We start from the raw sequence: 57671 nt of genomic DNA on the forward strand, positions 1-57671 counted from the left end.
TTGCATTATTAAAGCAAATATCCTGTATCACTTTTCCGGTCCATTCAATATCGTTTGGTTCAATAATGCCCGTGCCCCAAACAGGGTGTGCCAAGGGAACAAAAGCAACCTTACCAGGCAACGATAATTGTGAATTCCTATTTACTTATTCTTCGCCGCTACCTGTTTCATCAATTCTTCGGTAGCAACCTTTAATTGCACATCATCTCCTGTGGTGTTATAAGTAAGCGGATTTTCAACAATTATATCTGGAATTGCGGGACCAAGTTCTTCATTTTTGTCGGTAGCTTTTACAAACCATCCACGCATTGGTGTCCGAACTGTTGAGCCATCAAGCAGCACCTTTGCCCCAGTCGAAATTACCGATCCATTAGTAGACTGACCCACCAATTTCCCAATTCCAAGTTGCTTATAAGCATGTGAGAATATTTCTGCATTAGAATAACTTCCTTCATTGCAAACCGCAATTGAAGGCTTTAGCCACGCTGCATAAACCAGTCTCTCTCCCACTGGATAGTAGTCACGAAATTTCGTCTTGTCACGCTCCAGATTGTCCGTTGCACCTCTTGGAATAGCGTAAGCATGTTGTTTGTAATTCAACACACTCATCAGGTAATCGGTTGTAGAACCGCCACCGTTATAACGCACATCTATTACAAGCCCATCCTTTCCAAAACCTGCCGAAGCAAATTCCCTTTCGACAGACTCAAAGCTCGGCAAACTCATCGCTTGTATGTGTATATAACCCAGCTTGCCGTTAGAATATTTATCAACCAACTTCCGGCGATTAACTACCCACTCGTGATACAGTGGATCAGCAAGGGTGGCAGTCGGGCGAATGACAACTTCACGGTTTTGGCCCTTTGCATTTCGTACACTTAGCAAAACTTTTTCATTAACCATTCCGTTTAAATGGCTGTAAAAATTGTCTGCCGCTTTTACTTCATCCCCATTTATTGCATAGATAATATCCCCTTCAAATAACCTGCTTGAAGTACGATTAGCTGGCGCATCAGGAATAACGCGAATAACTTTCATACCCTGAGCTACGGGCAATAGCTCTGCGCCTAAAAGTCCGGTTGTTTCCTTTTGCGTCTCACCTCTTTCAGAAGTTACAAACCCCATATGGCTCGAGTTTAGCTCGCCCAACATGTAATTAAACATATCGCGAAAATCATTGGCAGATGAAGCATACACGGCACGGTTGCGGTACTTATCGTGCAATGCATTCCAATCGTACCCATGCATTTTCGGATCATAAAAATCATCTCGTATAGTACGCCATGCTTCTTCATAAATCTGTTCCCGCTCCGCCGTGTAATCGATCTTTAACTTCGACGCATATGGCAAGGCTTCCTGTAAGTTGGTCTTTACATCAACCCGAGCAATGGCGCCCCCTTGTTTTGAGAAATAGATGAACTTGCCTTCTTTATCAAGGCCAAGCGCAAAGGGATTTGAACCTGCTTTTGTAAGTTCTTTCAGCTCTTTACCATCCCACCTTATGCTATAAAGATCTCGCCCCTTGGCAGTGCTGGTAGTTGCTGTATAATAAAAAGTCTGTCCATCTTTAGAGATAACGAAGTCGCCCTCATCTCCCGGAAAATTAGTTACCTGAACTGTTCGCTCACTTATTCCGTCAAAGTCGATTTTTAATGGTTTTGGACCGTCTTTCAAGGCGGCTTTGGCAGTGGTTTCTGTGGTAGACAACACATCCTGATCCTGCCAATCTTCATTAACCTTTTCCCAGTCTTCTTTTCTCAACCATACAAACCATACATCAGCGCTCAGGTTGTTACGTGCAGAAATAAAGCCAAGCTTTGAACCATCAGCGCTCCAGAAAGGTCTTCGATCGGTACGAGGATGCATGGTAACATTTATAGGCCTGGCAGAATTATCGGCCGCTTGTATATACACTTCAAAGTTCGCATAGAGGTCGGACATAGAGTAAGCCAACCATTTATTGTCAGGACTCCATGCCATACCTGAAGGATTAGCCCAGCCTTGTGTAAGTACCTTTTCATTCTTCATTTTTCCATCCGTAGCTATGTCCGTAACAACCAGGGTCCCTCTTCCACGTACATAAGCTATCCTTTTGCCGTCATTTGAAACAACGGGAGATGTCTCATCTTCTTTTGTTTCGGTTAACTGAATTATTCTCGGCTTTAAAGTTTTAAAAAGGTTTACTTCGGTAGTATCAACTGAACGAACCATGTAAATGTCAAAGTTTCCATTTTTGCGATCTGAGGTAAAAAGCAACGTTGAATCATTTAACCATTCGGGACTCATATCTCGAAAGGGATGATTGGAAATATTAATGCTACGGTTTTTTTCTTTGTCCGCCTCTTTCAAAAAAACTTCCCCTCTTACGGTATAAGCCATTAATTTTCCATTGGGAGAAAGCGTAAAATCGCTTGCACCTGCAGCAAGGGATTTTTGCTCAACAGGATCATAACGGTCATCAGCGCTTAATTGTATGTTTATTTTTTCTGCATTGCCTCTTGCTGTCTTCATCAGGTAGAGGTTCATGTCTTTTTCATACACAAGCGCCGCTCCATCCGCTGAAATATTAAAGTGTCTGATTGCTTCATCTTTACTGTCAGTCAGTTGTTGTGGTTTTGAAGCAGCTTTCCCGTTATCGTCTAGAGCAATTTTATATAAGTTGTACGTTCCACTATTAGAGCTCAAAAAGTAAAGAGTGTTATTGCCGGACCATCGAGGCATGATGTCGTTCGTGTCGAACAACGGAAGCTTGTTATACGTCTTATTTTTAGTGTCATAAATCCAAATCTCGCGGTTAGCTGTTCCCCGATAATCTTCTCTAAATACGGGATTACTTTGACCACGAACAAAAGCGACAAATTGTCCATTTGCAGAAGTGACAGGCTCAAAGCCTAGGACATCCATAACTCGTTGTTCCGTTCCGCCTGTTGGTTGTACTGCATATACTTCGGGCACGCCTTCTATTTGCCTGAAATCGCGAACTGTAGTAAACATGATTCTATCTGGTTTCTGCCAGCTGGCTATATTATCTGCAGCGGAGTGAAAGGTAAGTCTACGGGGGGTACCACCATCGACAGGAATGGTGAAAATATCAGCATTGCCATAACGGGCACCAGAAAAAGCTATCGATTTTCCATCGGGGCTAAAGACAGGATTACTTTCATAGGCTTCGTGAACGGTTATACGGGAAGGTCGACCACCAGTTGCAGGAACCGTCCAAATATCACCCTGGTAAGAAAAGGCAATCACGGAACCATCTTTATTAATGGCGGGATGACGTAATAATAAATGTTGTTGACTAAAAGAAGAAGAAGCTACTGCCAGAAGGCAAACGACAGATATGATAGATTTGTGCATAAATGGACGGTTATAGGCAAGATAATAAGGTTATAGGATCTTTACGATTGCTATTAAGCTTTTTCCTAACTCAAAGACAACGAGGGTCAGGATTATTTGTTTATTTTTTTACCAGTCGTCAGGATCGATATGTGGCACCCGTTGTGTTGCACTCGTGTGCTCGATTCTTTTCTCAGCTTTTCAATAAAAGCGAAGAAATTTTCACTGTTCGTAGTATCCTTTTTGTGAGACTTTGTATTCTTTGTGCTCCATTTTGAGGACACGAAGTACACGAAGAACCACAAAGAACACAACGAAAGGAATTAAAAGTGATAATGGAACAAGTAGCGAAAACAATATCGAAGCTGCCGCAAAACCGAAAGTAAAAAAAATACATAACACAAAAGGATTGCTCCATTTACTCCATGTATTTTTTTAAAGAGAAACCTCTTAAAAGATCTCCGACAATTTATTTAATCACCTCATTCCAGTTAAAGTAGCTTTTTGCATTATTAAAGCAAATATCCTGTATCACTTTTCCGGTCCATTCAATATCGTTTGGTAATTCGCCGGCTTCGATTTCTTCACCAAATAAATTACATAAGATGCGTCGAAAGTATTCGTGACGGGGGAATGAAAGGAAACTACGGCTATCGGTCAGCATACCTATAAAACGGCTTAATAAGCCCATATTTGATAAGGCATTCATTTGCTTTATCATACCATCCTTCTGGTCTAGGAACCACCAGCCTGAGCCAAATTGAATTTTACCTACCACAGAGCCATCGTTGAAATTGCCGGCCATTGTAGCGAACAGCTCGTTATCGGCTGGATTAAGATTATAGAGAATTGTCTTTGCTAACTTGTTCTGGTCATCAAGCGTTCTTAAAAATTTTGATAGCGCCCGTCCCTGCTGAAAGTCTCCTATTGAATCCCAGCCCGTATCAGGACCAAGGTCGCGTAATCTTCTTGTATTGTTGTTACGCAAAGCACCCAAATGATATTGCTGCACCCAGCCTTTCTCCCAGTCCCATTCCGCAAATTGTATTAGCATTGCCGATTTGAACTGCGCCTTTTCAAACTCATTCAAATCTTTACCAGAACGAACTTTATTGAAGATATTTTCAATTTCAGCATTGGTATAATCTTCGGCAACGATGGCTTCAAGTCCATGGTCAGATACGGTGCAACCATTTGCAGCAAAGTAATCATGACGGGATTTCATAGCAGCTAAAAATTCACTTAAAGAGCCAATTGAAACATTAGCTGCAGCCTCTAAACGGCCCACATAATTATTGAAAGTTGTTGTGTTGTCAACATTCATGGCGTTGTCCGGCCTAAACGCAGGAAGGATCGGAATTTCAAAACCGTCTTTAACTAACTGTTGATGATATTGGAGCGCATCAACAGGATCGTCAGTTGTACAGACCATTTTTACATTCATTTTCCGAAGCAAGCTCTTTACAGAAAATTCAGGCGTTTGCAGTTTTGCAGTACATTCTTCATAAATCGCATAAGCAGCGTTTTCATTTAGAATGGTGTTGATGCCGAAGTAACGCTGCAGCTCAAGGTGCGTCCAATGATATAAAGGATTGCGTAATGTGTATGGAACTGTTTCAGCCCACTTTTGAAACTTCTCCTGGTCGGGCTTATTGCCTGTGCAATAACTTTCATCAACACCGTTTGCGCGCATTGCACGCCACTTATAATGGTCGCCGTATAGCCATGCTTCAGTTAAGCTTTTAAATTGATAATCTTGTGCAATTTGGTTTGGGGGTAGATGACAGTGGTAATCGATCACCGGCATGTCTTTAGCAAATTGATGATAGAGCCGCTCAGCAGTACTATTTTTCAGCAGGAAGTTTTCGTCTAAGAATCTTTTCATATTACAAACATTAGTTCATCTATAAATCATTATTTAAAACAACTAGTACAAGCAAGGAGATTTTGTTGGTTACCAGCATTTGAACTATTATCAACATCGTTGTGTCACTCACTTGTACGGCAAATCCTGGTCACCCGGCTAACTTCTGGTCTGCGTAGGCATAACAAACTCCAGCCAGGCAGCAGCTCCCAATTGATTTTCCGATGAAGTGATTGCGACGCAACGATGATGCTATTATAACCGAAGCTGGTATCCTAATTCACTCTATCAGTATTTCAACGAAAGGCAAAAGTAAAAGCGCCAGACCCAAGACTTTACACCCAAAACTTTAAACTCGAAACCTTAAACTCGAAACCCTACAAACTCACGCCTCTCTTCCAGGGAATAAAATCTTCCTGGCCGTTCTTCACCGACTTTGCAACTACTTCGCCGCTGGCGACTTTTATTACATAATCCAATATTCTTTCACCAGCCTGTTCTATGGTTTCTTCACCTTCGATGATTGTACCGGTATTGATGTCAATGATATCCTTCATCTTTTCGTACAACTTCGTATTGCTCGACAACTTGATTACGGGAGCCACCGGGTTGCCCGTCGGAGTGCCAAGACCGGTTGTAAACAAAACTATATTCGCACCAGCAGCTACTTCGGCGGTAGTCGACTCGACATCGTTACCGGGTGTGCAAAGCAAATTCAAACCGGGCTTTGTAACCTTTTCAGGATAATCCAACACATCAGTTACAGGGGAAGTACCACCCTTTTTGGCAGCACCTGCAGACTTAATTGCATCGGTAATGAGACCGTCTTTTATGTTGCCGGGAGAGGGGTTCATATCGAACCCTGAACCTGACTCTTTTGCCCTTTGTCCGTAACGACGCATAATGTCTATAAAACGATTCGCCTTAGTCTCGTCCACACAACGATCGCTCATCTCCTGCTCTACACCACACAACTCAGGAAACTCGGAAAGGATGACGGAACCGCCACATGCTACTAAAAGGTCACTTGTATAACCAATGGCGGGATTGGCGGAAATGCCAGAAAAACCATCGGAACCACCGCACTCAAGACCAATACAAAGTTTACTGATTGGAGCCGCTCTTCTTTCGTTCTGGTTTGCGATCATTAAACCTGCAAAGGTTTTCTTTAAAGCCTGCGATATAAGTTCGGTTTCAGAACCTACTTTTTGTTGCTCCAGTATATATAAAGGCTTATCAAAGTCGGGCATCCGCTTCGCAATTTCTTCTTCAAGCATTGCTACCTGGGCATTTTGACAACCGAGGCTTAACACAGTTACACCGCAAACATTAGAGTGGGTAGCATACCCTGCAAGTAATCCACACAAAGCCTGTGCGTCTTGCCGTGTACCACCACAACCCCCTTCATGTGTGATAAATTTTACCCCATCTATATTGCTGAATAAACGCTCAATTTTTGCCAATTGCTCATCTTCCCGGAATTGTACATCTAAAATCTCCTGCACAGACTTTCCCGAAGAATACAACTGTTTTAATTGTCTTGCAAACTGGTTGTACTTTTTAGGACGGGCAAAACCAAGTTCATCTAACAAACTTTCTTTAAGCACATCAATGTTCCTGTTCTCACAAAAAACCAGGGGGATAACGAGCCAATGATTTGCGGTGCCAACACTTCCATCACTACGATGGTAGCCCATAAATGTCCTTCCTTCAAATTTCGATACGTCCGGAACATTCCAGCCAGTTCTTCGTTCACCTAACTCGAAACCGGTAGATGCATGCTTTACGTTTGCAGTGGAAATTCTGGCACCTGCAGGAATATGAGTCTGGGCTTTGCCAACCAATACCCCATACATGAAGATGGAGTCACCTGCTTCCAAAAATGTTTCAGGAAACTTGTGTTTAGCCTGTATATCTTCAGCTATTGTATATGTTTTGCCATCCAGTTCTACCACTTCGCCCCTTGTAAGATCGCGCAAGGCAACAATTACATTGTCGTGTGGATGTACTTTTAAAATACTCTTTTTCATAATTATCATCTGGTTGCTACAACGTTTTCAGATAAGCAATTTTTAATAGCCTGCTTAACTTCACCGCTGCTCAATTGTTTATAGTTATCTGCAACTGCTTCAGCAAAACCAGGCAGCCTCTTCAGATCATGTTCCAAAAATTGTGTATCACTTAAAACGGCATGCACTAGTTCATCGCCGCTTATATCATTTCGTTCAGCAAACCAGCCTGCGTGATCATCTTGTATTGCGTATTCAATTCCTCTTGCAGAACCGACGAATTTCTCACCCATTTTGCTGCAGTTCATAAAGAGGATATAAGCAGCAAAACCAAGCGCCATCAGTTGTGGCACAGTTTCATTCCTGTTATAATGCTGTAACAAAATGGGCACGTTGCGCATTTTCATTTTAGAAGAATATTGAACTGAAATACTTAACCACTTGTGTTCAATAAATGGATTTCTAAAACGATCACGTACCCTTTCTGCAAACGTTTTGGCTTCGTTCAAAGATAAGTTAGAACTAACAATTGCAGGTGCAATTTCATTAATCATCAAAGACGCAACATATGCTGAAACAGCTTCGTCATCCATAGCTTCTTTTACCGTAATACATCCTGCAAGATGAGCAAGTGCACAAGTCAGGGTGTGGGTTCCATTCAGTAACCGCAATTTCAATTCTCGAAATTTATTAATGTCAGGAGCTATAACAACACCGGGATCGGTTTTATAAAAAGAAAGCTTTTCTTTTACTTTTTCATCCTTCGCTTCAATTGCCCATAAACTATAGCTTTCGCTCATGATCATCAGATCATCGTTATATTGAAACTCCTGTTGAAACTTTTCCTGCTCAGCAGCAGGTAATTTGCCGGGAACAATGCGATCGACAAGAGAGTTGCAGAAATGATTAGCACTTTCAAGCCATTTTATGAATGCAGGTTCTACCGCGTTTAACCGGGCTAATTCGAGTACGATCGCTTTCAACTTTTTGCCATTGTCCACAATCAGTTCAGTTGGAACGATTATCATTCCTTTTGCAGAATCGCCATTAAATGCTTTAAACCTTCGGTATAAAAATGCCAGTAATTTACCTGGAAAGGAAACTGGCGGATGGCTGTCTATCTTATCCTCTTTAACCAGGGTAATACCAACTTCGGTTGTGTTTGAAATAACAATTTCCATGTCAGGATTAGCAGCACATTGCAGTATTTCGTTCCATTGTTCTCTTGCTGACAGAACCCTGCTAATACTTGCATTTATTATATTTTCTTCAATTTTTGTCTCACCTTCTAAACCCCTGATGCACTGCGTAAACAAATTGTCCTGCTGTGCAAATGCATCTGTTCCCCCTTGAGAAGTTGATTTTATAACCACTACCCTACCATTAAAAACACCTTGCTTATTTGCCTTGTCGATAAAATAATCAGGAAGGCCGCGAAGCAATACTCCGGTTCCGAATTGCAGCACCTTTTCAGGTAGTTGAAAAAGATTTTCGGGGGGAGTTTGAAGGTTATTAGCTGAAATGCCTGAAAGGCTTTTACGGGATAAAATCATAAGAATAATTAAGGTGCAATTTGTATTAGAAGCCTTTTCGGTTTCGAAATAAGCTGAGTATGTTTTTTTAATATTTAATAGGCAATGTTCAATCGATGTCCTCTACTTAAGTAGCTATACGTTTTCACGCAAAGGCGCAAAGTAATACTCGCAAAGGCGCAAAGAAGAAGAAAACAAACTTTACGTCTTTGCACCTTTATTTTCTTTGCGTGAAACTTTCATAAAGTCAAACGACATTTAATATTTGAACAACTATTCTCTCTAAACCCGCTACGCTACTTCCTCCACGGAATAATGTCGTACTTATTTGTCTTAATCGTTAATACCCACTTTACAAAATCCTGTGCTGCCTGAAAGTTCTCAAACGCTGCAGGTAGTTTTCGTCCATCTATGTATTCATTGTAAAACCATGGATCTCCAACGGCGAACACAAAACCATGACCCACCTTTGTCACCGCAATTAAATCATCTCCATCTTTCTTTAAAACTGATTTCGCAGGTGCTCTTACTTTTAAAGTACTTAGTTCTTTTATGTAAGCTTTTTTTGTATTCCTGAAAATAGAATGGTTTGCAGGAATATGAACGGCACCTTCTTCAAAATTGGTTCCCTTCACCCGGTTCTTATTGTCCTGGTTAAAGTGAATGCCAAACCTTTCTGCCAATGCATTGAAGTGCTCAAATTCTGCATTCACACTGTCATTCATTAATAGGGCAAGCACACCGCCTTCTTTCACCCAATTATAAATTGCTTTCACGTGTTGGGGCTGCATGTAATTTGGCTTTGGACTTTCCTTTTCGGTATCGGGATCAGCAATGATATAGACACTTGCAGCGCTCAAATTTTCATAGACCGGTGCTTCATTCAAAGTGCTGATTTTTGAACCATTTTGTTTAAAAATCTCTCCAAGCAAAGAGAAGCCGTTGTTATCCATTTCATCCCATACATAATGAAAAGGAATGGTCTTGCCGGTAATATCTTTTTTAGTTTCGGCATTAAAATAGTGGTCGAGCAAAACCAGCTTATTCTTACCAACTGCCTTTCCGGGTATGATCTCTATTTCATTACTTGCAAGTAAAAAAGCGCCCACCCCTTTAGGATCATTTACGACTACTTTTTCACTCATGTAGTAATCGTAACTGCCATCGCGGTATGGGTTACCACCCAGCCCCGAAACACTTACAGTACCATGAAGGTTAACCTGCCCGTTTTCGGTTTTAATAAAATTTGCAATAACACCTGCATATCCCTTTTTAGCAGCAGGCAGAAATTTTGAAGAAGGCAACGCGCCTAAGCGAACACCTTTGGCAAGTGCATAAACAAGCATACATGATGCTGATGCTTCTACATAGTTTTTATCCTTTCCCGCCATATTAACTATGTCATACCAAAGGCCTGTTTTCCTATCCTGGTATTTTACAACAGCGGTTGCGAAACGATTTAGTATGCGCTCAAGCGTATCGCGGTAAGAATTATTTTCAGGAAAACTTTCCAGCACATCAACCAACGCCATTCCATACCAACCCATTGCACGGCCCCAAACATGAGGGGAACGACCTGTTGTTTTATCGGCCCATTGTTGTTCACGTGTCTCATCGTAGCCGTGGTACAACAATCCTGTTTTTGCATCACGCGAGCGACGCTCCATTAAAATAAATTGCTTAGCTATATCATTGAAAGCTGTATCGTCGTGAAAGGTTTTAGACCACTCTGCATAAAATGGTTGCCCCATATACAAACCGTCGAGCCACATTTGCCATGGGTAAATTTGCTTATGCCAAAAACCACCTTCTTTTGTTCTCGGGTGCGTTCTCAACTGGTTGCGTAAAGTTGCTGCCGCTTTATAGTATTTTTCTTTGCCTAAAACCTTGTAAAGCATCAACAGGTTTCTGCCGCAAAGCACATTATCAATGTTATAATTAGAAAGCTTGTAGGTACGAATAGATCCATCCTCTTTTACAAAAAAATCCATGCTTTTTTGTATGTAATCAAAGTATTTCTTATCACCGGTTCTGTACCACAAACCTTCGATACCTTTTAGAACCACGCCCTGGTCGTAAGCCCATTTCACCGGCTTATCTTTATCCATTTGCATTGAGTCTTTCCAGATGGTCATGACGGTCTCGGCCATCTTTTCTGAAAAACGCTGAGCATGCAAATGTTGCACAGTTACCAGCAGTAAAACAACGGTTATTAATCTCTTCATACTTTTTAAAAAGCGAATTCTTTTTTGGTTACCGGCATTGTAATTCTAATCATCATTGTTGCGTCGCACACTTGCACATTTTTCATTAACCCCGGCCAAAAATTTAAAACAGCTTTTAAATCTTCGCGGCTGAAACATACGCTAAGAAAAACGTTCAACAAAGCCCGAAAGGTACAAGTGAGTGACACAACAAAGTTTAATAATGATCTTTTGTTGGTTAAAAAAAACTTCCTAAAAAACTTATTTGTAAAGGTGGCTTGTTACGCCACCCGCTTAATACGTCTTTCCTATTTCATTTCCACTGCAGCTTCGCTGGCCCCGTAAGTTGCAGTTAACTTTTTCGATGCCTTTCCTGTATTTGTTTTAGTAACCACAATGCCTTTACTTTTTTCGCCGCTTACGTTTATCAAAACATTTGAACCTGCACTGTAATCAATACCTTCCAATGTAATGTTTTTACTGTTATGTACGTTGAGAACAGGATCGGTATTGGTTGTATAAAATTTTACATTTTTAAAAACGATACCATCCCCTTCGGTCATATCCAATCCCTCTTTGGCTCTCAAAACCATGTCTTTTAAAACAATGTTTTTCACGTTCATTTCCGGCAGCCCCCTAACAAAAACGGCTTTCTCTGCACTGTTGCAAACCACGTTTGTGATATAAATATCTTTAAACTGCGGCGTTTCTTCTGTAACCGGCATGGTCTCTACTTTTGGCGGTTCGCGTTTTTCGCCCGCTAACACAACCGGGTCTACTGCCGCATAATACATATCGAACAAAATGGCTTCGGCAACAATGTCTTTCATGACTATGTTATTGACAAAGATGTTTTCTACAATGCCACCACGCCCGCGGGTAGTTTTAAAACGAAGCCCTATATCTGTTCCAATGAAGGTGCAATTATCTACGTAAATATTTTTTGCACCGCCGCTCATTTCACTACCAATTACAAAACCACCATGGGCATGGTACACGGTACAATTACGAACCACAACATTTTCTGTCGGCATACCTCTTTTCCTGCCTTCTGCATCTCTGCCCGACTTTATACAAATGCCATCGTCGCCAACGTCAAACGTACTATTTTCAATGACCACATTTTTACAAGATTCCAGATCTATCCCATCGCCATTCTGCGCATACCAGGGATTTTTAACGTACACATTTCTAACGGTCAGGTCTTCACACTGTAAGGGGTGCAAACACCAGGCTGGGGAATTTTGAAAGGTAACGCCTTCGAGCAGTACTTTTTTACAGCCATTAAAAACCAACAGGTTTGGGCGTAAAAAATCTTTCACGGCCTTCACGTCTTCGATTGTTTTTTCAGGAGTTATGTAACCCGGATTTTTCATTTTAGAGCCATTCAACGATTTCTCGCTGGGATACCAGGTCTTTTTATCGCTGCTTAATACACCACCGGATGCTACCAGTTTTTTCCATTGTGTTTCGGTCAGTTTTTCCTTTTTAACCATTCGCCATGCTTCCCCGGAACCATCAACGATTCCAAAACCGGTGACAGCAATGTTTGTTTGGTTATTAGCAAACAGGGGCGACTGATTTCGCCATTGCGGAACGCCTTCCCAATTGCTTTGAACCAGTTCATATTGATCAAAATCAGGAGTAAATTGCAATAACGCCTCTTTCTTCAAATGCAGGTTGACGTTACTTTTTAGTTCGACCGGCCCGGTCAGCCACAACCCGGCAGGAACGACTACAACGCCACCACCTTTTTTGTTACAAGCTGTTATAGCAGCATTTATGCTTTTTGTGTTAAGTGTAATACCATCGGCCTTAGCGCCGTAAGTGATGATATTAAAGGTGTCTTTTTTAAAAGCCGGCGTAATTACACGGGGAAGTGTTGGAGCTTCTTTAAAAGCTAATATTGAAAGGATGGGTAAAATTGAGAACAATCGTTTAAGCATGTACAATAATTTAATCATTCTAATCATTTTGTTATGGCTAAAATGGTTGATAAACTTAGGCAAGTGTTTCGGGTTTACGTTTGGTGCCTTACTTTTTTAACCTCACTTTTTACGCAATCGATGCCAATTGTTTTCAGGTATGTTTTCATTAAACCATTCTGCTTCAATGTCCTTAAAGTTTCATTTTTCCGGAACACGGCATTCTATGTCTTTTTCTTTGGTTCCTTAAAAACTTTATTTAAAAAATCCACTGTATACTTCAAGGTAGGTTCGAACCATGGGTGAAACAACCAGAACGGATGCGGTGTGTCGGGGATTAAATGCACTTCTGAATAAATGCCATACTTATTCAACTTATTAATCATTTCCTTATGTCCGGCAGTAAAGCGGGGGTATTGGCTTTGAATAAAAAGAATAGGCGCCGTATTTTTACCTGCATGAGTGAATGCAGAGGCTTCTTCCCAGACTTCGGATTTTTGCTCATATGTTCCCCCCAGCCATTCAGCCGCCACTTGCCCTTCAGCAGACTGGGGATGCTTAAAAGCAAGAATGCCGTCAATATCAACGATGGCATTAACCCAGCTTGATTGTTTACTGTTACCGCCGTTGCCTTCAAACTTTTTTATACCATTGGTTGCTCCAACTAACGCAGCAAGTTGCCCGCCTGCTGAAACACCATGCACTGCAATTTTCGTTTTGTCAATATTGTATTTAGCGGCATTTGTGCGCATCCACCTGATAGCTGCCTTTATATCATGAACAGCAGCCGGATATTTTGCTTCGGGAGAAAGACGGTATTCAACTGCTACTGCCACATATCCTTCCGCAGCCAATCTTTGAGCCATTGGAATTGACATTGATTTATCGCCTGACTTCCATCCTCCCCCAAAAATTAATAATACTGCCGGATAGCCTAATTTAGTTTTTTTGGCGGGATAAAAAACATCCGCATGTAAGTGCCTTTGTTCAATTGAACTATACACTACATCCTGCTTGCTTAGTACTCCTTTAGGTAATTGAGGCCGTACGATTTCTATAAACGGATACTTCTTTTGCTCTTTTACAAAAGCGCTGTAAACAGTAAATGAGGTGTCTCTTGGAATAACTTCCTGTGCGTTTGCAACACGCACAATCAACACAAAAGCAAGGATAAATAGCTTGATGGTCGTTGTGAGAAGAAAGGACTTTTTAAGATGCATTTCCCAAATTTGCTTAAATGTTATAAAAAGGCTTAAACCAATATTTAAATATTTTTGGCGTCGACGTTATCAGCGCAACTGCTACTGCACAGGATTCCATCTTCCTTTAAATACCCACTTTGCATCTATTTGCTTTGCATCAGGAGAACCTGGGGCGGTTCTTAAATTGTCGCGGTGCCACGCATAATCTCCCCCTCTCTTATGACAATTGAAATAATAAATTCTATCGCCCCATTGTATAGTATTCGACGTTTCTACACGATAAATATTTTTGTCAGACATGTTTGCAGCAAACCTGCAATTGATTAAATAGAACTGAGCATCGCGATGATAGCGACCTAAATTAAAGCCATTGAAACCTTCGAAAGAACAATCAACCAAAACAGTTTTAGAGTCTTCATATTTTGACCCGTCGTGCCAAATAGCTGCGGAACCAGAATGTGAAATAAAACGGCAGTTTTCAGCATAGGCCCAACCACGGGGACAATAAAAATCAACACCACCTTCCATTATGCAATCTTTAAAATAGAACAATCCGTTCTCAACATTCCAGGGACTTACAGTATCTCCGCCAAAAGCGCTGAAGTGACAATTGATTGCTTTCAGTCGGGTAGCGTTCATTGTTCGCATGGCCATTTGATGTCCGCTCTTAGCGATCTTTTTTTGTTTTGCTAGTGTATCGATAGGACAATTAATCATGACATCTTTCGAGAGTTTAAATCCATAAGAATTGGTAATGGTAAGATTTTGAAGGGTGATGTCATTACCGTCGATGTTAAGAGTAGCCACGCCCCAGTCATCGTTGTGCAGACAGCGCCATTCATCTCTTGCAATGGCTTGGGTTATTATTGTATGCTCACGATCTTCTCCTACTAAAGCGATGTTGTGTTTTTGTATGTAAATTTTCTCATTGTAAATACCTTTTTTAATTAAGATTATACGTGCTATGTTCGAAAAATCAGGCAAGCTATTGATGGCTCCCTGCACCGACTTAAAATCTCCCTTTCCATTAATATCAACTATAATTCTTCTACCTACGTTACTCTTTTGGGCGTTTGCATTAGCGGTGACTATGAGCAAAAGAATTGACAGAAGAGCTGTAAAACGTGCTGATACAAATGATGATTGTTGCCTCATAATAATTTATTCTTTTCTGGATTCCGGTGCTTAAAACTTTCAAAGCCCTACTGTTGTACTTACTCATCATTCAGTGGCTTGAACTATTCTACTATTTTTTAGGTGCAAGAGGCGGACGAATATGATCTGTGAGTGAAAGGTTCAATCCACGTAGTTCCTTCAATACAAGTTGAGCCATCTTGCGGGCGCCAAATTCATTAAAATGAGTATTGTCGTTTCGGCCTTCAGGATAGTTAGGATGCTCTCCAGGCTCTAACTGCATAAATAGCCATTTTGAATTTTCTGGTCCGAACTGTTGTAAGAGTTCACGGCTTTTTGTATCCATATCGATGAATGGAACTTTGAAGGCTTCGGCAACTTCCTTCACCAGTTCCGAATAGACCGGATGGGTTTCCTGCATACGGCCGGCAGAGTCAAACCTTCTTCTCGTAACAGGAGTTAGCAATATGGGAAGCGCTTTTTTGCCCCTTGTTTCCGTTACAAATTTTACCAGATTGGTTTTGTATTGTTCAGGGGTAGTATAACTCCCAATTTTTTCTTTTACCTCATCGTTGTGTCCAAATTGAATAAAGACATAGTCTCCTTCATTTAAATTTTCAACAATTGGCTTCCAAAGGTTTTCTGTAATAAATGTTTTTGTACTTCGACCATTTTTAGCCCTATTATCAATTTCTACGGTAGAATCGAAAAAGTAGGCGAAGGGCATTCCCCATCCTGTTTCAGGAAATGCCTTTACCTCTTTGTTGGCCATTGTAGAGTCTCCGATGAGGTAGACTTTTGTTTGTTTCTTTTGATTTATGGCAAACGACATTAGGACAATACTTACAATTGCCACCATGCTTTTAGCATAATAAGCATTCAAGTTTTTATTTGGTGTCATACTTTTTGCCCTTTATTAAAAACGGTTCAATAATTAATCAAAGCTCCAGCCGCCGGGCTTCGTTTCTTGGTGTCTCTTTATCTCGTTTACGCTTTCAGGACGAGGCTATTTAAATATACTTCTATGTTTGTGTAGTGTTTATGTAGCGTGTTCAATGTAGCATCAGATGGATCATTAGGATTTAGAGTGTTTTTCTTTTCCCATTCATCAGGCATACCGTCCTGATCAGTATCAGTTGGCGCAGGTAAAGATTTTAAAGCAGGCCATGCATTTACAGTGAGTTCGTATGGCGTGCCATGAGGATAGCCACCTTGTACGTCAATTAGCCGTCCTTGCCTATTTTTTACATCATTGATTATTCTTTCATCAAGCGTATCGCGGCGCAGGCTTGCTCCCGCATATTGTAATACGAGTAAATATGCGTCCGTTGCACTTTGTGTTTGTACTTGTTCGGCTGAAAAAGCTGTCGCTGCTTTAGCCTGCTCTGCATCGGCTGCGGTACCGTCATTCATTACCACTCCCTTCCAGTTATTTTTAGTCACATCCTCAGCGCCCTCTACATAATTTCCATCAACATAAAATTTTCCGTAGGGTATAGTTGGCGGCTTTTTATAGGGGTTGAGGATTCTAGATAAAACGTTGGCGTTGGTTGATGGTCCTGGCTTGTAGTAATTGTTTACCATATTGTACCGTCCACCTTCTCCCGCGTAAGCGTTGTTACTGGCCCAGTCGTAAATCACATTATTTCTAAAATCAACAAACTCTTCAGGAATATTCCTGATACCATCAAAACGTGGAGTACGGTTAGCACAATGTGCAAAAAGATTGTGGTGACCCGAAGTATGCTTACCCCCCCAAATACCGCCAAATCCATGATGCTCAAAATCTTTATCGCCTGTCTCGAAATGATAAGAATAATTAAGAGGCTCAGAAATAAGATTCCACTGCAGCGTTGTACTGTCACCTTCGTACACGCTAAAAACCTCATCAGTACTCCAGCTAATGGAGCAATGGTCTATGATGATATTGGTACGACGTGTTCCTCCAAAAGCGTCATCACCTCCGTTGCCGGCAACCATTCCCCCTTTTTGATTTTTATCACCCATTCTAAACCGCATGTACCGGACAATGATATTGTTACCAGAAAGTGTAACGGGATAATCTGCCAGGCAAATTCCATCTCCCGGGGCAGATTGTCCTGCAATGGTAAGATCGGATGTAAGAGCCAATTTACTTTCCAGGTGAATGGTTCCGGAAACAGCAAAGACAACTATTCGCGACCCTTTTACACGGATAGCTTCTCTTAAACTTCCGACACCATTGTCGTTTAGGTTGCTGACGACAAGTATTTTCCCATATCGTCCGCCCTTAGTTTTTTTTCCAAAACCCTCTGCTCCGGGGAAGGCAATATTGCTATCACTTTCAGCAACACTGCCAGCAATGCTTTTAGCCGAAGAAACAGCAGGTGCACAACTTAGCAATGTTGTGATGTATACAATTGATGAAGCTAGTAATAGCAGTTTTCCCGTCATTAATTAAAGTTTTCTTACAGGCAAATACTAATAGCCTGGATTTTGAGTAAGATTGGGATTGGCATCCCTGGCAGCTTGTGGTATAGGCAACAATTCTGATTTGTTTGCTCTAAACCCTGATGCAAACCTTGCAGCAGAGGTCGTGTTTACTGCAGCACCAAGCCATGCAACCCGTGTAGTACCAGACGGAGTAGCTGTAGATGCAGGTTTGTAATATGAGTTAAACCATATAGAAGCATTATCCGCAGTAGATGTTGTTCGATAATACATCGATACAGGCAGGTTAGCGATAGTAGCAGCGTAGTCCGGAGGACCAGCCATGTAGCTATAAGATATCATACCTGTAGCAGTTGCGAGTTTAACCAGGTTTGCCCTGGTCTCAGTTAAAGCTGTTGAAATTAAATTCCACCTTATCAGGTCATACTTTCTTACTCCTTCACCACCTAGTTCTAATGACCGCTCTCTCACCAGTGCCGCAAAGAATTGAGATTTACTTAAACCAGCGGAAAGATCGACAGTAGCATTAGCCGTAGTTATAGGCCTACCAAAGCCACGACGTCGCACCACATTAACAGCATTGTATGCAGCGGCAGTTGGACCGTTCAATTCATTTTCAGCTTCGGCAAACATCAATAACACATCCGAATATCTTAGTATCTGCCATTTTAAACTGAAATACTGCACCTGGTTGGCGGGCCCAATTGCTGGATTTGAAATCCAATCGCGGCGATATTTTCCATCATTCAATGCTGTGATTGCCAGTCCAATTTTTGTTTGTCCATTTGCAGCTACGTTATAGGGAGCAATAGTTACATCCCGTCGTGTATCTGTAGAATCAAACAAATATAAATAGGTCGGCAAGGGGTTAACACTGCTATTACCAAGGTTATTGACTCTTGGCCCGTTATAATACCCGAGCTTAGTATCTTCAGCACCTCCTTGTCCGATACCACTCGCCTGGAACATTAACTCACCATCAGCATCTGCAGGCACACGCGCTCCTACCTGGTCTTTCCACAAAGCCCTGAAACTTGGGTTTAAAGAGTGTTGACCAGAAGTCATAATATCAAGGCTCTCATCTCTTGCAATCTGGTAGTACTTAAGGTAGTCCTCGTTTCGTTGCATGCTGCCCGATTGACGCAAAGAGAAACCGGCGCGATATAACGCAATCCTTGCCCTTAACCCCTTTACTGCACCTTTCGTAATTCTTTCGTTCTCAACATCTCCAATTAATGTCAGCTCGTTGCGCCATGGAACTAAATCCCCTGCAACCCTTAGATCTTCAATAATCCGGTTATATAACGTGTCTCTGTTTACCCTTACAGGTAATGGATCTTTAGAAGCCAGCTCGTAAGCAGGTAGAAAATGCATTGGCAAATCGCCCCAGTTGCGGATCGCTTCAAAATAATATTGGCCTCTAAGTGTTAATGCCTCGCCAAGCATCCTTTGAAGCTGTTTTTTCTGTTGATCGGTTCCACTTGTATACATACCCATTTTTGGAATTCGGTCAATGCAGATGTTGGCATATGCTATCCCTTGAAATAATTGGTTGAAAGGGCCTGACAACTGGGCATTACTTGCCGACGGCTCGTAACGCGCAATGTCCCTTCTGTCGTTATCACTTGTGCCGGTTGGCCCCTGCATTTCATCATTATCCAGGGGATAGTATAAACTAAGACGAATACCATATGCGGCATCGCCCACCAACCTACTGTATACCCCTATAAGCGCCTGGTATGCAGAATTCACTTCACTGAAAACAGTTTCTGGTCCAACGTCTGTTATCGGTTGTTGATCCAGGTATTTTTTACAACTACCTAAGGCAAGTATTAAACAAGCGGCAGCTATAATTTTATTGAATTTAGATTTCATATAGAAAGAAGAATTTTAATTAAAAAGATGCATTTATACCAAAAATGAAACTCCTGCTTTTTGGATAAGCCGAATAATCAAGGTTAGGTGTTAAAGGATTGTTGCGAACACTGACTTCAGGATCGAAACCAGTATATTTTGTAATTACTGCAAGGTTGTTTGCGGTTAAATAAAACCGGAGCCTGCTCATGTGCATTTTTGCAACTTTTGTTGCAGGAAGGGAGTAACCAACTGTCAGGTTATTTATCCGCAGAAACGAACCATCTTCAATTGCCCAGGAATGAGGATAAAAAGCGCCTGTATTTCGTAGCGGCTGCCAGACCGTAGCATTAGCGTTTAAAGCCGCTAATTGATCAGGAGCGATACCAAAGACTGTTGTTCCAGTAACCCACTGGGCTGTCTGTCCGGTTGTCGTGACCGTCTTCCAGCGGTTTTGCATAATATCAAGCAAATTTGAGTTATTGGTATAACCATTCGTAAACTCAATCTTATTAGCATTATAAACATGATTGCCGTATGAGAAGTTTACAAACAAACTCATGTCCCACGACTTATAACTAAACTGTTGATTTAAACCTCCGGTGAATTTAGGAGTTGGATTTCCTATTATCATTCTGTCACGATCAAGGTCTATGACACCGTCTCCATTAAGGTCTTTAAATTTAATAGAACCGGGTTGAGATGGCCCCCCAATTACTCCGGAATTATTTACTACACCGGGCTTTAACGTGTATGCGCTGGTAGTAGTATTATAATTGAAATCATTAACCGTATAGAAACCATCTGTTACTAAACCATACATTGAACCTACAGGCTCTCCAATTTTTACAATGTAATCGGTTGGCTGTCCTGAAACGCCCCAGCTTGGACCGGGATAGAAAAACTGTTGGCCGGGGCCTAAAGCAACTACAGTATTTTTATTATGGGCGATATTGAAATTAGCAGACCAGTTAAGGCCATTGGTTTTGCGAAGTATGGTTCCGTTCAGTTGCACCTCAACACCTTTATTTGACGTCTTTCCAATGTTTTGTTGTTGTGTGCTAAAACCGTAAGTAGGATCAATCTGAACAGCTAAAAGCAAATCTTTTGAGCTATTGTTGTAATAATCAACACTTAGGTCCAACCTGTTTTTAAATAAGGTAAGGTCAATACCATAGTTTCGGTTAACAGTAGACTCCCATCTCAGGTTCTGATTTGGCAGAGAAGCGGGATAGTAGGCATTCACTACCTGGTTATTGATGCCGTAAAACCTTAATCCGTTGTTAGAAAAAGTGGTTAAATATAAATAATCCTGGATCCTGTTATTTCCAATTGTACCAAACCCGAAGCGGAGCTTCATTTCATTAATGAAATCTACATTTTCCAAAAATTTCTCTTTTTTGACTCTCCACGCAATTGATCCTGACGGAAAAGAACCCCAACGTTGATCAGCAGCAAATTTTGAAGCACCATCCCTACGAAGATTACCAGAAAAAAGGTATTTGTCTTTATAGGAATAGCTCACTCTACCAAAGAAAGACAAACTGGTATATCGTGTTTGGCCTAATTGAGGATACCCGGCAAATGGAACGCCCAGGCTTGTCTCTTTAAATGCTACATCATACGCTGTAAACAAAGGGAAATTGCGGAACAAGCTTGACCGGGATTCGTTTCTCAGGTCATACGTTTCTTCACCTACAAGGAAGTCGAAGTTGTGGTTCTGTTTAAATCCTTTTATTGAATAAGTTAATACGTTCGAGTTAGTGTATATTTTTCTACCGGTTGTGTCCAATCCGGCTATTGGTTTTTTGCCTCCCTGTATAGTTGAATAAGAACTGACGGTATCGAAATATTGACGATCCATCACCTTATTTCGATCAAAGCCAAAAGTCGACCGGAAAGTTAAATTCTTAGCAATGTTATAGCTGGCATTTAAGGTTACATTGTAAGCATTTGTAGTTCTTCTCCTGTATTCAGAATTGGCCAACAAAATAGGATTAATTAAAACCAGGTTGTTTCCTGCAGTTGGGTCAGCAAGTGGATCCTGGTCTTCCATATCCTGGTTCGCAGATAAGAACGGTCGATACCGGACAGCATTACGCAACCTACTATAAGCAGAACCGGCTTCAGATGATACGCCTGCACCGTACACATTCTGCGCCGTATACCTGGTGCTAATGCCTGCCCTTAAATTCTTCGTGATTTTATAATCTCCCTTGAAATTAATCAGGTGTCTTTTGAAACTTGAATTGAGTACAACGGCTTTATCATCATTGTAAGTATAACCGAAACTATAAGTAAGATTTTTACTACCACCAGCTGCCGACACATTGTGTGTTTGAGTTATACCCGTTCTTCCAAAAACAGCACCCTGCCAGTCAACCGGCTCAACGCTTTTATAATTTGCCAGTGTATCCCAGGTAGTACCAAAGTTTCTTGCAAAACTTGTACTGTCAGTACTACTGCCTCTCGACCTTTCAGCCTGGTAAACGACGAAATCATAAGGACTCAGCACCTTTAATTTCTGTGCTACGTTCCGAACACCTACCAATCCATTATAACTAACTATCGTTCTGCCAACTCTTCCGGATTTTGTTGTAATTACGATTACACCGTTAGCGCCTCGGGCACCATAAATAGCGGTAGCAGCAGCATCTTTTAGCACGTCAATAGATTGAATATCCTGCGGAGAAATAGTTGACAGCCCATTTTCGACCTGAACCCCATCTATTATATATAAAGGGTCATTAGCACCGGGTTGACTACTGATAGACATGCCGCCCCGCACTCTTATTCTTACAGCGGCATCGGGAGAACCTTCTGACGTGGTAGCGGTAACTCCGGCCAGGCGTCCATTAAGTGCCTCGGCAGCATTGTTAATGGGAATATCTCTAAGGTCTTTCGCTCCAACGGAAGAGACAGATGCAAGCAAATCCTTTCTTCTAACACTTTGATAGCCGATAACTACAACGTCATTCATTGTAGTTGGTTCTTCGGTCAGTGCAACCACCAGGGTTGAACGTTCACCAATTACAAGCTCCCTTTTTGTAAATCCTACACTTGTAAAAACCAACGTGGGGTTTGTATTGGGAACTGTGATGGTAAATTGTCCTGCAGTATCAGTTACAGCAGAAGCTTTGCCCCCTTTAACCGAGACCGTCACCCCGGCTACTCCTTCTGCACTATTTGCCTTGTTAACGCGGCCACTAATTCTCCGTTGAGCAAAGAGAAAACCAGTAAGCAAAATAAAGATGAGAAAGAGACTACATTTAAGTTTCATATTCTAAGCAATGTTTTAGAGAAACGGCAAAAATGGTAAGATTGCTTTTGATAAGACTTGCAGGTATAATAGCCAGGTTGACCGTTGCAGAAGACATTAGCAAACAAAACACACCGTTACTGCAACAAGTCTATTACTATTTTACTTAACGAAGTGTTATTCAACACTTTTATTTTACGCAATCGTTCCCGAGAACGAGGCTGAATGATGACTCTTCTGTTAATTATAACCCAACCTTTCGTTCAATATAAAAGATTTAGTTTTGGAGTGATCACCTCTTCTTGTTAGACTTATGAAGTTTGAAGCCGTAACTATAAAAGATATTGCCAGGGAGTTAGGCCTCTCCACGTCAACGGTGTCGAGGGCGCTTAGAGATAGTTACGAGATAAGCGCTGAAACAAAAAAAACTGTTCTTGAATGCGCTAAAAAATTAAACTACAGGCCCAATCCTATTGCATTAAGTTTAAAAGAAAAAAGAAGCCGTTCGATAGCGGTATTGGTTTGTGAAATTGCAAATAGTTTTTTCTCCCAGGTTATAAATGGAATTGAATCTATAGCATACAATAAAGGTTACAATGTGATTATTTCACAAAGTCATGAGTCGTTTCAACGCGAAGTAAATGATCTGCAGTTTCTTGCTTCGCGTTCTATTGATGGTTTGATTATCTCAGTTTCCTCTGAAACGGAAAACATGGAACACTTGAAAAAATTATTTTACAAAGGTTTACCTATTGTTTTTTTCGATCGTGTAAGTGAAGAGATGGATACACATTTAGTAATGGTGGATAATTTCAATAGTGCGTATAAAGCTACCAGCCACCTGATTGAAAATGGTTATAAAACTATTGCCTGCCTCACAAATTCCGCCCATCTGTCTATTACTAAAGAACGGATCGCAGGATATAAAAAAGCAATTGAAGACAGTGGTGTACAGGTGAACGAAGACTTAATTAAATACTGCAACCATGGTGGAGTACATGCAGACGAAACAGAAAAGGCGATGAATGAACTCATCAACTTAGAAAAACGGCCAGACGCAATCATAGGTTTAAGTGACAAGCTAACAACGGGAGCCTTACGTTTTCTGCAAAAACAGGGTATAACAATTCCAAAGGAAATGGGCCTTATAGGATTTTCAAACGGAGAATTTACAGAGTTCTTAAATCCTTCATTAAGCATTATAAGGCAGCCGGCTTTTGAGATGGGCCAGAGTGCTATCGAACTTTTGTTAGAGGTAATAGAAAGCAAAAGACCGATAAAAGAGTTTACCCGTAAAGTTTTAGAAACAGAATTGATTGTACGAAACTCCACTTTAAGAAATCACTAAGCAGTCTTAGCTATAACCTGCTTTATTGAAGGTCTGCATTCAATAAATACCTGTTGCCTTTTTCTGTTTTCATTGTTACAATTTTATCTCCATATCGCACAGTTGCCGGGTTTCCAAGTTTAGATAAAATTTCCACTTGTTTCAGTTTTCCGTTTTCCCAGTCCAGGTTTATCTCAAAACCACCTCTTGCAACTATTCCGTGGATATAACCTTTTTTCCATGCTTTTGGCAAAGCAGGAAGTAATTGTATTTCACCTGCCTGGCTTTGCAACAGCATTTCAGTTATGCCTGCGGTTGCCCCAAAGTTTCCATCGATCTGGAAGGGCGGATGGTTGTCAAAAAGATTGTTCAAAGTAGACTTTCTTAATAAAGCCAGCAGGTTTTCGTAGGCAGCTTCACCATCTTGTAAGCGGGCAAAGTAGTTAATAATCCATGCACGACTCCAGCCTGTATGCCCTCCTCCATTAGCCAACCGGTAGTCAATTGTTTTTCGTGCAGCTTGCAATAACTCCGGCGTTTGTTGTTTATTAATTTGCCTTCCGGGGTACAATCCAAATAAATGGGAAATGTGCCGGTGCCCCGGTTCTGGTTCCCTGAATTCTTCCACCCACTCCATAATTCGTCCGTCACTTCCAATTTTTGTAGGTGCCAACCGTTGTAGGATGCCCTGCAGCTTTTTTGCAAAAGCTACATCTTTCTTCAAAGCTTGTGCAGCTTCAATTGTATTTGAAAGTAGATCGCGAATGATCATATGATCCATAGTAGGACCCATGACCATGGTTGCGGTATCACCATTTTTAGTAATAAATCTATTTTCAGGCGAAATTGAAGGTCCCGATACCAGTTGTTTTGTTGCGGGGTTTTCGACCAGCCACGCTGCACAAAATTCTGCAGCTTCCTTCATAATCGGATAAGCAAACTCTTCCAGGTATTGTTTGTCGTGTGTAAACAAATAGTGCTCCCAGAAGTGTTGGCAGCCCCAGGCAAAAGCTGTGGGCCACATGGCCCATTGAGGTTCGCCGTACGGTTCGGTAAAGTGCCACGGATCAGTGGCAAAATGAGCAACGCTTCCTTTAATTCCATACATATCCCTGGCTGTCTTGCGGGCATCGGGCAGCAGGTCTTTCAAAAATTGCAGAAAGGGCATATGCAGTTCACTTAGGTTAGTGATCTCTGACGGCCAGTAATTCATCTGGATATTAATGTTGATGTGGTAGTCCGCTCCCCAGGGTGGATATAATCCTTCTGCCCATATACCTTGTAAATTCGCAGGCAAACCTCCTTGTCGCGAGCTGCTGATGAGCAAGTACCGGCCAAACTGGTAATACAACTTAATGAGTTTTGGGTCTTCATAACCATTCTGCATGGCTAGTATTCTTGCATCTGTGGGAAAATAAGAACCATCACTTGCCCCAAGATTAAGATCTACTCTCCTAAAGTATTGCTGGTAGTCGGCTATATGGTTTTTTTTAACCTCCGCATAATTCTTACTGGCAAGCTCAGCAAGCTGATCACCCGCCAGTTTTAATGGATCACCTCCCCTGTAATCTGTTGCTGCCGTTAATAATAGCAAAACGTTATCTGCTTTCTCTATTCTCAAACTGTCTCCGGCAAACGCAATTGTACCGCCTTCATTTATCACTTTCAGCATTGCAACCATCTTCACTCCTACCCCATCACCAACATGTTCGCTCATTATAATTTCGTTGTTAGCTGCGCTGAAAGTTGCTTTGTTTCCTGGCCGTCTCAATTTTACATTGAAGGTTATAGACGATGGCTTATTTGCAGAAAGTCGCACAAGAATCGCCTGGTCAGGAGCGCTGGAAAAGATTTCACGGGTATAACTTGTATTACCCGCAATGTAGGTAACCCGTGCAACAGCAGAATCAATATCAAGTTCCCGACGATAATTTGAAACGTCCCCTCTTGAATGCTGAAAATCCAACAACAAATCCCCCAGGGTCTGGTACGTACTCCCTACCTTTTTATCGCCCATCATTTTTTCCTTTGCAAGCCGTTGTGCCTCCGCATACTTTCCTGCAAAAAGCAATTTTCTCACTTCTGGCAAAGCTGCTTTTGCCCCAGGATTTACAAAATCAACATCTTTACCCGTCCACACAGTTTCTTCATTTAACTGAAGCCGTTCTGCGTTTACTCCCCCAAAAATCATGGCTCCCAGCCGGCCGTTTCCTACCGGTAAGGCTTCGTTCCAGTTAGCTGCGGCACGAGCATACCAAAGCTTCAAATCGTCAGCGTTTTTCTGCGACTGCGCTATTGAAGAAGATGACTTTATAAGAAAAAATAAAATCAACGAAATAAGCAAAAAGGGACGAAAGCTATAAGTAGTATTCATTGTACTTTTTTAGCACCGAAGTAGATTTATTAATCGCGGCGTGAATAAGATCAGGTTGACAACATGCAATAAAAGTGATAATAAAGTTGCATACAGAAGAAGGCAGGTGTAAATCAAAGTTTTAATTTATACCTGCCTTCTTTTTTTGAGAAAATGAACCTAATAAAACCGCTTGATCGGTCTTATAAAAAATCGATCAACTACTTACCGTACTGAATACGATAAATAGTTCCTTTAGCGTCATCAGATACATATAGTGAACCATCTGCACCCATGGCTAAACCACAAGGTTTATGTATGTCTTTATCTATCGCAAAACCTTCTGCAAAAATTTGCCATTTACCGGAAGGCTTACCGTTTTTAAACGGAACAAAGGCTACAAAATAACCTTTTTGTAATTCAGCAGATTTTGCATGGAAAGCAACGAAGGCTCCATCCTGATATTTCTGGGGAAACTTTTTGCCGCTGTAAAATAACAGACCGTTGGGAGCCAGGTGAGCAGGAAAAGCGACAACAGGATGTAGTGCCTTTTCAGCCCTTGTTTTCTTTCCATCTCCACCATATTCAGGAGAAAGCACCTTTTTGCCTTGAAACTGGTCGTAATAAACATAAGGCCAACCGCCATTAGAACCTTTGCGCACTTCATACATCGTTTCTGCAGGTAGCAGGGATGCTTGTTCTGCGGTATAGTATTGTGGAAACAGGTCGTGTAATTGATCCCTTCCGTGCTCAAGAATAAATAACGAATTGGTTTTAGTGTTCCAATCAATCCCAACCGAATGTTTGAAGCCGGTTGCATAATGAACTGCATCTTTATATTGTTGGTTCAGCTTATCGGCTTTAAACTGCCAAATTCCTCCTACAGAATCAAGAAGCGGGCAAGGATTTGGGGCAACTGTAGACGTAGGATCAATAAGACATGCCCCGAGATAAGAGCCGACATTTACATAAATGTTACCGCTATTGTCTACCGTGATAGACTTCGCATTGTCGCGGTTCCTGTTCACCAGGCCTACAATTATTTTATCCGGCTCGCCTGGGTTAATGACCTCACCTTTACTATCTAGTTTGTAACGGTAGACATCATCATTTGAAGAGGCGTACAAATAATCGTTCTTAATAAAAATGCCTGTACCAGGATAGTCACCAAAAGCTGTTTGCTGATCAAACTTTCCGTCTCCGTTTGTATCTTTTAAATAGACAATCCCTTTACCGTCCCTTAATTTAGACAGTTTAACGTATAAACCCCCTTGCCTGTTTGCGGCCAGGTGACGGGCACCACTAAGACTGTCAAAAATTACAGTTGCAGTAAACCCGGCAGGGAGTTGCATTTTTGAAGCTACAGAACTATCAGAAAATTGTATAGCAGATTTGCGGGGAGGAGCAGCAGACACATTAAGTGTTAGTGCAGTTAATCCAATAATAAAACCAGATGTGAAAATTAGTTTTTTCATATAGCGTTTAAAAGGTAAAAGCAGATTACAAGAAGTTTTTTAATTAATCCAAATGCCTCAATTATTTGTTTAAGCATTCGTTTTCAAAAATAAGGTTTCAATCAACGCAAAAAATGATTTGTCCCGGATCATAATGTTATAACGCGCCAACCTTATAAACAAACGGCATTAAACAAAAAATGTATGGAAGAACTTCCCATACATTTTTGTTGTAAATGTTATTTTATCACACACCTTATTATTTCTCTAATATCACTTTATACTTTGTTGTTGTGTGGTATTTTTCTCCTGGTTTTAAAATTGTTGAAGGAAAATTAGGCCGGTTAGGAGAATCCGGAAAGTGCTGAGTCTCTAAACACATTGCCGCATGTTTTTGAATGGGCGTACCAGAACTGGTCTTAATAGTGCCGTCTAAAAAGTTTCCCGAATAAAACTGAATACCGGGCTCCGTGGTGTATACTTCCAGCTTTCTGCCGCTTGATGGATCAGATAAAGTAGCAACAAGATCCATTGAACCCATTTGGTGGTTTAAAACCCAGTTGTGGTCGTAGCCACCGGGTACAGAACTAATACGTTCACCTACGGTGTGAGGTGCTGTAAAATCAAACGGGGTTCCCTTAACCGGCTTTAGCTCTCCGGTAGGAATTAGAGTGGTATCAACAGGAGTATACCTGTCAGCATCAATTTTTAATGAATGATCCAGTATGGTATTCTTTGCATCACCCGTTAAATTCCAATAACTGTGATTGGTAAGGTTTACCGGAGTTGCCTTGTCTGTGTCGGCTTCGTAATCAATAGTTAGTTCATCGTCTTCAGACAACGAGAATCTTACCATAACTTTTAGGTTGCCGGGGTAACCTTCCTCACCGTCTTTACTTAAATAATTCAGCGTCAGCGCCGGGGTTGCACTATCTATCGGTGCAGCGTCCCATACTACTTTATCAAAACCTTTTAAGCCTCCATGTAATGCATTTTTGCCGTTGTTAGTTGCAAGGGTGTACACTTTACCATCAAGTGTAAACTTGCCGTTTGCAATACGATTTCCATAACGGCCAACAGTTGCTCCGAAATAAGGGGGCTTGGCAAGATACCCTGACAATTCTTCGAAGCCGAGCATAATGTTGCTACTAGCACCGCTTTTAGCAGGGGTAACAAACGAAGTGATGGTGCCGCCATAATTGGTGATTTTTACCTGTACTCCTTTTTCGTTGGTTAGAGTATAGAGGAAAACTTTTTTACCATCGGTTTCGCCCCAATCTGATTGTTGAATTCCTGCTTTAGAAACTTTCGTGGAAGAAGAGTCAGAAGCATTGTTAGATTCCGAATTGCTACTGTTATTGCCGCAGGATGTAAATACTCCTGCCATCAAAATGCCTAGTGCTGAATTGACCACAATTTTTTTCATTTTATTTTTTTAATGTTATCCTTTCTTACTGTGTCAACTTTTACAATCGTTATTACAGTAACTTTTTTAGAATGCTAAAGTAAATTAAGTTAGCTATCCAAGTATTAATAAGTTGAATGGATTATTAAGCAGTAGTGGGATTATTAAATTAACCAGACGAACAAAACACATGGGATCGATGCATCGCAAATTATCGCACCTTAGCAAGCACCGGTTGGCAGTCAGACGAAGCCAACGAAATTTGGTATGCACAATATAGTCTCGCGGTTTGATTTCTTTTTTCATACAAACACCCCGTTTCATGATGTTGCTTTTATTGCAGGCATTTCGCTTCATCGGGTACAAAATTAGTTCCCCTTTTCTCTTATGGTCCTATGGCAGGTCGGGCAAACGCGGTGGCTTGCTGAGCTGTTGTGGGTCGCCGACTAACTGGCATGCACCGATGTGATCGCAGTTTTAGATTTCTTTTTGGTACAAACTCCGGTTCCGTGATGTTGCTTTAGTTGCGACGCATTTCGTTCATCGGTAGAAATCTGGTTCAGCTTTTTTTCTATGTTGCTGCACACGATTTAATTGCGCGGGTAAAAATTACAGGTGCGCCGGGGCACGTCAAGACTCGGGAAGGAGGTGGAACAATGGTTTGCCCTAGAAGTGAGTGACACAACAATGTTTCATTAAAAAACAAATGCCTGCAAACAAAACTGTTTTTTACTTTAATAAAACAATGGCAGACTAGGCGAGGCTCGCTTCTCTTAGAACAAAATTCGATTTTTCGACTCTCTCACTTTTTGGTTTGCCAAGTATAGTAATGGCAAGTTTAATAATTTTACATAGCTCTCTAAACGAAGCAGGCTTAACAATATAAAACGAGGCCCCATAGGTGTAGGCGTCGTCTATATCTTTCATATTCTTGGAGGTCGAGTAAATAATAATGGGCGTGTTTGGAAGCAAATCAAGATTAAAAATATCTTTTAAACAATTGATCCCGTTTTTGAGGGGCATATTTAAATCAAGGAAAACAAGGTCTGGTTCAACACTCGTTTTAATATGCCTGAGGGCAGCTATACCATCAATAACATGAGTGCATTGGCCCGAAGGAAGGATATCCAAAATGGCCTCGGTTAACAATAATGCATCGTCTTTGTCATCGTCAGCTATCAGAATATTTATGCGGGAATCTTGCATTTTTAAAATAGTATTGGTTTAAAATACAGGGGCAAAAGTAGGCTATTCATATTATATATATATATATATAATATAGAAAACATTTTGATTAAAATGCGATTTTACGATGTACAATTGCAAAAAAAGAGCTTACTGGCAACAAGAAATTTTCTTTATTGCTCTATTAGAAGTGACATTATGTAAAGTAACATTGAACATTTTCAATAACAAACTTTTATCGTCAAGATTTAAACCTGCATACAACTATTTTAGTCTTAATTCCGTTTACTATTAAAAAAGGCAGCTCAAGTGAAATTCTTTTCCCATATTAAAATTGTTGACCAACACCTGGCGCGTTATACTTTTTCAGTTTCGCATGACTCTCATTCGACTTTTAAAATTACTCCCATTCAAACTTGTCCGCCCTCTGATGAATTCCATTTACCTTCTTTTACTATTGTACTAAAAGACGGCGAATGGTTAACGCCCCCTGCATCAGAATTAGGAAAAATGCCCCCGAATCTGCTGAACGAATTATTAATAAATCTGGAGAAGAAAATTTCTGGAGTGATGGCTTAAACAAGTGAATTTTTTGAAATAATCCCTGCCCATATTATTCGTCCCAATTTTTGTCGGGCACCTCCTTTAAAGTTTTTGCAGCTTTTATTACATCCTGCAAGTCAACGGGATCCGAAAATGGATCGTCATCAAGCATGGTTACCCTGTTTAGCTTTTTCTGCCATTTATGCAATTCTTTTATGTAAGGCAGATACAAGTGTCTTGTCAGGTCGTCTCCCACAGGAACGATGTCTGCAAGGCCGTTGTGCAGCCATTTTCCTGTGTGCCAGTCGGGCATATCCACAGCAGGAAATAAACAAATTCCATGCAGGTCCATTCCTTTATCCACAGCAGCTAAAGCCTCTTCCATCACATCTTTAGCCACGGACCCCTGCCTTTGTTCATGCCGCTTGTTTCGCCAATTACCATTGGTCTTCCATATCTTGCCCAGACTAGTTGCAATAGATCGCATAGAGGTAGTATACGGTCATCGCCCGATACCAACGCAGCGTGTGGCCCGTGTTCGCGATATTCCATTTGGCCAAAAGAGTAATTATTAGGACCAGCAATATCTAATATTTCCGGAGCGCCTCCCAACTCCGGATGTTCTTTACCATATAAAAAATCCCAGGCCAGAAAAGTATCAACATAGGTTTCATGCCACGCCGCAGCTTCCTGTTCCGGACAATTGATTGGCGCCACTACATTTACTAAAGGATCAAAATGCACCATTCGTGCAGCTGGTTCAACCTCTCTTATCGCGTTTACTGAGGCTATTGCCGCTTTACATAAATTGAGTCTGAATTTAAACCTGTCTTCCTTAGCTTTTGCATACGGAGCCACCCATCCCCATTCCCCGCCGCAAAAGGCAAAAAAAGTGATTTCATTTATTGGCGAAAAGAAGTAAGGCGAACTTGTTCGGCCTACTATGTACTTAGCAGCAGCTTTACTATACGCAGCGAAGCGTTGCACAAATTCCTCAGAAAAAGCATCAAGATCGTCGGGATAACCGTAATGGCACAGTTCCCAAATCACAGCAATTTTTTGTTCGTTAGCTGCTGATATCATCGGATCTATGCCCGAAAAATCATACTCTCCCTTTTTATCTACCAGAGGCCACAATATTCCTTCACGTGCTACTCCTATACCCAGCTTGTGCAACATTTTATAGTCGGCAGATACGTACTTATCGTGCTGGGTTTCCTTAACCAGGTTTCTTCGGTTCCTGTCCCTCCATAAGAAAGTTGAACATTCAAATCCCGAAAGAAAAAAGGTTGGGAAAATGCCTGGTCTTTCAGCCATCCATTGCTTTTAATATAGGTTATCTTCTAATTTTTTATCAGCGGATATTTTAAAAATCTATGTTGGAAATTACAAAGCTAAATATGCAATTGATGAGTAACCAGAAGAAGCCGGGGTACACATTTAATTAGCGGGATGTGAGCTTTGCATCAACAGCTTTTGGCTTAAGTGTATTAATCGCATCTTTGAGTTTCATCACCTGGTCGTCGGACAGCTTACCCTGTAGATAAACAATACTGTCTTTAGTAATTGCTTCCATACCGGGATAGTCCTTAAGAAGGCTATCTACGCCCTGCTTTAATTGCTGGTCTGTACCAATTACAACAGGGGCAATGACTATATTGTTTTTTACTTCTTTTACTCCGAATGTCTCCTTTGCTGTCTTTTCGATTTTATCTTTTGACATTGGGGTTGCACATTCGCCACTCAGGGTAACTACACCTTTATCTACCGTAAACCTCACCCCTGCGAAATCTTTTTGCTCCTTCGTTGTGGCAAGAAGATCAGCTTTTATGGTAGTGTCCTTTGGAGTACATCCGGCCAGCAAGATTATAGCCATAAAAATGGAAGCTGTAAATACGGATTTATAGTTGATCAATTTCATGATTATCTTATGAATTGCGGTTTTCAAATTCCTATTCACATTAGTCGCAAAAATTGCTGATACTTATTCCTTGTAAATTCCAACGCCCTGTTCTCCATCTGAGGTTCTCCATGCCCGGTGCATCCTTTCTGAATTAAATTCAAATGTGAAGTTTCCCTCGGGGTCTACTGCAATTATTCCCATATCTCCCTGCGCATCTTTCAGCTCTTCTTTTATCAGGTAATTGCATGCTTCTTTTAAATTCAGCCCCTTGTATTGCATAATTGCAGAGACATGAAAAGCAGCGACATTTCGAATAAGTACTTCACCATCACCAGTAGAGGAAACTGCGCAAGTTTTATTATTTGCGTAAGAACCAATGCCGATAATTGAGCTGTCACCTATTCGTCCCGGCACTTTATTCTCCGTACCTCCGGTAGATGTTGCTGCTGCAACATTCCCGTCTTTATCAACAGCAACGGCGCCAACGGTGCCGTGCTCTTTTCTTCGAACCTGGTATTCTCCGGCTTGTTCTATACTGTTTGCTTCCTCTTCGGTCGCTGATAAATATTGTTCGTATGCATGGTCAGTAATAAAATAGGCCTCGGGCATCAGGCGCAGGTGCATTTTCTGTGCAAATTCCAAGGCACCCATATCTCCAATGTAAATGTGTTTTGTTTTTTCCATGATGGCTCTTGCCAGCGTAACCGGGTTTTTTACGTTCTTCACAATAGCAACCGCGCCTGACTTCATTGTCTTTCCATCCATAATTGAAGCGTCCATTTCCACCTCTGCTTTTTCATTTAGAGCTGAACCTCTTCCCGAATTAAACAAGGGGTTGTCTTCAAGGTAATTTACTGCCGCTTCCACTGCATCCATTGCAGTTCCGCCAGCCTCTAATATACCGTAACCAGTATCTGCGGCTTCACGCAACCCTTGTTTATAACTGTCGATGTTCTTTTTAATAAATGCTGAATCTGGTCCAGCCCCGCCATGTACTAGTATTGTTAGTTTGCCCATCAATCGTTTTTTATCATTTAAAAAATACGCTATTTGCCTTTACCCCTCCCGTTTTTCAATGTTTTAATTCGACTTGAAGAGTATAGTATTTATAGAAAAGGAAGCCAAACTGCTAGAAGTTCACTACTCACCTCTCACTATTTTATCGAATTCTCCCACCGCTCATTCTTACAGTTCGTACAGATCTCCGAGTTAGGATTGTCCCTTTTCTTTTTGCCACAACCCCAACACACCTTTTCTCCTCCGTCAGGCTGCGCTTCCGAAAATTCTCTATCATACCCAGGCAGGATGCAAAGTCCGCAACCGGGGTTTTCCTCCTTCACCAAACTAAACGTCCCGTTTGCCTCGATATAAACCCTTTTTACCTCTCCAAGATGCCTGTAGCCTTTTGACCGAAGTTCTGCAAACAAACGATCTACGGTTACAAGAGTTCCCTTCATTTTCTTTAGGTCGAGTACCCCGTCGTTTGCTAAAATGGTAAGGCTATCTTCTATCGCGGCTTCCGTTTTTTCGTTGCGGAAAGCAATTGCCGCCAGCAACCTTCCCACTCCGACTACTACCGCTGCAATAACAAAAGCGGGCAATATACCCATGTCAGCAGTCTCAAGAGGAACCCCGATAGCAGCAGCTAATGTAAATAAGGCGACCACTTCAATACGGTTAATTTGAGCCGCCATTCGTTTTCCAAACAAATGCATACTAAAAACAAGAAGCAGAAAGAAAACGGTAGTTCTGATTAGCAGTTCAATAAAAAACTCAGGCGGCGCTTCGCCAAAAAGAATTCTATGCCAATCGGTAATTTTTATTTCCTTCATAATTTTTAATTATTTTCCTATGATTGCTTTCGTCCAGTTATTTCTACCACAATTGCTGCAGTTATCAGCCGCTTCCTTTTGTACAAGCCCGCAAAAAGTACAGGCTTTTCCGTTGTCTGCCGTTTCCTCGTAGCTGTCTATCAAAGTGCGGTCAACTTGGGGGTAAATCGGCAGACCTGGTTTCGGCTCTTGCTCATACACCGAGAAAAGACCGTAGCCCTCCATATACAGCCGCTTTATTCTACCCAGGTTATAGATATTTTTGCTGCGCAACTCCTCAAATACCTGCTGATTTGTAATCTTTGTGTTGCGTAATTCGTCTCTATTAAGAACTCCGTCAGTTATCAGTGTGATTGTTCTTCCCTGTATGGCCTTTTCGACGCCTGAATTTTTAAAACCAATCCAGTTAAGCCCTCTTAGCAGAAGCAGCGTTACAAATAACACTAAGATGCCCCAGGTTATTCCCCTGTCTGGTATTTGCATAGCAGGGGCTACTATAGCACCCATCATCACCATTACCGATAGCTCGATAATAGAATGCATACCATTCATTCGTTTACCCATAAAACGCATGATCAGCATAGCACATAAATACATAATCAGGGCACGTACAAAAACTTCGACTAAATATTCGGGCGGTTGTTGGCCAAATAAAATGCGTTTTATATCAGCAAGATGTATTTGCTCTTTTTTCATGTAGGTTTCCTTTTTTCATAATAGATGCTTTTATTGGAGAAAAATTCACGCCAGACATATTTATTTTTAGAATGCGTCTACATTTATCGGTGAAGTGTCAAAAACAAGGTTTATTTGAGCTGGTTTTTTAAACGTTACATTAACACTTCAATCTTTGCCCGGTTTTTCAACCTGTAGAATGAAGTTCACACAAGGAGTTTTTGTAGAAGCAATATTTTCAAGGGAAGAAAAATAGCCGAAAAAAAATTATAAGTGTCTGGTTGGAACTCACTTCGGGTAGTATGCGGCTGAAAAGCTTATAGGATTAAATCATTAGGAAAGGACGTGTGATTTACACACATCAAGAAAATATAAGGGAACTGTCAAAGTTTACATAAAGCTTTATAACATTTAAAGAAATTTAAATATTAGCGGTTGTAAAAAGAGGTATGAATACTTAGGTAATTGCAAATGCTGGTTGCACAAAAACCCTTTTCCACAGCCTCCATTGAAGGAGTAGAAAAGGGGTTCGATGCGTTTGAGTTAACATTTAAAACATATGAGGCAACCCAATGGTAGTTGCCCCATTAAGTTATTGTAACAAATACTGCACGGTTAATGAGGTCTGGTAGTATCAGACTGGGTGCCGCTGCCAGTTGTACCTGTGCCACCAGTACCAGTGCTTGTACCAGTAGTACCGGAACCGGTTCCCGTTTGCCCGGTTCTTTGTGGGCTACAAAATGTGAACACAAACCCCATGGCTAATATAAACGTGATCTTTTTCATATATCTAAATTTAGGTATATGAGATCTATTACCGTGCCAGCAAGTACTACCAACGTAATTCTACTTTTTGTTTTTTCATGCGCGTTCCAATGTTATTAGTTTAAATCAGTTTTATGAACAACTCTAAAACGAAAACTTTTATCTCCTTCGATTGGCATTATTTTTTCAAAGGAGATGTATAACAACAAAAAAAACACTTATATGAACTCAGGATCAAAACTATTATTAGGCGCTTTAGCAGGAGCAGCGGCAGGGGTTTTTGTTGCAGGTTTTTTTACTGAAGAAGGTGAGCAAGTAAGAAAAAAGGTGGTTAAGGGCAGTAAAGATTTAACCAGCAATCTATCAGACAAGCTTGGTGAGCTGAAAGACACTGTTACAGATACAGTAGCTGGGTCGTACCAAACCGTAAAACAAGTTGCCACTGATTTCGTTGGGCACGGAGTAGACAAGGCATCGACTGTAGCAAGTAATGTAAGTAAGAAGTAGCAACATCTTTACTTTGTTAAGTTGAGGCAGCTTACGGTAAAATGCACATTACGCCGTTGTAGATGCCTTTGACGGGGATAAAATATCTTATCACACTATTGGAGAGGCTGTCTTTACTTGTAAAGCAGCCTCTTTTGTTATTAGGCATCTGCTACACTTACAGTGGACCGTTAATAATCGACATGCTTTTGGTGGCGCAAATCAACAACATCCGTAAGCAGTCAAAGAAAAAATATATAATTAAAACGGGTGTGGACCAGTCACTATACAGACAATGAAGTCTGGGGTTATGCCTCTAGTTTCTCAGGTGAAGCTGGTTCTGCGTAAGGATCTACATCCACTTCAATTACGCAAGGCCTTTTAGAAGCAAATGCCCTCGTTAACACTGCGGGCAAATCTGCAGGGTCAGTGCATTTGTATCCTTCTGCCCCACAGGCCTCGGCAATTTTTGCAAAGTCTATCGGAAGTAAGTCTATACCATACCGTTTACCTCCAATCTCTTCCTGCTCCCATAGATCCATCGCCAGGATGTTATTTTTAAATATGATGACTTTAATGGGAAGATTGTATAAAACTGCCGTTGCCATTTCGCCCATCAACATGGTAAAACCTCCATCTCCCACCATAGCAATACATTGTCGGCCTGGATAGGCGAGTTGCGCAGCAATCGCGTACGGTAGCCCTGGTCCCATGCTGGCGAGATTACCGCAAACAGTGATTTGTTGCTTTGATTTTATCGCTAAATGACGGGCAGTAAAAACGGTATGTGCACCTGTGTCAATTGAAATATGGGCATCGTCTTTTATTAATTTGCTAACCTGTGAAACAAGGAAAGGAGGTTTTATAGGGGTGGCCCCGTCGCTCTCCAGTTTTGCCATTTTTTGTTTCCATTCAATCATTCTTTGTTGAGCAAGCGAAAGAAAACTTCTGTCGCTGTGTTGTTCTATTTTAGGCAACAATGCTTTTAAGGTGGCCTTTACATCGCCGGCCAGTCCTACTTCAACAGGATAACGCAGACCTATGCGGGTAGGATCATTATCTATTTGTATCCCTTTTGTGTGTTCGGCCTTTGGATAGTATTGAAGGTAGGGCATATTAGTACCTAGCATCAACAACGTATTACATTCCTGCAGCCCCTGGTTAGATGGTGATGTGCCAAGGTGACCAGTACCACCCGTAGTAAAGGGAGAATCGTCGGGCAAGAGAGCTTTACCTAATAAAGCTTTGGCAACAGGAGCCCCCAGTTTATCTGCAAGCGCTTCTACTTCGGCTCGTGCACCCAAAGCTCCCCGTCCCGCCAGAATCATAATTTTGGAACTATTGTTAAGCAGTGCTGCTGCCTGTTCCAGTTCATCATCTGCAGGTACCTGCACCCGTGAAAAAAAAGTGGAGGAGCCGGTTAAGTGGCCTCCTTTTTTAGAATGTTTATCCTCACTCAACAGCATCATTTGCGTGTCTGTAGCAATGGCAAGATGTGAAAGGCCGGGAGTGGTAAGCGCACCCCGACAGGCAAGGTCTACAACAGTTTGGGCATGTACCGGACCAGTGATCAGCTGGCTGTATACCGCGATATCCTTTAACACGGCCAAGGTATCAACTTCCTGGATAAACCTGGTTCCCATTAAATCGTGAGGAACTACGCCGGTAATAGCCAAAACAGATGCGCCTTCCATTGCCGCATCGTATAATCCATTCATGAGGTGAACAGCCCCTGGTCCGTTGGTGCCAAGGCACACGCCTAGTCTGCCAGTACATTTTGCATAGCCACTTGCCATAAAGGCGGCAGCTTCTTCATGCCGCACAGTTATCAGCCGTATCTTGTCTTTCCTTTTCCTTAGTGCTTCGAAGATGGGGTTGATCCCATCACCGACAAGTGAAAAGATAAGTTCGACCTTCCAGGCAATGAGTTTATCAACCACGATATCTGAGGTATTATCTGTAGAAGCATACACCTTGCTAGTACTACTTTCCATTAGATGAGGCTTTTATTTGTAGAGAATTAAGGCGGGCAGAAGGTTGGGCCTTCCTATTTATCTATTGTTAATGCTTAGCTAACAAAGGTTATGCCCCCTAAGCTACCAGAAAGCCTACATGGAATAAGTAATTTAAACAACAGAAGACTTAGACGCATTTTGAGCAAAGAAAACAAAAGAGCAAAAACCGTTTCTTCGTTGCTCCTTTGCCGGCTACTACCGTGCGTTAACAACAGCACAATAACCTGCTTACAGTATTTCCAGTGGCTTTCCCCACCGACTATTTTTTGTTAGAAATCTTAACCCATCTAAGTTCAAGCAGGTTCAATGCATTAAGTCTTATTCCCTCCACGTTTTTATTAACCAGGTGAACCACCATATCATAATAAAGTGGAACAACAGGGGCATCATCAATTACCAGTTGGTCCATCTCCCTGTATAGTTGATAGCGGACACTGTCGTTATTTTCTAGTAATGCTTGTTCGTACAACTCGTCGAATGCAGGATTTTTATAGCGGGTATAATTTGGCGGAGCGGGATTTTTACTATAAAACATAGACATATAGTTTTCTGCATCAGGGTAATCCGCTATCCAGCTTCCCCTAAAAAAAGATGCTTTCGACTTTGCTGTCTGTTCGAGTAATAAGCTTTTCTGTATGACTTCCACCTGTACTTTAAAGCCTGTTTCCTCCAGTTGCTTCGCAACAAAGCTGCCGATGTCAGCATAAGTTGGTATAGTAAGTAAGGTTATTACCGGTAAGTTGTTACCATTTTCGAATCCAGCTTCTTTTAAAAGTCGTCTTGCCTTCGCAGGATCATATGGATATCCTTTAACCGATTCTGCATTTCGCGAAGGCAACCCCGCAGGCACAAATCCGCCTTCCGCCGCAAATCCTATTGAATTACGCATGTACATCATCAGCTTCTTACGGTTAATAGAGCTGCTGATCGCTTGCCTCACCAATTTTATTTTCAACGGAGAACTTGTCACTATCGCATTTTTTTCGTCGACCAGTATGCCCAGGTATTCGGTGTTTAAATAAGCGTGCTTCTTTAATACTATTTTTCCCTGCCAGTCTTTTCGCAGCTCTCCGGCTTTCGTCAGCACTTCATCCTTAAACGAAGGATCTATATCATTTAAAAAGCTAAGCTGGCCCTGTTGAAAAGCTAAAAATTCGGTTGCCCTGCTATCTAAAAAAGAAATTTTTACGGCATCTAAATATGGCAAAACTGCTCCCTGAGTATCTTTTTCAAAGTACTGAGGATTTTTGTGGAGCACCAAAGCCTGCCCTTCGTCCCAAAACCCAAACTGGAAAGGACCTGTTCCACATGGATGACTTCTGAAGTCCTTACCATACTTTTCAACTACCTCGCGTGGTATGATGCTACAATAGGGCATTGTTAAAATACCCAAAATAGGATGAAAAGGACGGATCAACTTTACCTGGAAAGTGGAGTCGTTCAGGGCGGTGAATGGATGAAGGCTGTCTACCCGGTTGTTAAAAATCCACGCGCCACTACTTGCGGTAGCTTTATTGATAATGCGTCCAAGACTATAAGCTATGTCGGCAGCTACAAGTCTTCTACCCTTTCCATTCAAGAAAGCTTCACTATCGTGGAAATAAACATCATTTCTTAAATGAAAAGTATAGATCAATCTATTATCATTGACCTCCCACCTCAGTGCAAGTGAAGGAACAATATTCAGATTGCTGTCAGTTTCAACCAGGGTATTATAAAGCTGATGACTCGTCCAAATTGTTGCCTGGCTTTTGGCAAAAGCAGGATCCAATGTTGAAACCCCTTCATTAATGTTAAATGAAAAAACCTGGCGGTTATCGTTGTTACCACTGACACAAGCTGAAAGCAGGAAACAAAAGATAATAACTGTATGAAGAATTTTGTGGGTATGGGTGGAGATGTTCAAAAAACTAAATTTTTCCTTATTACTATTTAGAAACTGCACGGATAGAAATATATGCATTCATAACACAGCCGAAACTACTATAAATATTTGCTTCAACATCCTCACCCCTTCATTCAGCAATAGTTTTACCCTTTCGATACATCTTCTTTTTACAGACCAATGCTCCCATTTAATTCTCGCTGCAAAACCGCCAAAAACTAACCGCAGCCCTATTCCACGCTTATTAGTTTGCTGCAATTACTTGTAAATGTAAACCCTATTTTCCCCTATTTTTGTAACCGTGGGGGAGTTCAATAACAAAAGATTAGCGCGCATAAGGTTACTGGTTGGTCAGAAAAAGGTAGCTTGAATTATTATTAAATATCAATACGAGTAATGCCATTATTAGACTACATCTTAGAAGAACCATCTTATGGATGGAAAAATAGCAACGGAGATTTAGTGAAGCCTACACCAGGTCAAATCATGAAGGAGTTTTTTTCAAGACTAAACATCTTCAAAACCAGAAAGAACTGGTTACCCTTTTTAAGTTGGTTAACCGTGTTTTGCCTGGCTCCATTTCTTTTTGTTTTTATTTTTAAATACTTTACCTGGCCTCGTTTCGCTGCTGCCTTTGTGTACAGTATGATCATTATGGGTACACATGGTACTATCTGGCATCACCGGTATTGTACGCACAGAGCTTATAAATTCCGCAACAATTTTTGGCGTTTCTTCACCCAAAATCTTACGCTGAAAGCAATACCAGAAGAGATTTACGCACTTTCTCATCATGTCCATCATGCTAAGTCTGATCAGCCGGGCGATCCTTACAACGCAAATGCTGGTTTTTTATATTGCTTTCTTGCCGATGTAAATCATCAGCCTATTAACAGAAATCTTTCCGAAACTGATTATAACAGAGCCCTTGTTCTAATGAAACATACAGGGGTTCATCCAAATACTTATGCCCAATACCTAAAGTGGGGTTCTGTTGCAAACCCATGGCGTACCCTTGCAGGCGTTGCCCTTAATTGGGCCTTTTGGTATCTTGTTTTTTACCTTGTTGGTGGGCACGGTTTGGCTTGTGCACTTTTTGGTGGTGCCGGAGTTTGGGCAGTTGGTGTCCGCACTTTTAATTACGAAGGTCACGGAAAAGGGCAAGACAAACGTACCGAAGGCATTGATTATAACAGGAACGATATGTCGATTAACCAACTTTGGCCAGGTATTGTAGCCGGAGAATGGCACAACAACCACCACTTGTATCCTAAAAGCGCACGTTCTGGTTTTAAGCCTTACCAAATCGACTTTGCCTGGTATTACATCAAGTTTATGAGTATGATCGGTGCCGTCTCTTTTTACAGAGATTCCAAAAAACAGTTCTATAAAGATCATCACGAGCCATACATCAATACCAAGAAAGAAAAAATTGTATCAACGAACTAATTAAAATAAAAAAAACCTGAAGCAAAAACTTCAGGTTTTTTTTGCCCCGGCTTTTTCAAATATCATTTAGCACTTGTTGCGACGCTCCATTCAAGTTCCGATTCTTCATTTGGCTGGTTCACAATTTGCTTTTTAGGTTACATTAAATCCTATTCGACCGTCAGAATGAAGCAATAGTCATTGGTGACCCAATTTTTTGAGAAACAAACTTAATTGGACCTGTTGTATGCTCAATAAAAAAAAGAGCCATTGCTACCTCCCTTCCGTTTAAAACCCCGCTAACTTTTACTTAGGTAAAAGAATAGTAGCAACAATATGAATACCTCCATTCTTCTCAATCATATTTTCAGGCGCCGCACTACTAATGCTGCCGGCAACCACATGATGAGTGGCACCGTACTCGGTTTGTCTTTATTCTCCGGGTTTACCAATGTCTCTACCGTTCCTGCCAAAAGCTTACTGAATGCTTGATTTGTGGGCGCAAACAGTAAAGGGTCCGGCACTTTATGGTGCTTCTACTAAACCGGCTGCGTTAACAGCTGCAACCAGGGTTGCAGGATCTTTACTATTTACCACGTTTTCAACGATATTTCTTACGGATACGTTGCTGCTCCACCAACCATCATTGTTTTTTCAGATTGTGCAAATACTGCACCTGCAATCAATAACATCAACGCTAATGTTATCCCTTTTTTTCAGCGCTAAACCCTTTCATTTCTAGTATTGTAACTGTTTGAAGTATTTGCGCCATAATATTACAGGCAGCTGTTAACTAGCCTGATTATATAAAAAAACACTCTTATTTACCCTTTCAATTGTCCAATGCATTACTGTTTGGCGTACCATTGAAATTGATTAAAGCTCGATAAACATGCCCGTCTAATTAATTCCCTGTAGTCTCTTTAATTTATCTTTACAACAGAAATAAGACTATGGCAGAAGATCTGACTATCACAAAAGGAAGCAAAGAAGAGCAGTATCAAGCACTCCTGCCGCAGATGCGCGCCTTATTAACCGGAGAAACGGACCTGGTAGCAAACCTGGCAAATGTAACAGCAGCATTAAAAGAGCAGTTTAATTGGCTTTGGGTAGGCTTTTATGTAGTAAAAGGTGATGAACTTGTACTTGGGCCTTTCCAGGGACCTGTCGCTTGTACCCGAATAAGAAAAGGTAGAGGTGTGTGCGGCACCGCGTGGCAACAAGTAAAAACGCTGATTGTGCCAGACGTAGAAAAGTTTCCTGGTCATATAGCCTGCAGTAGTTTATCAAAGTCTGAAATTGTTGTACCTGTTATAAAAGCCGATGAGGTAGTAGCAGTGCTTGATGTAGATAGCGAAGCGTACAATTTGTTTGACGAGGTGGATAAAAAATATCTTGAGGAGATAGTAACTCTTATAAAATTCTAGTTCTTATTTCAACAGAAACGGCACATATTACCCGGCCTTTTTAGAATAAAAACCATATTAAGTTGGTCTAACAAACAAAAGCAAAGCACAACCTTTAGCTTTGCAGGCTTATGGAAAATGAGATCTTAATAAGAAAGATTGAGTTAAAGGATAACGCCGGGATAGCCACTATCATTCGTTCAAGCCTTGCTGAATTTGGTGCTAATAAACCCGGAACGGTTTTCTTCGATAATACTACCGATCATCTTTTTGAAATGTTTCAAGAGCCCGGCAGCATTTATTATGTTGCAGAACAAGACGGCAAAGTATTAGGCGGAGCTGGGGTTTATCCTTCAAAAGATTTGCCACCGCAAACATGCGAACTGGTTAAAATGTATTTACACCCCGCAGCAAGAGGCAAAGGCTTAGGAAAACTGTTGATAACTAGATCTCTTGAATTTGCAAAAGGATACGGCTACCTACAGGTTTATATTGAAACAATGCCCGAACTTAAAAAAGCGGTAAGTATTTATGAGAAATTTGGTTTTGATTATCTGAACGGTCCTTTAGGCAACACCGGCCACTTTGGTTGTGATGTATGGATGCTGAAGAAGTTATAAATGGTTAAATTATTGAACGGTTGTTACAGGAATCGTAAAAGCGGATAACCATTGAAGCACTAATCAATCAACTCAACCTCGAAAACAGGACTAAATAAATACACTTTTTTCGTTCCCAATTCTTCGCAACGGTATCTCTTTCTCAGCTTTTCACCTTTCTTAAAAACCCGTCCATCTTTCATTTTAAATAAACGGTGTGCCGGAACTTCTTCAACAAGCATTTGACCTTCTGCTTTCGGGTCGTATTTTCTTAAAACCCTCATCAGGCTTTCTTCAGCACAACTACTTGCTCCCGGGTTATGCAAGGTTGCTAATAACTCCTGTTCAATATCAAATGGAAATACTTTGTTTTTTATAAACTGTGCAAGCAGTTGGCCAAACAATGTCTTCCATTCCCTTCCATGCGATTGCACCCGGTTTCCGTATTTTTCAAAAGTCAGCAGGTGGGCAAGCTCATGTAAGAGTGTAATTAAGAATGAAAATGTGTTTAGGTTGCCATTTACACTTATACGATGGTTGCGGTTGTTATGCGCGTTTCTATAGTCACCTAAAATACTTTTTCGCTCACGGGCAACGGTTAAATGCACCTTGTATTGCTGCAAGTACGCAGCTACAGGAAGAAAAGTGTTTGGAGGTAAAAAATCATTAAGTGCCTGCAGCGGATGCTCAGTTTTAGACATTCTTCTTGGCGTTACTCTGTTTTATAACTACTGAAAGCTCTACAAATGTATACACCAGGTATAAACCCATGCAGGCAAACAATGCAGGCTTATTTAAATTTTTACCAGAAACCAAAATATAAATAAAAGCTGCCCCAGCACAGGCAAAAAGTTTAACCATAATGCCGCCATATGCGTTCCTTAAAAAAACCTGTGTTCTTTCAGCATTCAAACCTTTGGTAAGAAGGTGCATAGACACTACCGTAACAAAATAAATAAACAGGTTACCGGCGCTCAGCACTTGCCAGTCGCAACCATGCTGTTCTAAAAAATTTCTGAAAACGAGAATCAGTGCACCTACAATTAAAAATATAGCGACCAGTGGTAATAAACTTTTATTAAACATTTTACTTTTTTGACGTGTCTTTAATTACTTGCCAAATCATGCCTACTAACACCAGGAGAGGCAAAATCCAAACAAGCAAAGGGGTTGAAAACAAGAGCCACTTGTCCAATTTCAATCCGATAAATACAGCAAGGGCAAGGCTAACCATAATCTGCGTAGCCAGCCCCAGGTACTTCATTAATAATTTATTGTTTGCTTTACTTGGGTCTTCCATACTCATATCTTATACTTCTAAACCAAAACGCCAAATTATAGTTCATAAAAAAATTACTGGCAAAACGACAAATGATTTTAAGGGTTTTTTCCTCTCAGGCTTTTTATCTACGCTCAGCGTCGTTGTGTCACTCACTTTTACTGATATTTTCTTTATTGGGCTTTTTTCAAAACTTTAGCAAATTAACAACCATAAGCTTTAAGAGCAGCAGCAAGTTCCCGCCTGTATTGGTGGGCATTTTACTGATGCATAACTGCAAAAAACGCAGCAGTCACCTGCTTTCGGTGTAAGCCGTGTTTTGCAGTTTTTACATTCATAAAAAAACACGCAGGCATCCGTTGGCATTATTTCTTCCTGCTTGTCTCCACAAACAGGACAGGTGATAAGTGTATGCAGGTTTACGGTTTTTTCCATTTAGTCTTTTAATGCTGTTTGTGCCACTACCTGGTAACCAGTCAAATTAATTGCTGCTGCTACACTTTCAATCGTTGTCTTCCGGTTGTCGAACTTTACTATACTTGTTGCTTTTTCATAAGAGGTTTCATAGTTAATAACACCCTTCAGTTTTGCAATCTCACTATTAACTTGTTTTGTACAACCTTCACAGGTCATGCCTTTTATCGTAAACTGTGCTTGCCTGATCTCGGTCTTTTCAGTTATTACCACTTGTACCTGTTGCACCGATGGATAGAAAGCCTTAGAATAATAAGGAAAGGAGATCGCTAATGCGGCAAAAACAGTAACAACACCTAAAAACGTCTTGGATTGAACGAAAGATGTTTTGCCCTCGGTCTCACACCCGCACTCAATTTGCTTTTGCGAACCAAGCTTTTGATACCAGGCAAAAGCAAAAACTAATATTGTTGATGCTATTAAAAACGGTCTGTAAACTTCAATCCATGAAAAGGATGAAGCAAGCCCGCTTGCACCACCTAAAAAAGCTAAAACAGGTGCAATACAACAAAGCGAAGCTGCAATAGCTGTAAGTAACCCGGTAATAAAAGTTGCGCTGGTTTTTGCTGTCCTCATCATATAGAAGGTAGCAAAAATAAAATTTAAACTGTTAGGAATTCAACAATCAGCAAAACAAGGTTTTTGAAGCCTCTTGGTATTATAAAAGAAAGTTCAAAAAATAATAAAAGCCTGCAGATGGTGTACAGTTAAAACGGAGCGTCGCAACAGAAGCACTAATAGAGAACTGAAGATGGTATCCCTCCCACCACATAAGAAGATAAATAAAACCGCCCCAAAAATTATTCTTTAATTGTCGGCTCTTTTGGAACCTTTATAACGGTAGTATCTAATCTGGTACCTACATCCCCTACCAAAACTCTTTTAAAGTTTTGCAGATATTGATCCTTGTACCTCATGCTTTGTTCAAGCGAATCGGCTTTCATTTTTAACACCTGCAACTCCCGTCTCGAATGCTGCGTGCCGTAACCCGGCAAGTATTCTTTCAGAGGCGTAAAAACGATCAGAGCAACTGTGAGGCTAACTAAAATGACGAAAATGCTGCTAAACATGACGTAAACACTTAACCTTGATAATTTGAAAGTAACCACTTCTTCATATGTATCGTCGTTCATAATTACCAGGCGGTAACGGCTGCGAAGTTGGTTGAGTGATGTATTGGCGTGTAGTTTAGCCATAGAGTGATGTAAAAGTTAAAGGTAGCGAATGAGGCGGAAGTCTGCAGGCGGAAAAGAAAATAAATGTACTTTTAAGCACTCAAAAGCCGTTATGGTATTACGGTTTTTAGAAATGCATTGTTAAGAAACTGGCGGTTCGGCTTGCTAAATTCTATCAGTATTCTGGCGGATAAAGCAAAACATTGTAAAAATTATTTCAATACCACCAGATCCATTATTACTATCAATTTTATTAAGCACAGGAACTCATACATGTACACCATTCGTTTTTTAACTACTTCACTAACTTTTTTATTATCGTTTTTGGTGACGATGGCCCAGCCGGGGGCTGAGATTGAAGTTAAAAAACCAAAAAAATATGAAAACCGGAAACTAGCTTCAGAGAAGACGGGGGAGAAAAAATTTACTATTCCAAGAAAGCTTTACCAAAACACCGTTACTCATTATAATTATTATTTTAATGCAAACAACCGTCTCAATGATTTAGTCAACTCGTCAAAAACTGCTTACAAAGACGATTACGCTCAACTACTTCCTTTTTACAACTACACCTTAGAGCAGACTTCGCAGAATAAACAGGAATTAGATTCCATTATATATAAATGTACCGCAGGCATTCTTCTGCACGACCTACGCAATAGCTGGATTGACAATATGTACCTGTTGATGGCGAAAGCCTATTTTTTTAGAAACGATTTGGATTCGGCCGGGCTAACGCTGCAATACCTTAATTTTTCTTATGCCCCCAAAGAGTCGGGTGGGTATGACAAGCCAATCGGAAGCAACGCCAGTAATGAAACAGGAGAATTCAGCATTTCTACTAAAGAAAAAAACAGCATCTGGACTAAACTTACCAGCAGGCCACCAAGCCGTAATGAAAGTTTTATCTGGCAAATAAGAAACCATATTGAGAAGAATGAATTGCCTGAGGCATCCGGAGTTATCGAAATACTTCGACACGATCCCAATTTCCCTAAAAGGTTAGAGACCGACTTGCATGAGGCGATGGCTTATTGGTTTTATAAGCAACAGGCATATGACAGTGCCGGGTCTCATTTAAGTCGTGCTTTAAATGAAGCGGCAAATAACCAGGAAAAAGCACGCTGGGAATTTTTAATTGCCCAGATGTACCAGTTATCAAACAAATACGACGAGGCGATACATTATTATGACAAAAGCATCACACATACGACCGATCCTGTAATGGATGTATATGCCAGGTTAAACTCTATTCGCATAAACCGCAGCGAGAACAAAGATTTTCTGCAGCAAAATATTGATGCTTTATTAAAAATGGCACACCGGGATAAATATGTAAACTATCGCGACATTATTTATTATGCGGCCGCAAACGTTGAGCTGGAAAGAAACAATTATGTAAATGCGAAAAATGATTTGTTGAATAGTGTAAAGTATAGCATCAATAATCCTGCACAAAGAAGCCAGTCTTTTCTCTTATTGGCTGACCTGAATTATGACCTTAAATCTTACGTGGATGCATACAACTACTACGACAGTACAGATCTAAATGTGTTAAGCAGTGATGCAGACAAAGAGCGGGCGACACTAAGAAAACCGCATTTAAAAACTATAGCACAGAATACAACAACCGTAATAATGCAGGATAGCTTACAGGCGCTGGCAAAATTACCCGAAGATCAAAGGGATGCTATTATCAAAAAACAGGTTAAGCTATTGCGTAAAGCGCAAGGTTTAAAAGAAGAAGACACACCTGGAACTAATACAGCAGTAAAACAGGTACCTGATCTTTTTGCAGATAATAATAAATCGACCGATTTTTATTTTTACAACAGCGCTGCAAAAGCAAGAGGCTTTAGTGAATTCAGAGCTCGTTGGGGAGAGCGCCCTAATGTTGATAATTGGAGAAGAAAGTCCGCTCTTGACCGCCAGGTCCAAAGAATGTCGGACGTAGATGATGTACCTGGAAAGGCTGTAGCTGCAGAGCAAGGGGTTTCTGATAATTCTTACGAGGGTTTGCAACAAAACATACCTACAACACCCGAAAAAATAGATGCAAGCAACAAAAGCATTTTAGAAGCTTTATTTTCTTCCGGGCAAACTTTCATGAACAAATTAGAAGAGTATCCTGCTGCGATACTTGTGTTTGAAGATTTATTAAACCGTTTTCCCAATTCAACTTACCACGAAGAAGTTTTATTCAACCTTATTTATGCGTATGAAAAAACGGGTGATAAATTAAAATCGAATCAATATAAGAACAAACTAGTAAGTGCATCCCCTCAAAACAAGTTTGCAAAACTGGTAACTACCCCGCCTGCTAATAAAAACAATGTTCAGGCTGCCCCCGCTACAAAGAAGTACGAACAGATTTACAACTTGTTTATTGAAGGATATTTTGACGAAGCAAAAAATCAAAAAAAGGTGGCCGATAGTGCTTATGGAAATTCTTTTTGGACACCGCAGTTGCTTTTTATAGAATCAATTTATTATATCAAGCAAAAAGAGGATACCACGGCAATAAAGGTGCTAACGGACCTTTCGACCCTTTATAGTAAAGATCCTATGGCAGCAAGAGCCAAAACCATGATTGATGTTTTAAAAAGGAGAAAGGAAATTGAAGACTATCTTACGAAGCTGGAAGTAACACGAAACGAAGACACACCCACCCCTGACAATAGTAATCCTCCGGCTACCACCGTGCCTCCCCCGGCCAGAATTGTAACCACAACGGTACCAACAAAAGATACCACAGCTGCGCCGACAAAAACTGTGACCACAACTACACCAACAAAAGATACCACAACTACAACGGCAAAAACTGTAAACACAACTACACCTACAAAAGATACCACAACTACCCCGGCAAAAACTGTAACCACAACTACACCTGCAAAAGATACCGTACCTACAACGGCTGAAGTTGTAACTACACCTCCGCCAACAAAAGAAACCACGTCCGCACACGCAAGAGATACGAGTCCTACACCGGCGATACGAGATTCGGTTGTGGTAAAAACGGAACCGGCTACCGCACCAGCCGAGCCAAAAGTTAAAAAAGATACCGTCGTTGCCCCTCCTGCAGTTGTAGTTAAAAATTTTAGCTTCGTTGCCACCGAACCGCACTATGTTGTTGTTCTGCTGGATAAGGTGGACCCTGTGTATGCGAGTGAAGCAAGAAATGCCTTCAATCGTTTCAACAAGGAAAAATACTATAATCAAAAAATAGAGATTTCCGGACTGAAACTCAATGACCAATTCAATCTTGTTTTGCAAGGACCTTTTGCCGATGCAAATGCTGCAATCGACTATATTGATAACGTACGGCCAGTTGCAAAAAGCCGCATTCTGCCTTGGCTTACCGCTGAAAAATATAGTTTTTTAGTTATCAGTAATGCCAATCTTAGTGTCTTAAAAGCAGACCAGGATATGGACAGCTATAAACTGTTAATACAGAAAGCTATTCCCGGTAAATTCTAAAATGAAAGTGTAAGTTGTTTTATAGCTTTGCACTCTTTCTTAATCACAACCACCATTAAAGTGGTTATCGATATTATAGTACAATGAAAAATAGTACAAGCAAATCAAAGAATCGAACAAGTAGCTCAGTTAAAGTATTCTGGCGCCTTGTCTTTATTGGCCTTGGCGCTTTTATTCTCCTATTGTTAATGGCTAATTGGGGCGTTTTTGGTAAGATGCCCTCTATCCAGGATCTTGAAAACCCAAGCGCTTCCCTGGCAAGTGAGGTGATTGCTGATGATGGAACAGTAATGGGGAAATATTACCTGGAAGACAGAACCAATGTTGACTTTAAAGATATTAGCAAAAATGTTATTAATGCTTTAGTGGCAACCGAAGATGAGCGCTTTTATAATCACAGCGGCATCGACGGACGGGGACTGGCGAGAGCAGTCGTTCATTTAGGCAGGGACGGAGGTGCAAGTACTATAACCCAGCAGCTTGCTTTTAATTTATTTAATGGTAACCGTGCAAGAAACCCCGTAACACGTGTTATTCAAAAAATAAAAGAATGGATAATAGCTGTAAAGCTCGAGCGAAATTTTACCAAAGACGAAATCATAGCATTATATCTTAACACCGTTCCTTTCAGTGATAATGTGTTCGGCATACGGAACGCATCAAAAACTTTCTTTCAGAAAGACCCCGATGTGTTGAGCATTGAGGAAGCCGCAGTGCTGGTTGGTATGGTAAATGGACCCACTATGTACAATCCACGCCGTAACGCAAAAATGGCACTGGACCGAAGAAATTTGGTTTTAGACAGGATGGTTACGAACGGGTACGTAACACAGAGTCAGGCCACCAATCTAAAGATTAAGCCAATCGTTATTAATTATAAAAAAATGGATGAGACGGCCGGTCTTGCTCCATACTTCCGGATGGTTCTGGGACAGGAAATGAAAAAATGGTGTAAAGAACATCAGAAACAAAATGGCGACAATTACGACCTGTACCGTGATGGTTTAAAGATCTACACTACCATCAATCCACGCATGCAACTATATGCAGAAGAAGCTGTAAGCAAGCATATCAGCTACATGCAGAAGATCCTCAATTCTCAGGGCAATGTGCGCAAAGGTACCGTTTGGAATGGCCGCGACACTATCCTGCTTGCGGCAATGAAAGTTAGCGATCGTTGGAAAAATCTTAAAAGAGATGGCCTTGAAGAAGCGCAGATTAAAAAGACTTTTTACAAGAAGGTGCCTATGAGAGTTTTTGCATGGAACAGCAAAAGGGCAAAAGACACTACCATGACTCCTTTGGACTCAATTAAATACCATCGCCAGATGCTGCAGGCGGGTTTTATGGCCATGGACCCTATAAGCGGCGAGATTAAAGCATGGGTTGGAGGAATAGATTTTAAGACGTTCAAGTTTGATCACGTTAATGTAAATACCAAACGCCAGGTCGGTAGTACTATAAAACCCCTTTTATACAGTCTTGCAATTGAGGAGGCAGGGTTTACACCAAACACAATGGTGCAGGATATACAACAAGACTTCGGTAGCCTTGGCCTTGTACCTAACACCGGCGCTACCTGCACAGGTCGAACCGTTCCAATGGCTAATGCCCTTGCATGGTCAAGAAACTGTGCTTCAGCTTACATTCTAAAACAATTAGGAAACAACGGAAATGATGCCGCTAACCGCTTTTCTGAATTTTTAAAAAGGTGCAACTTTACTTCTAAAATAAATCCTTTCCCTTCCATAGCACTCGGCGCTGTCGAGCTCAGCCTGTATGAAATGATGCAGGGTTATAGCATGTTTCCTGGTCACGGATTCAATGCCAAACCATTATTAATTGCCCGTATCGAGGATAAAAACGGAAACGTTTTAGAAAACTTCCTGCCCGCTCAGCGTAAGGAGGTGATAAATGAAGTAACTGCATATTCTGTTGCATTAATGATGCAGGGAGTTATAAAAAACGGAACGGGTCAAAGTATGGCCGACCAATTCAACCTAACAAGTGAAATTGCCGGTAAAACGGGTACTACCAATGATAATAGTGACGCGTGGTTTGTAGGATATACGCCACAGCTGCTTGCCGGAACATGGGTAGGTTGCGATGACCGTTTCATCAGGTTCAACGGAGACATTGGAGAAGGCTCTTCCGCCGCCCTACCCATTTGGGCTTACTTTTTTAACAAAGCACTTGCCGACAAGACTTTGGGGCTTGATAGAAAAGCAAAGTTCTCAAAGCCTGAAGTAATGAGTAACGATGTAATTTTTGACTACATGAATACCATTAATGCACGTTCAGCTGCACCTGCCCAGGGAGAAGATGTCGGAAATGGTACTTCAGAAGATTATTTAATACCCGACGCGCCTCCCGAGGAAATTGGGGCAGAAAGTGACATTCCCGTAGAAAAAGCAAAGCCCGGACCAACAACTACAACCACAACTCCCGAAGCGACTCCACCGGCCGGAGAGGTTAAAACAGAACCACAAGAAGAAAGGAAAGGCGGCTTCTTTAATAAGTTATTTAAGAAAAAGAAAAATAAGGAAGAAAACAAGCCAGAGCCTCCAAAAGCAATAATGCCCAAAAAAGATGAAAAGGAAAAATGACGGGGCGTTATAGACAATATTTTGTCCCAGGCATTTTATCTTCTTTCGTCGTTTGTTGCGTCGCACACTTGTACTACTTATTATAAGTCGCCAATCAACACAGGTAATTCCCCGGAACTAAAAAAAGCAGATGTTCGAACATTTACTTTTTTTAGTTCCGGCCAGTATCACCAAATGCGAGGTTTCAAAATTGCATCTTTGTCAATAATATTACTAAAATGGCAAAATGGTGGATAGGTTGTTCCGGATTTCATTACAAGCATTGGAAAACTATTTTCTATCCTGAAAACCTTGCTCAAACCAGATGGTTCGACTATTATAACAACCGGTTCAAAACGCTTGAATTAAATGTGACCTTTTACCGTTTTCCCCGCTTACCTTATTTAGAAAGCTGGTACCAAAAAAGCCCCGACATATTTACATTTTCGGTAAAAGCTCCACGTGCAATTACACATTATCGAAAGTTTGTCAAGGCCGAAAAATATTTGGAAGACTTTTACGGTACAGTTCGCGAAGGCCTAAAAGACAAACTTGGATGCGTATTGTTTCAGATGCCTGAAGTAATTGCGTACAAAGAACAAAAACTCCAACAAATCATAGAAAGCCTTGATCCCACATTTATCAATGTACTCGAATTCAGAAATGAAACATGGTGGAACCAGGAAGTTTACAACAAATTAGCACGCCATAACATTACTTTTTGTGGCATGAGTCATCCAGCGTTGCCCAGGCAGGTTATTCATAACACCAACACGCTATATTACAGGTTTCACGGTGTTCCCGATTTGTACAAATCAAAGTATGACCTGCCCATCCTGCAAAGAATTTCTGATGAAATAGAAAGTGACGCGGCAACAAAAGCTGCCTTTATTTATTTCAACAATGACATTGATGGTTCGGCCATAACCAATGCTTTTGAAATGGAAGCGTATGTTGAAAGTTTACAAAGAAGCCATCTGAAATAAAGCAACGTAAACCAACACTGGCGGAAGCATAATTACTAACAACAAAGAAAATCAGAGTAGTCTCTTTAGTGTCTCCTATCTGCTGCATATGGAGTCTACATATTAGTTTCGTAAGATATTGCCGACATGTTTTAATTTGCCCTACAGCTGTTGTAATCAGTACCATAGAAACCCTGGTTTCTTACCAAAAAGACAAGCAAGAACGCGTTTAGATATTTATCATTTCTCAAATTAATTTATATTTAGTGTTCGCACCTTCTAATACTAAAACCCCTATTCCTTCTACCATGAAATACCCCACTCTTAGAAATTATATAAACGGCCAATTTATTGCTTCAAAATCTACACGTTCACTACAGGTAATCTCTCCCATTGATGGCACCCGGCTTACCGAAGTGCCCATGTGTACTGCAGATGATTTAAATGATGCGGTTGAAGCAGCAAGAACAGCATTTCATAAATGGAGCAAAACACCCATCAAAGAAAGAGTACAGGTTTTTTTCCGTTACAAATTTTTGCTCGAAAAGCATTTACAGGAGTTAGCAACAATATGCTCTGAAGAAAATGGAAAAACCATAAGTGAGGCAGTTGCCGAAATTGAAAAATGTATCGAACTGACAGAGTTTGCATGTTCACTACCTCAAATAATTACAGGCGAAGTCTTAGAAGTTAGCAAGGGTATCGAGTGTAGAACAGAGCATGTGCCGCTCGGCGTTGTTGCTTCAATTGTTCCATTCAACTTTCCAAGCATGGTTCCTAACTGGACCATACCCAATGCCATTGCTTTAGGAAATTGTATGATTATGAAACCCTCAGAAAAAGTTCCCATAAGCTGTGGAAGAATTGCTGAACTGCTGAAAGAAGCTGGCCTACCTGATGGAGTGTTTAATATCGTACATGGCGACGTAGAAATAGTGGAAGCAATTTGTGATCATCCCGGAATTGAAGCGGTATCATTCGTTGGATCAACTAAAGTTGCAAAAATTGTTTATCAAAGAGCTACTAAAAGTTATAAAAGATGTTTGGCATTAGGTGGTGCAAAAAATCATTTAATGGTAATGCCCGACGCAATACCAGGAATGACTGCCCAAAATGTGGCTGCAAGTATGAGTGGATGTGCAGGGCAGCGATGTATGGCCGCAAGTGCAATGATTGGCGTTGGTAACGTCGATAACATCATCGATAAGATTTGTGATGAGGCGAGAAAGATTATTCCTGGAGAAAACCTCGGAGCAGTAATCAGCCAGGAAAGTAAAGAGCGGATTGAAAAATATATAACTGAAGCTGAACAGCAAGGTGCTAAGATATTGGTAGACGGTCGCGGGGTAAAAGTTAACGGCAAAGAGAAGGGAACGTACGTAGGCCCAACAGTAATTGATTTTGTAAAGCCTGACATGGCTGTTGCCACGGAAGAAATTTTTGGACCGGTTATAAGCATTATGCGAACCAATACAGTTGACGAAGCCCTTGCTATTGAAAACGCAAACCCTTATGGAAATGCAGCATCAGTATTTACTCAAAATGGAGGTGTTGCGCGCTACATAATTGAAAGAGCAAGTGCAGGTATGGTGGGCGTAAATGTGGGTGTTCCTGTACCTCGTGAGCCTTTTAGTTTTGGCGGATGGAATGAAAGCAAGTTCGGTGTTGGCGATATAACAGGTAAAAGCTCCATTGAGTTTTGGACGAAGTTGAAGAAAAGTACAATTAAGTGGAATCCGGAGGCTGGGGTTAATTGGATGAGTTGATAACGTAAAGCGTAACAGCAAATGCTTTCCTAAAGACTTCTTGTTACAACTTAGAAAAGAAGAATATGAGTTTTTGAGGCTTCAAATCGAAATAAATGAAAAATCTATGTCTTCACAAATTGTGATTACATACTCAAATCGTCGACCAAATGCGTCTTTATCATATGCATTCACAGAGCAGGGAGTTGCAATGCTAGCGGCATTCTAAATTCAAACAAAGCGATCAACATGGACATGCGATCATGCGTGCTTTTGTAGAATTCAGAAGAATTTGCTGCAGGAGAGTGACTTGAAAGTGCAGCTAAATCAAATTAGAGAAAGATTAGGTGAGCATGATGCGCAACTCAACGGCATTTATGAAGCCATAGAAAACCTGCTGGACGATAAGGCAGATAAGCAAATAGCAAGGGATCGTAAGCGGATCGGCTTTCGCCCTGATGAATAAAAACAGGGCAGTTTATAGAGATCGCATCTGAATACCGGGATTATTACTTTCAAACATCGTAGTTAAACAATGGCAACTGCTCCCAAACGTAAAACAGCTACTAATGCTGATGAGCAAATCATTAGCAGGATATACTATGTGCGTGATGAAAAGGTGATGTTGGATTATGATCTGGCGGAGTTGTATGAAGTAGAAACAAAAGTGTTTAATCAAGCAGTCAAAAGGAACTCATCCCGTTTCCCTGAAGACTTCATGTTTCGCCTTACTCAAAAAGAATGGAATATGATGCGGTCACAAATTGTGACCGCATCATCCCAAATAATTAAAAGGAATACCTCAATTACTCCATTCGCCTTCACCGAACATGGTGTAACCATGCTGGCAAGTGTACTAAAAAGTGAGCGAGCCATAAAGATGAGCATTGCTGTAGTACGTGCCTTTATAGAACTTAAAAGATCTGCATCACAATTCAAGGAACTTTCGGAACAATTAGAATTAATTAAGCAACATCTTGGCGAACACGACGCACAACTTAACGGCATCTATGAAGCTATAGAAAATTTGCTGGATGATAAAGGAGAAAAGCAACTAACGAAGGATAGGAAGCGGATTGGCTTTCGCCCTGATGAATAAGAAATAATAGTACAAGAGTGCGACGCAAGGATGTTTAATATATGTTCTGTCGCCAGGTACATAAAAAATAAAAAAATGAGCACAAAAGCATTATCACAATCACAAGAGATTATCCAGGACAACCAGGATTACACACTTTTTTCATGGAGAAAGCAAAAAGGTTCTAATCCTATTGCGGTGGAACGCGGCGAAGGCGTTTACCTGTATGATTATGACGGCAAGCGTTACATTGATTTCTCCAGTGGATTGATGAATGTAAATATTGGTCATGGTGACCAGCGGGTAACGCAGGCGGTGGTAAAACAAATGCAGGAAGTGTCTTATGTTACGCCGTCATGTGTTACAAAAGTGCGGGGTGAATTAGGGAAAAAACTAGCGGAGATTTGCCCGGGTGATTTGAACAAAGCATTCTTCACTTTATGCGGCGCAACCTCTATCGAGAATGCAATCAAGCTTGCACGTTTGTATACTGGCAGACACAAAATTTTAAGTCGTTATCAATCTTATCATGGTTCATCCAATGGGGCAATGACCGCTAGTGGTGATCCACGTAAACTGCCGGTTGATAGCCAACAGGCACCGAATTTTGTTCACTTCGATCTGCCTTATGAATACCGCTGGGAATATGGCAAAGAGAATTTATTAAAAGATGCAGTTGCGTCATTAGAACGCTTGATTGCTTATGAAGGTCCGGCTAATATTGCAGCTATTTTATTGGAAGGTCAATCAGGTACCTCGGGTTGTTTTTTATATCCGGATGGTTACCTGCAAGCTGTTCGTTCGCTGTGTGATAAGCATGGTATATTGTTAATCATGGACGAAGTAATGAGTGGCTTTGGCCGTACCGGTAAGTGGTTTG

The 57671-nt window shown here is 41.0% G+C and carries 46 protein-coding genes (1 of these 46 running past the window's edge); 15 read left to right on the forward strand and 31 right to left on the reverse strand.

Annotated features, from left to right (window positions below; genetic code table 11):
• Positions 1-141: 141 nt before the first annotated feature.
• From JWR87_RS01745 to JWR87_RS01800, 12 genes are all read right to left on the reverse strand, one after another.
• On the reverse strand, positions 142-3357 hold the full coding sequence (locus JWR87_RS01745) for a S41 family peptidase (protein WP_297814833.1): 3216 nt from the start codon (positions 3355-3357) through the stop codon (positions 142-144).
• Positions 3358-3805: 448 nt separating this feature from the next.
• Positions 3806-5221 (reverse strand): glucuronate isomerase, encoded by a 1416-nt coding sequence (uxaC, locus tag JWR87_RS01750; RefSeq protein WP_297814834.1) that lies wholly within the window; start codon positions 5219-5221, stop codon positions 3806-3808.
• 356 nt (positions 5222-5577) lie between these two features.
• Entirely contained in the window at positions 5578-7230 is a 1653-nt protein-coding gene (locus tag JWR87_RS01755) for an altronate dehydratase family protein (protein ID WP_297814835.1), read from the reverse strand.
• A gap of 5 nt (positions 7231-7235) precedes the next feature.
• A complete protein-coding gene (locus tag JWR87_RS01760) occupies positions 7236-8762 on the reverse strand; it encodes a tagaturonate reductase (RefSeq protein ID WP_297814836.1) in 1527 nt (508 codons plus the stop codon).
• A gap of 275 nt (positions 8763-9037) precedes the next feature.
• Positions 9038-10966, reverse strand: coding sequence for a glycoside hydrolase family 88 protein (locus JWR87_RS01765; protein WP_297814837.1), 1929 nt, complete (start codon positions 10964-10966; stop codon positions 9038-9040).
• A 287-nt stretch (positions 10967-11253) separates the two neighbouring features.
• On the reverse strand, positions 11254-12909 hold the full coding sequence (locus JWR87_RS01770; protein WP_297814838.1) for a glycoside hydrolase family 28 protein: 1656 nt from the start codon (positions 12907-12909) through the stop codon (positions 11254-11256).
• 185 nt (positions 12910-13094) lie between these two features.
• Entirely contained in the window at positions 13095-14090 is a 996-nt protein-coding gene (locus tag JWR87_RS01775; protein WP_297814839.1) for an alpha/beta hydrolase, read from the reverse strand.
• A gap of 81 nt (positions 14091-14171) precedes the next feature.
• Positions 14172-15227, reverse strand: coding sequence for a pectinesterase family protein (locus JWR87_RS01780; RefSeq protein ID WP_297814840.1), 1056 nt, complete (start codon positions 15225-15227; stop codon positions 14172-14174).
• Positions 15228-15318: 91 nt separating this feature from the next.
• Entirely contained in the window at positions 15319-16107 is a 789-nt protein-coding gene (locus JWR87_RS01785; RefSeq protein WP_297814841.1) for a rhamnogalacturonan acetylesterase, read from the reverse strand.
• 86 nt (positions 16108-16193) lie between these two features.
• Positions 16194-17639: a pectate lyase gene (locus JWR87_RS01790; RefSeq protein WP_297814842.1), complete on the reverse strand. Its 1446-nt coding sequence runs from the start codon at positions 17637-17639 to the stop codon at positions 16194-16196.
• Positions 17640-17666: 27 nt separating this feature from the next.
• On the reverse strand, positions 17667-19511 hold the full coding sequence (locus JWR87_RS01795; protein WP_297814843.1) for a RagB/SusD family nutrient uptake outer membrane protein: 1845 nt from the start codon (positions 19509-19511) through the stop codon (positions 17667-17669).
• 19 nt (positions 19512-19530) lie between these two features.
• A complete protein-coding gene (locus tag JWR87_RS01800) occupies positions 19531-22770 on the reverse strand; it encodes a TonB-dependent receptor (RefSeq protein WP_297814844.1) in 3240 nt (1079 codons plus the stop codon).
• A 292-nt stretch (positions 22771-23062) separates the two neighbouring features.
• On the opposite strand from JWR87_RS01800, the gene JWR87_RS01805 reads away from it, so the two are divergent.
• The gene (locus tag JWR87_RS01805) at positions 23063-24097 is read left to right on the forward strand and encodes a LacI family DNA-binding transcriptional regulator (RefSeq protein WP_297814845.1); all 1035 of its coding nucleotides are present in this window, start codon (positions 23063-23065) and stop codon (positions 24095-24097) included.
• A 22-nt stretch (positions 24098-24119) separates the two neighbouring features.
• On the opposite strand, the gene JWR87_RS01810 is transcribed toward JWR87_RS01805, so the two are convergent.
• The 4 genes from JWR87_RS01810 to JWR87_RS01825 all read right to left on the reverse strand — a co-directional run bounded on the left by JWR87_RS01810 (position 24120) and on the right by JWR87_RS01825 (position 30494).
• Complete coding sequence (locus JWR87_RS01810) at positions 24120-26450, reverse strand: glycoside hydrolase family 95 protein (protein WP_297814846.1); 2331 nt, start codon at positions 26448-26450, stop codon at positions 24120-24122.
• A 200-nt stretch (positions 26451-26650) separates the two neighbouring features.
• Positions 26651-27904: a PQQ-dependent sugar dehydrogenase gene (locus tag JWR87_RS01815; protein ID WP_297814847.1), complete on the reverse strand. Its 1254-nt coding sequence runs from the start codon at positions 27902-27904 to the stop codon at positions 26651-26653.
• 238 nt (positions 27905-28142) lie between these two features.
• Entirely contained in the window at positions 28143-29309 is a 1167-nt protein-coding gene (locus tag JWR87_RS01820) for an aldose epimerase family protein (protein ID WP_297814848.1), read from the reverse strand.
• A 732-nt stretch (positions 29310-30041) separates the two neighbouring features.
• Positions 30042-30494: a response regulator gene (locus tag JWR87_RS01825; protein WP_297814849.1), complete on the reverse strand. Its 453-nt coding sequence runs from the start codon at positions 30492-30494 to the stop codon at positions 30042-30044.
• 288 nt (positions 30495-30782) lie between these two features.
• On the opposite strand from JWR87_RS01825, the gene JWR87_RS01830 reads away from it, so the two are divergent.
• Positions 30783-31052: a hypothetical protein gene (locus JWR87_RS01830; RefSeq protein WP_297814850.1), complete on the forward strand. Its 270-nt coding sequence runs from the start codon at positions 30783-30785 to the stop codon at positions 31050-31052.
• A gap of 34 nt (positions 31053-31086) precedes the next feature.
• Here JWR87_RS01830 and JWR87_RS01835 read toward each other — a convergent pair whose 3' ends face one another.
• The 7 genes from JWR87_RS01835 to JWR87_RS01865 all read right to left on the reverse strand — a co-directional run bounded on the left by JWR87_RS01835 (position 31087) and on the right by JWR87_RS01865 (position 36212).
• The gene (locus tag JWR87_RS01835; RefSeq protein ID WP_297814851.1) at positions 31087-31416 is read right to left on the reverse strand and encodes a hypothetical protein; all 330 of its coding nucleotides are present in this window, start codon (positions 31414-31416) and stop codon (positions 31087-31089) included.
• Positions 31401-32333, reverse strand: coding sequence for a hypothetical protein (locus JWR87_RS01840; RefSeq protein ID WP_297814852.1), 933 nt, complete (start codon positions 32331-32333; stop codon positions 31401-31403). Before JWR87_RS01840 ends, JWR87_RS01835 begins: the two co-directional genes overlap by 16 nt.
• 127 nt (positions 32334-32460) lie before the next feature.
• Positions 32461-32937: a BON domain-containing protein gene (locus tag JWR87_RS01845; RefSeq protein ID WP_297814853.1), complete on the reverse strand. Its 477-nt coding sequence runs from the start codon at positions 32935-32937 to the stop codon at positions 32461-32463.
• A 63-nt stretch (positions 32938-33000) separates the two neighbouring features.
• The gene (locus JWR87_RS01850; RefSeq protein ID WP_297814854.1) at positions 33001-33936 is read right to left on the reverse strand and encodes an isoaspartyl peptidase/L-asparaginase; all 936 of its coding nucleotides are present in this window, start codon (positions 33934-33936) and stop codon (positions 33001-33003) included.
• A gap of 137 nt (positions 33937-34073) precedes the next feature.
• Positions 34074-34751, reverse strand: coding sequence for a YetF domain-containing protein (locus tag JWR87_RS01855; RefSeq protein WP_297814855.1), 678 nt, complete (start codon positions 34749-34751; stop codon positions 34074-34076).
• A gap of 9 nt (positions 34752-34760) precedes the next feature.
• On the reverse strand, positions 34761-35447 hold the full coding sequence (locus tag JWR87_RS01860) for a YetF domain-containing protein (RefSeq protein ID WP_297814856.1): 687 nt from the start codon (positions 35445-35447) through the stop codon (positions 34761-34763).
• A gap of 594 nt (positions 35448-36041) precedes the next feature.
• The gene (locus tag JWR87_RS01865) at positions 36042-36212 is read right to left on the reverse strand and encodes a hypothetical protein (protein ID WP_297814857.1); all 171 of its coding nucleotides are present in this window, start codon (positions 36210-36212) and stop codon (positions 36042-36044) included.
• Between the two features lie 201 nt (positions 36213-36413).
• Here JWR87_RS01865 and JWR87_RS01870 point away from each other — a divergent pair, with 201 nt between their 5' ends.
• Complete coding sequence (locus JWR87_RS01870) at positions 36414-36698, forward strand: hypothetical protein (protein WP_297814858.1); 285 nt, start codon at positions 36414-36416, stop codon at positions 36696-36698.
• Between the two features lie 287 nt (positions 36699-36985).
• Here the strand turns inward: JWR87_RS01870 and JWR87_RS01875 are convergent, their stop codons facing one another.
• Positions 36986-38671: a thiamine pyrophosphate-dependent enzyme gene (locus tag JWR87_RS01875; RefSeq protein ID WP_297814859.1), complete on the reverse strand. Its 1686-nt coding sequence runs from the start codon at positions 38669-38671 to the stop codon at positions 36986-36988.
• A gap of 280 nt (positions 38672-38951) precedes the next feature.
• Positions 38952-40598, reverse strand: a complete 1647-nt coding sequence (locus tag JWR87_RS01880) for an ABC transporter substrate-binding protein (protein ID WP_297814860.1) — start codon at positions 40596-40598, stop codon at positions 38952-38954.
• A gap of 375 nt (positions 40599-40973) precedes the next feature.
• On the opposite strand from JWR87_RS01880, the gene JWR87_RS01885 reads away from it, so the two are divergent.
• From JWR87_RS01885 to JWR87_RS01900, 4 genes are all read left to right on the forward strand, one after another.
• Positions 40974-42026 (forward strand): fatty acid desaturase, encoded by a 1053-nt coding sequence (locus JWR87_RS01885; protein WP_297814861.1) that lies wholly within the window; start codon positions 40974-40976, stop codon positions 42024-42026.
• 315 nt (positions 42027-42341) lie between these two features.
• Complete coding sequence (locus JWR87_RS01890; protein ID WP_297814862.1) at positions 42342-42497, forward strand: hypothetical protein; 156 nt, start codon at positions 42342-42344, stop codon at positions 42495-42497.
• 461 nt (positions 42498-42958) lie between these two features.
• On the forward strand, positions 42959-43432 hold the full coding sequence (locus JWR87_RS01895; protein ID WP_297814863.1) for a GAF domain-containing protein: 474 nt from the start codon (positions 42959-42961) through the stop codon (positions 43430-43432).
• A gap of 110 nt (positions 43433-43542) precedes the next feature.
• Positions 43543-44031 carry a GNAT family N-acetyltransferase gene (locus JWR87_RS01900; protein ID WP_297814864.1) on the forward strand — a complete coding sequence of 163 codons (489 nt, stop codon included), beginning with the start codon at positions 43543-43545 and terminating at the stop codon, positions 44029-44031.
• Between the two features lie 59 nt (positions 44032-44090).
• On the opposite strand, the gene JWR87_RS01905 is transcribed toward JWR87_RS01900, so the two are convergent.
• The 6 genes from JWR87_RS01905 to JWR87_RS01930 all read right to left on the reverse strand — a co-directional run bounded on the left by JWR87_RS01905 (position 44091) and on the right by JWR87_RS01930 (position 46959).
• Positions 44091-44711 (reverse strand): SprT-like domain-containing protein, encoded by a 621-nt coding sequence (locus JWR87_RS01905; RefSeq protein ID WP_297814865.1) that lies wholly within the window; start codon positions 44709-44711, stop codon positions 44091-44093.
• On the reverse strand, positions 44704-45096 hold the full coding sequence (locus tag JWR87_RS01910; protein ID WP_297814866.1) for a hypothetical protein: 393 nt from the start codon (positions 45094-45096) through the stop codon (positions 44704-44706). The genes JWR87_RS01905 and JWR87_RS01910 overlap by 8 nt, the downstream gene beginning before the upstream one ends.
• A gap of 1 nt (position 45097) precedes the next feature.
• The gene (locus JWR87_RS01915) at positions 45098-45310 is read right to left on the reverse strand and encodes an AtpZ/AtpI family protein (RefSeq protein ID WP_297814867.1); all 213 of its coding nucleotides are present in this window, start codon (positions 45308-45310) and stop codon (positions 45098-45100) included.
• Between the two features lie 198 nt (positions 45311-45508).
• Positions 45509-45724, reverse strand: coding sequence for a GDCCVxC domain-containing (seleno)protein (locus tag JWR87_RS01920; protein ID WP_297814868.1), 216 nt, complete (start codon positions 45722-45724; stop codon positions 45509-45511).
• Complete coding sequence (gene merTP, locus JWR87_RS01925) at positions 45725-46342, reverse strand: mercuric transport protein MerTP (RefSeq protein WP_297814869.1); 618 nt, start codon at positions 46340-46342, stop codon at positions 45725-45727.
• Positions 46343-46563: 221 nt separating this feature from the next.
• Entirely contained in the window at positions 46564-46959 is a 396-nt protein-coding gene (locus JWR87_RS01930; RefSeq protein ID WP_297814870.1) for a hypothetical protein, read from the reverse strand.
• A gap of 141 nt (positions 46960-47100) precedes the next feature.
• Between JWR87_RS01930 and bamD the strand changes: the two genes are divergently transcribed.
• The 8 genes from bamD to JWR87_RS01970 form a co-directional block, all read left to right on the forward strand.
• Positions 47101-50418: an outer membrane protein assembly factor BamD gene (bamD, locus tag JWR87_RS01935; RefSeq protein WP_297814871.1), complete on the forward strand. Its 3318-nt coding sequence runs from the start codon at positions 47101-47103 to the stop codon at positions 50416-50418.
• Positions 50419-50501: 83 nt separating this feature from the next.
• Positions 50502-53024: a transglycosylase domain-containing protein gene (locus tag JWR87_RS01940; protein ID WP_297814872.1), complete on the forward strand. Its 2523-nt coding sequence runs from the start codon at positions 50502-50504 to the stop codon at positions 53022-53024.
• 218 nt (positions 53025-53242) lie between these two features.
• A complete protein-coding gene (locus JWR87_RS01945; RefSeq protein WP_297814873.1) occupies positions 53243-53989 on the forward strand; it encodes a DUF72 domain-containing protein in 747 nt (248 codons plus the stop codon).
• 287 nt (positions 53990-54276) lie between these two features.
• On the forward strand, positions 54277-55734 hold the full coding sequence (locus JWR87_RS01950; RefSeq protein WP_297814874.1) for a CoA-acylating methylmalonate-semialdehyde dehydrogenase: 1458 nt from the start codon (positions 54277-54279) through the stop codon (positions 55732-55734).
• 40 nt (positions 55735-55774) lie between these two features.
• Complete coding sequence (locus JWR87_RS01955; protein WP_297814875.1) at positions 55775-55942, forward strand: ORF6N domain-containing protein; 168 nt, start codon at positions 55775-55777, stop codon at positions 55940-55942.
• Positions 55943-56005: 63 nt separating this feature from the next.
• Complete coding sequence (locus JWR87_RS01960) at positions 56006-56179, forward strand: hypothetical protein (protein ID WP_297814877.1); 174 nt, start codon at positions 56006-56008, stop codon at positions 56177-56179.
• Positions 56180-56248: 69 nt separating this feature from the next.
• Positions 56249-56812: an ORF6N domain-containing protein gene (locus JWR87_RS01965; RefSeq protein WP_297814879.1), complete on the forward strand. Its 564-nt coding sequence runs from the start codon at positions 56249-56251 to the stop codon at positions 56810-56812.
• Between the two features lie 75 nt (positions 56813-56887).
• On the forward strand, positions 56888-57671 hold the 5' portion of the coding sequence (locus JWR87_RS01970) for an aminotransferase class III-fold pyridoxal phosphate-dependent enzyme (protein WP_297814881.1). 560 nt of this gene lie beyond the right edge of the window; the window shows 784 of its 1344 coding nt (coding positions 1-784); it begins with the start codon at positions 56888-56890; the stop codon falls past the right edge of the window.

Source organism: Segetibacter sp. (assembly GCF_025963695.1).
GTDB lineage: Bacteria > Bacteroidota > Bacteroidia > Chitinophagales > Chitinophagaceae > Segetibacter.

Bases quoted from the DNA above. Each gene is read 5' to 3' on its own strand.
- JWR87_RS01745 (WP_297814833.1), bottom strand. From the start codon at position 3,357: ATGCACAAATCTATCATATCTGTCGTTTGCCTTCTGGCAGTAGCTTCT.
- uxaC (WP_297814834.1), bottom strand. From the start codon at position 5,221: ATGAAAAGATTCTTAGACGAAAACTTCCTGCTGAAAAATAGTACTGCT.
- JWR87_RS01755 (WP_297814835.1), bottom strand. From the start codon at position 7,230: ATGAAAAAGAGTATTTTAAAAGTACATCCACACGACAATGTAATTGTT.
- JWR87_RS01760 (WP_297814836.1), bottom strand. From the start codon at position 8,762: ATGATTTTATCCCGTAAAAGCCTTTCAGGCATTTCAGCTAATAACCTT.
- JWR87_RS01765 (WP_297814837.1), bottom strand. From the start codon at position 10,966: ATGAAGAGATTAATAACCGTTGTTTTACTGCTGGTAACTGTGCAACAT.
- JWR87_RS01770 (WP_297814838.1), bottom strand. From the start codon at position 12,909: ATGATTAAATTATTGTACATGCTTAAACGATTGTTCTCAATTTTACCC.
- JWR87_RS01775 (WP_297814839.1), bottom strand. From the start codon at position 14,090: ATGCATCTTAAAAAGTCCTTTCTTCTCACAACGACCATCAAGCTATTT.
- JWR87_RS01780 (WP_297814840.1), bottom strand. From the start codon at position 15,227: ATGAGGCAACAATCATCATTTGTATCAGCACGTTTTACAGCTCTTCTG.
- JWR87_RS01785 (WP_297814841.1), bottom strand. From the start codon at position 16,107: ATGACACCAAATAAAAACTTGAATGCTTATTATGCTAAAAGCATGGTG.
- JWR87_RS01790 (WP_297814842.1), bottom strand. From the start codon at position 17,639: ATGACGGGAAAACTGCTATTACTAGCTTCATCAATTGTATACATCACA.
- JWR87_RS01795 (WP_297814843.1), bottom strand. From the start codon at position 19,511: ATGAAATCTAAATTCAATAAAATTATAGCTGCCGCTTGTTTAATACTT.
- JWR87_RS01800 (WP_297814844.1), bottom strand. From the start codon at position 22,770: ATGAAACTTAAATGTAGTCTCTTTCTCATCTTTATTTTGCTTACTGGT.
- JWR87_RS01805 (WP_297814845.1), top strand. From the start codon at position 23,063: ATGAAGTTTGAAGCCGTAACTATAAAAGATATTGCCAGGGAGTTAGGC.
- JWR87_RS01810 (WP_297814846.1), bottom strand. From the start codon at position 26,450: ATGAATACTACTTATAGCTTTCGTCCCTTTTTGCTTATTTCGTTGATT.
- JWR87_RS01815 (WP_297814847.1), bottom strand. From the start codon at position 27,904: ATGAAAAAACTAATTTTCACATCTGGTTTTATTATTGGATTAACTGCA.
- JWR87_RS01820 (WP_297814848.1), bottom strand. From the start codon at position 29,309: ATGAAAAAAATTGTGGTCAATTCAGCACTAGGCATTTTGATGGCAGGA.
- JWR87_RS01825 (WP_297814849.1), bottom strand. From the start codon at position 30,494: ATGCAAGATTCCCGCATAAATATTCTGATAGCTGACGATGACAAAGAC.
- JWR87_RS01840 (WP_297814852.1), bottom strand. From the start codon at position 32,333: ATGGCTGAAAGACCAGGCATTTTCCCAACCTTTTTTCTTTCGGGATTT.
- JWR87_RS01845 (WP_297814853.1), bottom strand. From the start codon at position 32,937: ATGAAATTGATCAACTATAAATCCGTATTTACAGCTTCCATTTTTATG.
- JWR87_RS01850 (WP_297814854.1), bottom strand. From the start codon at position 33,936: ATGGGCAAACTAACAATACTAGTACATGGCGGGGCTGGACCAGATTCA.
- JWR87_RS01855 (WP_297814855.1), bottom strand. From the start codon at position 34,751: ATGAAGGAAATAAAAATTACCGATTGGCATAGAATTCTTTTTGGCGAA.
- JWR87_RS01860 (WP_297814856.1), bottom strand. From the start codon at position 35,447: ATGAAAAAAGAGCAAATACATCTTGCTGATATAAAACGCATTTTATTT.
- JWR87_RS01865 (WP_297814857.1), bottom strand. From the start codon at position 36,212: ATGAAAAAGATCACGTTTATATTAGCCATGGGGTTTGTGTTCACATTT.
- JWR87_RS01870 (WP_297814858.1), top strand. From the start codon at position 36,414: ATGAACTCAGGATCAAAACTATTATTAGGCGCTTTAGCAGGAGCAGCG.
- JWR87_RS01875 (WP_297814859.1), bottom strand. From the start codon at position 38,671: ATGGAAAGTAGTACTAGCAAGGTGTATGCTTCTACAGATAATACCTCA.
- JWR87_RS01885 (WP_297814861.1), top strand. From the start codon at position 40,974: ATGCCATTATTAGACTACATCTTAGAAGAACCATCTTATGGATGGAAA.
- JWR87_RS01890 (WP_297814862.1), top strand. From the start codon at position 42,342: ATGAATACCTCCATTCTTCTCAATCATATTTTCAGGCGCCGCACTACT.
- JWR87_RS01895 (WP_297814863.1), top strand. From the start codon at position 42,959: ATGGCAGAAGATCTGACTATCACAAAAGGAAGCAAAGAAGAGCAGTAT.
- JWR87_RS01900 (WP_297814864.1), top strand. From the start codon at position 43,543: ATGGAAAATGAGATCTTAATAAGAAAGATTGAGTTAAAGGATAACGCC.
- JWR87_RS01905 (WP_297814865.1), bottom strand. From the start codon at position 44,711: ATGTCTAAAACTGAGCATCCGCTGCAGGCACTTAATGATTTTTTACCT.
- JWR87_RS01910 (WP_297814866.1), bottom strand. From the start codon at position 45,096: ATGTTTAATAAAAGTTTATTACCACTGGTCGCTATATTTTTAATTGTA.
- JWR87_RS01915 (WP_297814867.1), bottom strand. From the start codon at position 45,310: ATGGAAGACCCAAGTAAAGCAAACAATAAATTATTAATGAAGTACCTG.
- JWR87_RS01920 (WP_297814868.1), bottom strand. From the start codon at position 45,724: ATGGAAAAAACCGTAAACCTGCATACACTTATCACCTGTCCTGTTTGT.
- merTP (WP_297814869.1), bottom strand. From the start codon at position 46,342: ATGATGAGGACAGCAAAAACCAGCGCAACTTTTATTACCGGGTTACTT.
- JWR87_RS01930 (WP_297814870.1), bottom strand. From the start codon at position 46,959: ATGGCTAAACTACACGCCAATACATCACTCAACCAACTTCGCAGCCGT.
- JWR87_RS01940 (WP_297814872.1), top strand. From the start codon at position 50,502: ATGAAAAATAGTACAAGCAAATCAAAGAATCGAACAAGTAGCTCAGTT.
- JWR87_RS01945 (WP_297814873.1), top strand. From the start codon at position 53,243: ATGGCAAAATGGTGGATAGGTTGTTCCGGATTTCATTACAAGCATTGG.
- JWR87_RS01950 (WP_297814874.1), top strand. From the start codon at position 54,277: ATGAAATACCCCACTCTTAGAAATTATATAAACGGCCAATTTATTGCT.
- JWR87_RS01965 (WP_297814879.1), top strand. From the start codon at position 56,249: ATGGCAACTGCTCCCAAACGTAAAACAGCTACTAATGCTGATGAGCAA.